Genomic DNA, 57671 nt, shown 5'->3' on the forward strand with positions numbered 1-57671 from the left:
CAGTCAAAAGACGAATGATGAGTAATACGAAATAATAAGTAAAAAGGAATAAATGACGGGCTCGGCTCGGGGCCTTGTCCCGTGAGTAAGTCTTGTTTGAAAAACAGGATTTACTCACGAGACCAAACCTGTGAGCAGGTCAGAGTTTTTTGGCGGACACTATCCGGTAATCCCAATGGGGATTCACCTTGTCTCCGGGCTTGTCGGGTGTTTTCCCTGCGTTCTTGTCATAGAGAGCGACCTCTATTTCCCACACGGGACCCTTTACGCCCTTTTCTCTTTGACGGGCTATATCCCTTGTGGCTGTTTCCCAGCAGATATAGTCCACTTGCTCCTGATAATCTTCCTTGCTCTGTCCCGCATACATAGGGTATTTGGGATACCCGGGATGTATTTTCCTCGGAAAGATCTCTGCCTGAAGAAATCTTACGTCCCAGACAGAATCGTGCCTTTCCTCGTACCAATACTTATAGGGCTCATATCGAGCGCTGCGCTTTTGGTAATAGATATACTCCTTTACCTCAGCGTCAATGTCGAGGATATCGACCCATTTGTTTCTGGTGTAGATATTCTTCACCTTATTCCGGACGATATATACGCCGGCAGAGTCGCCCCTCTTCACATAAGCAAGATAATCAGGATCCTGCATCAGCTCCTTTTTATAGTTGTTTTGGGACTCGCCCTTGGATTTATCACTCATGATAAACTCCTCCTTTTTTTGATATACGGCTGTTGCCGGAGGGGCGGTCCCGCAGGGGGAAATCGTCAGATTTTCGGGATAAAAAAGGCATAGCCCCGAAGGGCTATGCTCATACGTACTTATTTTTTGCAGCAGCAGGGCTTCTCGAGGAAAGCCTTGGTCTTTTCGATGACGTTGGCGGCGGTGAAGCCGAATTCCTCTGCCAGCTTGCTGTAGGGAGCGGAAGCGCCAAAGTGATCGATACCGATGATGAGGCCCTTCTTGCCCACGTACTTGTACCAGCTGAAGGCGGTGCCCGCTTCTACTGCGATCTTCTTCAGGCCGCAGGGGATGACGGACTTCTTGTATTCCTCGGACTGCTCTTCGAAGAGCTCCATGGAAGGCATGGAGACCACTCTCACGCTGTGTCCCATATCCTTGAGAGCCTTGGCAGCGTCGATGGAGATGCCCACCTCGGAGCCGGAGGCTATGATGACAGCCTCGGCGTCGGGATCGTCATACACCACGTAGGCGCCCTTCAGAAGGCCCTTGGCCTTCAGAGGATCGTCGTTGACGGGCTTCAGGTTCTGCCGTGTAAGAGCCAGGCAGGTGGGTCCCTTCTTGTTCAGCATGGCTGCAGTCCAGGCGGCGGCAGCTTCGGCTGCGTCGGCAGGTCTGATGACGGTCAGGTTAGGCACTATCCTCATAGCGGCCAGCTGCTCGATGGGCTCGTGGGTGGGTCCGTCCTCGCCCACGAATATGGAGTCGTGAGTCAGGATGGATACTCTCTGGAGACCCATGAGAGCGGCCACTCTCAGAGCGGGCTTCATGTAGTCGGAAAACACCATGAAGGTGGCGTCGTAGGGTATCACGGAGCCGTAGGCAGCCATACCGTTGCAGATGGCGGTCATAGCCAGCTCGCGGACGCCAAAGTGTATGTTCTTGCCGGTGTAGTCGTCGGCGGAAAAGTCGCCGCCGCCCTTGATGTCCGACTTGTTGCTGGGAGCCAGGTCGGCGGAGCCGCCCCAGACGGCGGGCACCAGCTTGCTGACTACCTGCAGAGCGTTGCCGGAGGAAGCGCGGGAAGCGATGGGCTTTTCGGTGTCGGTGGCGGCGATGATCTGCTCAAAGAGATCCTCGGGCACGTCCTTGTTGAGCATGGAGTTCAGGAGAGCGGCAGCCTCGGGATACTTGGAGCAGTATTCGTCGAACATGGCCTTCCAGGCCGCGTATTTGTCGGAATTGGCAGCCTTGACTCCGTCAAAGTATTCCTTGACCTTGTCGGGGACCACGAAGCACTTCTCGGGATCAAAGCCAAAGCCTTCCTTGGCAGCCTTGGCTTCGTCGGCGCCCAGAGGCTCGCCGTGGGCCTTGGCAGTGCCCTGCTTGTTGGGGGCGCCCTTGCCTATGATGGTCTTGGCGATGATGAGGCTGGGCTTGGTGTTCTTCTGAGCCTTGGCTATGGCGGAGGAGATCTCGTCATAGTTGTGGCCGTCTATGTTCTGGATGTCCCAGCCGTAGGCGGCAAAGCGGCCCGCCACGTCTTCCTTGAAGGCTATGTCGGTGTCGCCCTCGATGGAGATGCCGTTGTCATCGTATATCATGATCAGGTTGTCCAGCTCCAGAGTGCCGGCCAGGGAGCAGGCCTCGTGGCTGATGCCTTCCATGAGGTCGCCGTCGCCGCACATCACGTAAACCTTGTGGCTGATGACGTCATAGCCGGGCTTGTTGGCCAGGGCGGCCAGTCTCTTTTCGGCCATGGCCATACCCACGGCGTTGGCGATGCCCTGTCCCAGAGGGCCGGTGGTGGTCTCCACGCCCAGGTCCGGGTCGTATTCGGGATGACCGGCGCACTTGGAGCCCCACTGTCTGAAGCTGGCGAGGTCGTCTATGGAATAATCAAAGCCGGCCAGATAGAGACAGCTGTAGAGCAGCATGGAGCCGTGTCCTCCGGAGAGCACGAAGCGGTCCCGGTTGATCCAGCGGGGATTCTTACTGTCATAATTCATCACCTTTCCGTAGAGGGTAAAGGCGACGTCAGCCATGCCCAAGGGCAGACCGGGATGGCCGGACTTGGCTTTTTCAATACCGTCAATAGCCAGACATCTGATAGTATCGGACGCCAGCTTGTCTATGCATTTGCAGCAACCCATATTTATTCTCCGTATGATTTGATAACAATTATATTATGACATATTTACAGACACAATTCAATCCTGCATGCCCCGGCGCACAATGGCTTCCGCGGCGGGGATATCCTCGGGACGCCCCATGTCGCACCATTCGCCCTCTATGCAGTAGGCGGCTATCTTTTTGCCGTCAGCTATGATGTCGGTGATGGCGGAGGGCAGCTCGTATTCGCCCCGGACCGAGGGAGTGATCTTTTTGCAGTAGTCAAATATCTCGTTCTTGAAGCAAAAGATACCCGCGCTGTTCCAGTGGCTGGGCACGGTGCCCTTGGGGGGCTTTTCGATCATCTTGGTGACCAGCTTGTCCTCGCCGAACATAATGGCGCTGCCCTGCCAGGGGTCTTCCACCCAGTTCAGGACCTCCACGGCCAGGAGATCGGGAGATTCGTTGAACTGCTTCACAGCGTCCTTGTACACCTTGCGCTCGGTGACGCAGTCGCCGTAGCACATCAGGATGTCTTCGCCGGCTACCAGCTTTTCACTCAAAAGGAGAGCTATACCCGTGCCGTAGCGGTCGTCCTGGACCACGTAGTCGATGTGTATGCCCAATTTGGAGCCGTCGCCAAAGTATTCCTCGACCTTCTCGGCCAGATACTTGGTGACCAGCACAAAATCGGTGATACCCGCATCCATACAGCATCTGATGACGTATTCCACCAGAGGTATGCCTGCTACCTTGATCATAGGCTTGGGGCAGTTGTCCGTGAGGGCGCCCAGGCGGGTGCCTCTTCCGGCTGCCAGAATCACAGCTTTCACTTAGCTTTTTCCTCCGCGCTTTCTTTTATTATCTCGGGAGCCGCCGCGCCGTTGACGGCGTCCTCCGTGATGGTAATCCTGGTGATATCGGGATCGGACGGAGTGTCAAACATCACGTCCAGCATCACCTTTTCCAGTATGGACCTGAGGGCTCTGGCGCCTGTCTTGCGGCGGATGGCCTCGTCTGCCACCGCCCTCAGGGCGCCGTCTGTGAAGCGCAGGTCCACTCCGTCCATAGCCATGAGGGCCTTGTATTGCTTGACTATGGAATTTTTGGGCTCGGTGAGTATCCTGACAAAGGCATCCTGAGACAGAGGGTCCAGACTGCTGATGACCGGCAGACGGCCTATGAGCTCGGGCAGCAGCCCGAAGTGCACCAGGTCGTCGGGCACCACGTGGGTCATGATCTCAGAGTAGTCGTCGTCGTTCTTGCCTATGTTGTCGGAATTGAAGCCCATGACGTTCTGATGCAGGCGTCTGCGGATCACGTCCTCGATGCCCACAAAGGCTCCGCCGCATATAAACAGGATGTTGGCCGTGTTGATGGGGATAAACTCCTGCATGGGGTGCTTGCGTCCGCCCTGAGGAGGCACGTTGGCCACGGTGCCCTCCAGTATCTTCAGCAGAGCCTGCTGCACGCCCTCGCCGGACACGTCCCGGGTGATGGAAGTATTTTCGTCCTTGCGGGATATCTTGTCTATCTCGTCGATATATATGATGCCCCGCTCGGCCCTTTTGATCACGTTGTTGATGTTGCCGCCGTCATCCGCCGCCTGCAGCAGCCTGAGGAGGATGTTTTCCACGTCCTCGCCCACGTAGCCCGCCTGAGTAAGGGTGGTGGCGTCGGCTATGGCAAAGGGCACGTTCAGGGCTTTGGCCAGACACTCGGCAAAGAGGGTCTTGCCGCTGCCGGTGGGTCCTATGAGCAGCACGTTGGACTTCTTGATCTCCACGTCGGTCTTCTTGCGCTTGCTCAGAGACAGGATGCGCTTGTAGTGGTTGTACACGGCTACGCTCAGTATCCGCTTGGTGGCTTCCTGCCCCACCACGTGCTCGTCCAGAGCGGCGTATATCTGTGAAGGCAGTATGAGAGTGTCATCGTTGGCATCGGGCACCGTGTCGTCGGGAATAGGCTTGCCCTGGAGAGCAGCCTCCACCTGAGGAGTGGAAAAAGGCCCGTGCACGTGAGTCTGAAACTCGCCGTAGCAGTCCTCGCACCAGATCTCACCCTGCACAAAAAAGAAAGAGCCTATCTCCTTGGGGGTGGCGCCGCAAAGGGCGCATTCAAATTTGGGCTTTCTGGGCATCAGGCTTCCTTCTTTCCGGTGATGATATTGTCGATGAGTCCGTATTCCTTTGCCTCTTCGGGAGACATGAAGAAGTCGCGGTCTATGTCCTTCATTACCTGCTTCACGGACTTGCCGGAGTTCCCTGCCAGGATGCCGGCCAGCACTTCTCTGTAGCGCAGCACCTCTCTGGCCTGGATATCTATATCCGAGGGGGTGCCCTCAAAGCCGGCGGAGCCCTGGTGGATCATGATCCTGGAGTTGGGCAGAGCGGAACGCTTGCCTCTGGCTCCGGAGCTCAGGAGCACGGCGCCCATGCTCATGCTGCTGCCCACGCAGATGGTGGACACGTCGCACTTGATGAGCTGCATGGTGTCATATATGGCCAGCCCGCTGATGACGGAGCCGCCGGGGCTGTTGATATATATCTCTATATCCCGGTCGGGATCTTCCTTTTCCAAAAACAGCATCTGGGCGATGACGGCGTTGGCCATCTCGTCGAATATCTCTCCCGACAGCATGATGATCCTGTCCTTCAGGAGACGGGAATATATATCATAGGACCTTTCGCCCTGCCCTGTCTGCTCTATGACATAGGGAACGTTGTACATAGGTAAATACTCCTTTTTATCGTCATATATATTATAACACAAGGGCGCCGGTTTATGCAAAAGCGGCGGCGCCCCGGCAAAAAACGAGGGGATCCCCCGCTGTCGCGGCCGGATCCCCGTCCCATATGCTTGCTAAGCCTGCTCTTCTGCGGCCTTGTCGTCCTCCGCCTTGTCTCCCTCGGCTGCCGCAGCGGCGGCTTCCTCGGCGGCCTTTTCGGCCTGATAGGCGTCCCAGTCCTTCTCGGTGACCACGGCGTTGTCGGAGAGGAATCTGACGAACTTTTCGTTCACCAGCTCGTCCTTGATCATGTTGAGCATGAACTCGTTCTTGTCGCACATCTCCTTGAAGGCCTCAAAGGTGGACTTGCGCTCCTCGGCCTTCTTGCCGATGGCCTCGTTGATCTCTTCCTCGGTGGGCTCCAGCTTCTCGGTCTCCACTATCCTGCCGGCGGCGAGAGAACGCTTCAGATTGACGTCCTCGGTGTTCTTGAACTCCTCGTACATCATCTCGGGGGTGAGCTGATACATCTTCATGTAGTCGTCCACCTTCATGTTCTGCTGCTTGAGATAGTCGCTGAAGCCTCTGAAGCGCTGCTCGATGCGGGGCTCCAGCATGGCCTCGGGATATTCTATGGACGCATTCTCCACCACCTTGTCTATGAGGGCGGTGTGGAACATGTTCTCGAACTGGCTGTCCAGCTGCTTCTGCATGTTGGTCCGCATGAGCTCCTTCATCTTGTCCACGGTGTCGGGCTTTTCGTCAAAGGGAGCGTCCTTGAAGGTCTCGGCCACCCATTCGTCGGTGACTTCGGGCTTGTTGGTGTGATACACGGTCTTGATGCGGATGTCAAAGGTACCGGTGGTGCCTGCCAGCTCCTTGTTGTAGTAGTCCTCGTCAAAGGAGAGCACTGCTCCGTCCCTGGTGTCGCCTATCTCCATGCCCTTCAGCACTTCGTCATTGGCAGGTATCTTGCCGTCGGTGACAAAGCTCTCGGTGGAGTTTTTGGTCTCGTCCTCTTTGTTGAGGAACTCCACGAACACGGTGTCGTCCTCGGCTATGGGTCTGTCCAGCACGGGCTCCACCCGGGTCTGACGGGCTACCAGATTGTCTATCTCGCTCTGCACCTCGTCGTCGGTGACGGTCTTGGTGTATCTGTCCACCTCCAGGCCCTTGTAGGCTCCCAGCTCCACCACGGGCTCGCCGGGAACGCTGAACTTGATGGTGATGATGCCGGCAGAGGCAATATCGGAGGATTCCACGTCATAACTCACCTGAGCGTAGGGCTCCTTTTCAAAGAGAGCCTTGACGGCGTCAAAGTTGTCCTTGACAAAATGCTCTGCCGCCATGCCGGGAACGGGATCCTGATCCACTGCGTAGATCTTTTCCAGGAGAGCTCTGGGAGCCTTGCCCTTGCGGAAGCCGTCCAGCCGGATCTCCTTGCTGATGTCCTTATATGCGGCGTTGAGAGCCTTGTCAAACTCGCTCTTTTCGATCTCTACCTCATAGACTGTCATACAGGCGTTGACCTGCTCGGTATTTATTACTTTCATATATATCCTCTCGATGAGACTTTTTCGCAAAAATAAAGGATATGGAAAAGGCTCCATATCCTTTGGTGGAGCGGGAGACGGGACTTGAACCCGCGACATCCACCTTGGCAAGGTGGCGCTCTACCACTGAGCTACTCCCGCATACTTGGTGGGCGAAGAGAGAGTCGAACTCTCACACCGTAAGGTACTAGTTCCTAAAACTAGCGTGTCTGCCATTCCACCACTCGCCCTAAAGGGTGGTTGGTACACGATCGGGGACTCGAACCCCGGACCAATAGATTAAGAGTCTACTGCTCTACCAACTGAGCTAATCGTGCATACCCCAGCCGACATACTTATTGTAACAAAAACAAGAGAGTTTGTCAAGGAGTTTGATGTGATTGTCCAATAAGCAAAGCGCTTTTCACAAGAGCCGCGGCTCTCCGGCATAACTTATTATAGCAAAAGACCGCCGGGCTTGTCAAGCCTTGGCCCGAAAAAACTTTCGGCCGGTTCCAGACCGCCTGCGCCAACGCGCCGGCAAATATTATTATACCTCTTTCCGAAGGGCTTGTCAACACCCGCAGGGCATTTTTTACCCGAAAAATGACCTTGTTCTATGGCGAATGGCCCCGGAGCCTTTCCCCGGCGCCAAAAAGCCCCGCCGGAGCGGGGCTGTCGGAGCGTATTCATCGGCCGGCAGCAGTCGCCGGCCTGTCTTCTATTTCATGGGGATCAGCAGATCCGAGATGATGGAGAGGTGCGGAGCGTCGGAGTCTGCGGTGTAGCAGCTGCGGAGGTAAAAGCCGATCTGAGGGGCCACCCAGCGATACACGGTCTTGCCCTTCTCGGTCTCATATCTCACCAGCCAGGTGTCCAGCTTTCTGTCGTCGGCAGAAGAGATCTTGGCTGTCTTTTCCACAATGCAGGCGTATTTGACTCCCGCAGGGGAGACGAATTCCCACTTGCGGCCCTTCTTCAGCTTGCCGGGCAAAAATTCCAGAGGTCTCTGGTACCACCTGGGCTCGCCCAGAGCAGCCTTGTCATAGATGACTCCGCAGGTGGGGTCCATGACGTCGGCGGCAGGAATGTTGTCGGCGTAAAAATACAGGGTGCCGTCGTTTTTCTGCAAGAACCATACGTCAAAGGATCTGAACTCTCCGGACTTGCCGTCGGCGGTCATGGGAGCCTGCTTGCGTATCATGCGGGTCACCTCCACTCCCTCGGGAGACGTCTTCTTCGTGTTGGTGACAGTGTAGATGTCGCAGGCCTTGTAGCTGCCCGCGTCATCGCAGATGATATTGGTCCAGGAGTCGCCGTTTTCCAGGAGCTTCACCTTGTCCGAGGACAGACCCAGGGATTTGGCTATGGGGTCAAACAGGCTGGACAGGGCGCTGTCAATGGGCCTGTCTATGACGCTCAGGCCAAAGACGGCTCCGCTCAGGGTACACACCGCAAGGACGGCCAGGACTGCGCGCAATGATCTCTTCATATAATCCTCCTATTTGTCTCAGAGCTTGTGCTCTATGTTGTCTCTGAATATCACCGTGCCGGAAGGCTTGTTGGGATTCTTGATGCTGTAGCCGCCGGGCCAGTAGTCTATGATGTTGTCATGGATGATCAGCTTGTCGGCCCCCTTCTCCACCCAGAGGCCGCCCTTGCCCAGGAGATGGCTGTCGGACATATTGAAGTTGTAGGCGTTGGCGCCCAGCTTCACGCAGGGGTCTCCCTCCGCGACCTGCAGGCCGTTGACGGACAGACGGGTCCAGGGGTGGTTGGCGCCGGGATTGTAATACAAGCCCTCGATGGACCCGCCCACTCCCCTCACCTGAGTGTTGGTGACCGTAGCGTTGTAATGAAGGGCCTGAGGGGAAATGTCTATACCTCTTCCGCCGGCGTTGATGAGCACCTGACAGCCGTCCATGACCACTCCGCAGGAGCCTCCCTGAAAGACGTAGCCGTTCTTCACGTGCTCGCACCAGCAGTTGCTGATCATATGGGGCAGACAGCCGGTGACGGCCTTGTTGCCCTCTCCGTCGGTGAAATGCTCCCGCTGCTGGAAAAAGGTCTTGGCCAGTATGACGAAGCAGTGGTCCATCATCACCCCGTCCACGTTGCCAAAGTCAAAGCACACCCGGTTCTTGGCATAAAAGGCGTCACCCGACACAGAGCTGCCCCCCACGAACCAGTGTATGTTTTCAAACTTGTTGATATCCTTGGCGCCGGATATGACTATGCCTCTGTAATGGCTCCAGCCGCCTATGTCTCTGAACAGACCGCCGCCGGCGTTGGTCTCCACCCCCTCGGGAGTGGAGATGCAGGTCCAGCTGCCGTCAAAGGCCACGTCCACCACCTCGGGGTTGATGCCCGTCAGCAGCAAAGTGGGCTCCGCCTTGTGGGGCTTCACGGTCTCCTGATTGTTGGGATACGTAAACAGCATGCCCTCCACCCGCACGGCGTGGCCAAAGGTAAAGGGGACGAAGTCGTGCCTCTTGATAATGATGGTGGTGTTCTTTCTGCCGTCTCCCTTCAGCACAGTGCCGATAGTCAGCTGCACGGGCTTGTCTATGAGATATTTGCCGGCCGGCACAGTCACCAGACGGGTGTTGTCCCCCTCTTCCGCAGCCGCCAGGACGGCCGCGTTGAAGGCGTCGGAAGCGTCGGCAGAGCCGTCAGGCAGGGCGCCGAAATCGGTGACGCTCACACCGTAGCACAGAGCAGCGCAAAATATGAGCGCAGCGCAGAACAGTATTCGTATTATCATATCACTCCTTCGGGGCGGCATATCAGCCGACCACCACGTTCTTGGTGCCCCGTTTGCCTACGTACATATTCTCGTCGGCCAGCAAAAACACCTCGCTCAGGGACATCCCTTCCTTATAGGCCGCCAATCCGGCGGTGACCGTCACCTTTACGGGAGGCTCTCCCTCCACCAGCTGCATCTCGGCGTCCTCTATCTCCCGGCGTATATGCTCGCATCTCGCCATCAGCTCCTCCTTAGAGCCGGAGGAGAGTATCAGCATCTCTTCGCCGCCCCAGCGGAACGCCAGCTCGCCTTCCCCGCAATTGATCCTGATGATGCCCGCCACAGTCTTCAGCACATAGTCGCCGCTCTTGTGGGTGTAGGTATCATTGATCTGCTTGAAGTTGTCTATGTCTATGACGGCCATGGACAGGCTCGCGCCGTGGCTCACGGCGTTGTCATAATATTTCTTTTGATACAGGTCCATGCGGCGCCGGTTCAGCAGGCCGGTCAGGGGATCCTTTTCCACCGCCTCCTCCAGAGCTCTCACCAGCATCTTGTTGCCCAGATAGGCCAGCACGTGGAGCAGCAGGAAGGTCAGCAGGATGCACACCACCCTCAGAGCCACGCTGACTATAAAGTCGGCTTCCTGGGCGGGATACAGCAGCACTCTGTTGTGCATAAAGGATACGACGATAGACGCCGCCATCAGGGTGCACAAAAAGTCCATGACCCTGTAGTCAAAGAACAGCAAGGTCAGCAGCACGTAATAAGGGGTAAAGCCCCACAGCTCCCTGCTGGGGAAGGAGTAGGCTATATAGTTCCAGTGGAGGCACAGCAGCAGGCACAAGATCAGCTTGGTGGTCCTCAGAAAGGCAGTGGGATAGGCGCCGGCGGCGCGTTTGGCCCGCCAGGACCGGGACGCGCATCCGGCCAGGATCACCAGCAGGATGTCAAACGCATCCAGCAGCAGCACACGGCCAAAGGAGATGTGGGCCAGATTGCCGGCAAAATACTCGGAGGTATAGAATATCCCCGAGCACAGCATCCCTACGGCTGCCAGATTGAGTATGTAGCCGTATATTTTGTCGGTATAGACGTCAAAAGCGTCCGAGTCATGACTGTTGTCGTGATGTATCTGTTGAGTCCTCATACCGGGATCATAGGTCCTTTGTCATGTTCGCTGTATTGATCTTGTGGGCCAGATAGCCCGCTCCGAATCCGTTGTCTATGTTCACCACGCACAGCCCTGCGGCGCAGCTGTTGAGCATGGTGATGAGGGCCGACACTCCTCCGAAGGAGACTCCGTAGCCCACGCTCACGGGTAGGGCTATGACGGGGCACTCCACCAGTCCCGCCACCGCTCCGGGAAGAGCGCCTTCCATGCCGGCGGCGGCCACTATACACGAAGAGCCCCTTATCTCCGGCAGCACTGCCAGCAGGCGGTGCAGACCGGCGATCCCCACGTCAAAGAAGGTCCTGACCTCGCTGCCCAGCAGGCTGCACACCAGCGCGGCCTCTTTGGCCACGGGGATGTCCGCCGTGCCTGCGGAGAGGACGGACACCCGGCCCCCCGGGACCCGGGGAGCGGAGCCCCGCCACACCAGCCGGGCCTCCGGAGAATACTCATGCTCCGGCAGCCGGTCCCTGATGCGGACATAGACCTCTTCGGAAAGGCGGGTGCCTATCACCAGCTTTTCCGTGTCGGCCAGACGAGCAAAAATGGCGGCGATATGCTCGTCGCTCTTGCCCTGGCAGAAAATCACCTCGGGCACGCCGGTCCTCAGAGCCCTGTGGTGGTCCAGACGGGCAAAGCCCAGATCCTCATAGTCTATATTGCCCAGAGTCTCCAGAGCTTCGTCCCGGGACACCCGGCCGCTGATGATGCCGTCTATGATGTCCGAGAGCTTCTCTCTGTCCACTATTTGTCTCTCAGCACCGTCACCAGCTTACAGGCGATGGGGTTGGCGCCGGCCGAGGATACGAATTCCTCGGTGCGGAATCTCCACACGTCGCCGGGCAGCATGAAGTCTATCTTGTTGTAGATGTTCTCTGCCAGATACAGTTGCCCTCTCAGCTTGTAATAGATGTTCCAGACAATAGTCACGTTGCGCAGTATGTCGCTGCCTCTGTTTTCCAGCAGGCCGTCTATGTGATATCTGGAATTCTTCACCAGTATCAGCACGTTGGAGGCGTTCAGCTCTCCGTCGTCATACACGTTGTCCACCCGGCGCTGCTCTTCGTCATACATCAGCACCATGATGCCGTTGGCGTCCTTTTCGATCTCCGGGGCCTGGGGCTCGGCGGTCTCCTCCACGGCAGCTTCCTGCGGGGTCATCTCATTCATTTCGTCCATAGCTCTCTCCTACAATCGAATGTCTATTATAGCGGAGACGCCCACGCCTTCCACGCGGGAGGCTCCCTTTACGCTCTTTTTGTCCACGGGCACCAGGCCTCTCATTCTCAGAGGGGTGCCAAAGGTCTTGTTGCTCTCCAGCTGGACCACGGCCTTCACCTTGTCCACCCGTTCCTTGTCGCCGGTCACCTGGGCCATACCGATCTCCTTGCCGTCGCCCAGGCTGAGGATGATCACCACCTTGGTGGCGGATTTGGTATCCAGCTGATTCTCGTTCAGCAGGTGATTGAGAAAGCTGTTGATCTGCCCTCCGTAGCTGTCCACCAGCACGCCCACGGCTATGCCCCCCAGCAGCGACCCCAGATTGAAGCCGGCGCACAGGGACGCCGCCGCCACGGATATGAAGAGCGACAGACAAACGACCGATGCGATGATCCTTTTTTTCATATACGTCTCCTTTGGGCAACCGCTCAGGACAGCAGCGCCAGTCTTTCCAGGAGCTTTGCCTTTTTGTCGGTGAGCTCGCTGACCAGAGCCTTTTGCTTGTCTATGACCTCCTGAGGGGCCTTGGCCAAAAAGCCCTGATTGGACAGCTTGCCCTGACTCCTGGCCAGGTCCTTCTCGATAGAGGCCAGCTCTTTGGTGATCTTGTCCTTTTCCTTGCCGCTGTCCCTGAGACCCTGAGGGTCTATATACACGTCCACACCCGGGAGATGGGTCCCGGCATAGGCTGCCTTTTCCTCCGGTGTGACGGTCTCCGGGGTATCCAGGCTCTCCAGCCTGCCCAGGAACATGATCTTGTCCTTCATGGAGCTCAGGTCCTTCCCGGTGACTATCACGGCTTTGGCGGGCTTGCCGCCGGGGATATCCAGCTGCAGCCGCATGCTCCGGATGGCGCCCACTATGGCCATCAGCAGCTCGGTCTCCTGCTCCGCTTCCTCAAATATGCGGCTGTCATCCGCCTGAGGATAGGGCTGCAGCATGATGCTGGCGCCCTCCTCGGAGCTCAGGTGCTGCCATATCTCCTCTGTGATAAAGGGCATCACGGGATGCAGCAGTCTCAGAGAGGCCTCCAGCACGTAGCCCAGAGTCCATCTGACCACGTCGCCGTCCTCTCCCCTGAGCCTGTCCTTGCTCAGCTCTATATACCAGTCGCAGTAGTCGTTCCAGATGAAGTCGTGGATGGCCTTGGCAGCGTCGTCCATATCGTAGGTGGAGAGGGAGCTGTTGGCAGTCCGGGCAGTCTTCTGGAGCTTGGAGATGATCCACTTGTCCTCGGCGGACAGCCGGTCCTTCACCAGAGGCCAGTCCTCCGCCCTGAAGCCGTCTATGTTCATGAGCACGAAGCGGCTGGCGTTCCATATCTTGTTGCAGAAGCGGCTGACTATCTCCACTCTCTTGTCGGAAAATCTGATGTCCTGGGTCTTGCCGGCCTGGGAAATGAGCGAATACCTCAGGGCGTCGGCGCCGTAAAGGTCTATCATCTCCAGAGGGTCCACTCCGGTGCCCAGGCTCTTGGACATACGCCTGCCCTTTTCGTCCTGGACCGTGGCGTAGATATACACGTCCCTGAAGGGCACGTCGCCCATATATTCCAGGGAGGAAAAGATCATGCGGGCCACCCACAGATTGATGATGTCCCTGGCGGTGATGAGCACGTCGGTGGGGAAGAAATACCGCAGCTCTTCGGTCATTTCCGGCCAGCCCAGCGTGGCAAAGGGCCAGAGAGCCGAGGAGAACCAGGTATCCAGCACGTCGGTCTCCTGCTCCACGGGGCCGCCGCAGTCGGGGCAGGCGTCCACGGGAGTCTTGCTGGCGATGAAGCGGCCGCAGGCCGAGCACTTGTACACGGGGATCCTGTGGCCCCACCAGAGCTGACGGCTGATGCACCAGTCTCTCACGTTTTCCAGCCATTCTATATAGCCCTTTTCATAGCGCTTGGGCCAGAAGGTGATCCGGCCGGACTTCACAGCCTCTATGGCGGGGGCGGCCAGCTCCTTCATCCTGCAGAACCACTGCTCGCTCAGCAGAGGCTCGATAGTGGTGCCGCAGCGCTGGCAGGTGCCCACCTGATGGGTGTAGTCCTCTATCTTGTCCATGAGCCCCAGGGCCTGCAGGTCGGCCACTATGGCCTCTCTGGCCTCGTAGCGGTCCATGCCCGCGTATTTGCCGCACACGTCGGTCATCCTGCCGTCGGGGGCTATGACGGTGATCTGGGGCAGATTGTGCCTGAGGCCCAGCTCAAAGTCGTTGGGGTCGTGGGCGGGGGTGATCTTCACGCAGCCCGTCCCGAATTCCATATCCACGTAGTCGTCCGCCACGATGGGTATCACCCGGTCCATCAGGGGCAGGATCAGATTCTTGCCCACCAGATCCTTGTAGCGCTCGTCATGGGAGTTGACTGCCACAGCCGTATCGCCCAGCATGGTCTCGGGGCGGGTGGTGGCTATGGTCACGAAGCCGGAGCCGTCCTCCAGAGGATATCTGTAATGCCAGAAATGCCCGGCCTGCTCCTCGTATTCCACCTCCAGGTCGGATATGGCGGAGGCGCAGCGGGGGCACCAGTTGATGACTCTGGCTCCCTTGTAGATATAGCCCTTGTCGAACAGGCGGACAAAGGTCTCCAGCACCGCGTCTGCGTAGCCCTTGTCCATGGTGAAGCGCTCTCTCTCCCAGTCAAAGGAAAAGCCCAGCTTTTTGAACTGGCGTATGATCTGCCCGCCGTATTCGTTCTTCCACTCCCAGGTCTTCTCCAAAAAGGCCTCTCTGCCTATGGCCAGCCTGTCGATGCCTTCCCTGGCCAGCTTGTCCGCCACCTTTTTCTGGGTGGCTATGCCGGCGTGGTCCGTGCCGGGCAGACACAGGGTGTTGTAGCCCTGCATACGCTTCCAGCGGATCAGCACGTCGTGTATGGAATAGCACAGAGCGTGGCCTATGTGGAGACTGCCTGTCACGTTGGGAGGCGGGATGGTGATGGAATAACGGGGCCTCGAAGGATCGGGCTCGGCGTGAAAGTATCCGGCCTCGGTCCAGCGGGCGTACCACTTGTCCTCCACTCCCCGTGGGTCATAGGTCTTGGGCAAATTATCTGTCTGCATTTATCACTCCGTTGGTATTTTGTTTTTTCATTATCAGGCACACCCATTCCTTCAGGGCGCGCTCCTCCGTCAGCTCAAAGCCTCTCTGTTCCAGGGCTTCCCGCACTTCCTGCGAGCGGGTATTGATGATACCCGAGGCCACCAGTATGCCTCCGGGCCGGGTGGCCGCCGCCAGCGAATCCGCCATATAGAGGATCACCTTGGCTATGATGTTGGCCAGGGTCAGGTCCGCCGGGACCGGGATATGGTCGGCGTTGAAGGCCCTCTGCAGGGAAGCCTCTACGCCCAGCCGGCGGAAATTGGCCTCCGCGGTCTCCACCGCCACCGAATCGCAGTCAAAGGCGTATATATCTCCGGCCCCCAGCCGGTCTGCCGCTATGGACAGTATGCCTGAGCCGGTGCCCGCGTCTATCACCGTGTCCCCGGGCTTCAAGTAGTCCTCCAGGGCGCCCAGACACAGAGCCGTGGTGGGATGCTGTCCGGTGCCGAAGGCCATGCCGGGATCCAGCTCCAGCACTATCTCGCCGTCTGCGGGGTCGTAGTCCTCCCAGCCCGGCTTGATGACGAACCGGCCCAGCCTGAAGGGCTTGTAATACTTTTTCCAGCTGTCGGCCCAGTTTTCTTCCTCTATGAGCTCGGTGGTGAGCTCGGCGGAGGGCAGAGCGATGCCCAGCAGCTCAAAGGCCTTCACATGGGCTTCCAGCTTCCGCAGCTTGTCCGGATACTGGTCGTCGCAGCGTATGTAGGCGGTCAGGGTCACGGTGGCAAAGCCGTCGCCCTTGTTCACCTCCTCCAGCACGCCGCCAATGCCCGCCTCAGCGAACACCCGGGACAGGGCGTTCACGTATTCTCTGGAGGTATTGATGGAGACTCTGGCCCACTTCATTTCTTTTTGCGGCCCCCTCTCTTCTTGCCGAAGAGCTTGTCGGTGATGGTGTCCTTGTGAGGAGCGGGCTCAAGGGTCTCGCCCATGGCCTGCGAATAGGCCAGCAGGGCCTCCCGCTGCTCTGCGGAAAGGCTCCGGGGCACAGCGACTCCCACTCTCACGAACATGGAGCCTCTTATGCCCGTTCTCAGCTGGGGCATGCCCTGCCCCTTCATCTCATACACCTGTCCGGGCTGGGTGCCCGGCTTGATCTCCAGCTCCGCGTCCTCGCCGTAGATGGTGGGCACGGGTATTTTGGTCCCCAGAGCAGCCGCCGCAAAGGACACCTCGGTCTCCATATAGAGGTCCTGGCCTCTGCGGACGAAATCCGGGTCCTCCTCCAGCCGCACCGCCACGTAGAGATCGCCGGCGGGGCCTCCGTTGAGGCCGTCGTCGCCGGCGCCGGCTATGCGCATGCGCTGATCGTCGTCAATGCCGGCGGGGATAGTCACTGTCTTGCGCTCGGTCCTGCGCACCCTCTTGTGTCCGTGACAGGTCTTGCATGGATCCGTGATCACGGCGCCCTCGCCGCCGCAGTTCTGACAGGTGGTCACCTGCACGGTGGTGCCGAAGATGCTGTTCACGGTCCGGCGCACCTGCCCGGTGCCGTGACACACGGGACATTCCGCCGGGGCAGCGCCGTTCTCGGAGCCGGTGCCCTTGCAGCTGTCGCAGGTGACGCTGCGGGGATACTCTATCTCTCTCTCGCAGCCCGTGGCTGCCTCCTGCAGAGAGATCCGCACCTGCAGCTCCTGATCGGCCCCCTGCAGGGGACCCGTGCGGCGGGACCTGCGGGCGCCTCCTCCGAAGATATCTCCAAAGCCAAAGTTGCCGAAGAGGTCGCCCAGATCGCCTTCAAAGGTAAAGCCGCCGGCTCCGCCGCCCTGAGGTCCGCCCTCCAGACCGGCTTCGCCGTAGCGATCGTAGATGCTGCGCTGTCTGTCGTCCGTCAGCACCTCGTGGGCCTTGTTTATCTGCTTGAATTTCTCCTCGGCGCCTTCCTCGTGATTGATGTCGGGATGGTATTTGCGGGCCATCCTGCGGAAGGCCTTTTTGATATCGTCCTTGGTAGCGTCCCTGGACACGCCCAGGAGCTCGTAATAATCCTGATTGTCTGCCATGATCCCATGTTATCGATGCGTAATATTCATAATATATTATACCAAAATACGGCCTGCAAGTCAAAGAAAGACCCTCTCCTCCGGACACAAAAAAAGAGCAGAGCTCAGGCTCTGCTCCCTTGTTTTTGCCTATCAGAACAGGTCGGTAAAGCTGGTCTCCTCTTCGGCGCCCGCATCTTCCTGCTCTTCCGTGTCCTGGGACTGCTCCAGGTATTCGCTGTCGGAGCCTTCCTTGGCTTCCGCTTCGTATTCGCCCTCGGCTCCTTCCTGCCGCTTGGTCTCTTCGGTCTCTTCGGTCTCCTCGTTCCTGGCTATGTCCTCCAGGACCTGGGTATCGATCTCATCTATATCGGGAGTCTCGCCGAACACTTCGCCCGCCGCTATCTCCTCAAAGGCAATGGTGAGAGGATTGGTGGACTCGGTCTCTATGAGGGGCTTCATGCCGGCCTTGATCTGCTTCGATCTCTGGGCCGCCATCAGCACCAGCTTGTACTTGCTTCCCACCTTTCTCATGCTCTCGCTGCTGGGATAAATCATACCTTGACACCTCGCTAATGATCTGGGACAAAAAACAGTCACTTTAATATTATACTATTTTCGCCTCTATGCTGTCAATAGCCTCCTGGAGAGATTCCCATTTTTTCATGAGCTCCTCCAGCTTTTTTTGCTGCTCCGAATATTCCAGGCTCAGCTCCCGGGCGCTGCCGTCCCTGTACACCGACTCGTCCCCCATCAGGAGAGTGATCTCCTTCATGCGCTCCTCGCAGCTTTCTATCTCCGCTTCCAGAGCCTTCAGCTCCGCCTTCAGGGGCTTGGCCTGCTGCCGCAGGGCCCTGTTGTCGGGACCGGAGGCGGCTTTGGGCTTGACGGGAGGCGCGGGCTGCTCGGGCCGGACCGCCTTTTCCCTGTAGTAGGAATAAGGCCCCGGATATACCGTAAAGCGGCCGTCCCTGATCTCTGCGGTGACCCCGGCCGTCCTCTCCAGAAAATATCTGTCGTGGGACACGATGACCGCCGTCCCCTCGTATTCCCGGACGGCGTTTTCCAGTATCTCGCAGCTGGCGGTATCCAGATGGTTGGTGGGCTCGTCCAGCAGCAGCAGATTGGGCTTTTCCGCCATGATGACAGCCAGGCTCAGCCGGCATTTTTCGCCGCCGGAGAGCTGCTCCACCGTCTTGAAGGCGTCGTCCCCGGAGAACAAAAACCTGCCCAGCAGGGTCCTGGCCTCGGAGGAGGAGATGTCCGTGGAGAGCAGCAGCTCCTCCAGCACCGTGCGGCCCGGGTCCAGATGATCGAACTCCTGGGCAAAATAGGCCATCCTCACGTTGGCGCCGAAGGTCAGGGTGCCGCCGTCGGCGGGCACCTCTCCGTGAAGTATCTTGATAAAGGTGCTCTTGCCGGAGCCGTTGGGCCCCACTACGCCCACCTTGTCTCCCCTGTCCAGAGCAAAATCCACGTCCCGGAGCAGGGTCTTGCCGCCGTAGGACTTGGACAGGCCCCTGACCCGCAGCACCTCCCTGCCGCTGAGCAGGTCGGGAGCGATGCGCACGCTCATGCGTCTGGGGTCGGATATCTCTTTCACGGGCCTGATGCGCTGCAGCTTCTTGACCAGACTGTCCCGGCCGGAGAAATTGCGGTGGGAAAAGAGGGTCTGGATGGCTTCCTCCAGCCTCTGGGCGGTCTTTTTCTGCTGCTCCCGTTCCTTCTCCAGGACCAGGAGCTCCGCCCTTCTCTTGTCGGAATAGGCCGAATAATTGCCCTTGTATTCCGACACACAGCCCCCCTCCAGAGCCAGCACCGAATCGCAGATCTGGTCCAGAAAATATCTGTCGTGGCTGATGATGAGGGCCGCGCCCTGATACTGGCCCCTGAGGTATTCCACAAATCTCTCGCAGGCGTCTATATCCAGATGGTTGGTGGGCTCGTCCAGCAGCAGCAGGTCGTGCTCTCCCAGCAGGAGCCGGGCCAGATGGGCTCTGGTCTTCTGGCCGCCGCTGAGGTGCCGGGGCAGCATATCCGTCTCCTGAGGCAGAAAGCCCAGCATCAGAAGCACGATGCGGGCCTGCTCCAGACGGCCAAAGCCCCCCAGCGCTTCGAACTCATGGGAGGCGTCTCCCAGCTCGGCGGCGGCTGAGTTGGAGTCGGGCTCCGCTTCCAGCCTCTCCCGGCAGGAGCGCAGGCGGGCGTAGCTCTCCGCCAGCTCCGGCGAAGCGCAGGCCACGGAGCCCAGCAGCTCAAAATCGCCGTCAAAGCCGGAGTCCTGAGGCAGATAGCCCACGGAGACTCCCGTCTCCTTTTGGACCCGGCCGCTGTCCGGGGAGAGCTCGCCGGCAAGTATCTTCATGATGGTGGACTTGCCGGTGCCGTTGTCCCCTATGAGGGCCTTGCGGCTGCTTTTTTCCATGAGGAAGGACACGCCCTCAAACAGGTCCCTCACACCGTAGCTTTTGGAGATGTTCTGGCAGGTGATGAGAGCCACTACTCCAGTCCTTTCCGGATGACGCAGAGCATGGTGATATCGTCGGACTGCTCCGCTTCGCCTGCGTATTCCTTCAGGTCGGCGTAAAAGGCGTCGCACACAGCCCTGGCCGACTCTCTGCCGTTTTTCCTGAGGGAGTATCTGATGCGCTCGTGTCCGAACTGCAGGTTCTCCGTGTTCATGCACTCGTCCACGCCGTCGGTGAACATGTAGAGCATGTCGCCGGGATGGAAGGGCACGGTCTTCTCGGTGTATTTGCCGTTTTCGAAGACTCCCGCCAGGCGTCCCTTGAGCCTCTCCAGCTGGGTGATACCGCCGTCGGAAGTGCACAGATAGGGGGCGGGATGTCCTGCCAGGGAGTAGGTGAAGGTCTCCTCGGCTTCGTCTATGACGCCGAAGAGCAGAGTCACGAACATATCGGTGGAGTTGGACCGGGACACCTCCCGGTTCACCACTTCCAGAGCCTCGGAGGGCGACATGCCTTCCTTCCAGAGCACCTTGGCGGTGGTGATGACCATGCTCATGAAGAGAGCGGCGCTGGGTCCCTTGCCGGACACGTCGCCTATGAGCACTGCCACCCGGGTGGGAGATATGCGAAACACGTCGTAGAGGTCGCCGCCCACCTGACGGGCGGGCCGGACGAAGGCGTAGATGTCCAGGATGTCCGAGCACACGCTGTCAAAGTCCTTGGGCAGCATGCTGTCCTGTATGCTCCAGGCTATCTTCAGCTCGCTCTCGGCCTTTTCCCTGTCGGAGTCGGCCTTGCGGATGATGGCTATCTGCTCCTTGATATCGTCCTTCATCTTGTTGAACTCGTATATCAGGGTGCTGATCTCGTCCTCATGCTCGGGCTCCGGCAGCTGATAGTCCAGATTGCCCTTGGAATACTCTCTGACAGCCAGCTCCAGGTCCTTCACGGGATAGAGTATCTGTCTGGCTATCCTCACCACCACTATGCCCAGTATGATGATGCCCATGAATCCCACCAGTATGATGGTCCTGTTCATGAGCTCCAGATTGAAAAAGAGATAGCGGGTGGGGACCACGTAGCCCAGGGACCAGCCCGTGGACACGATGGGAGCGTAGGCCATCTCGCAGCGCTTGCCCGTGACCGTGGAATAGCCAAAGGAGCCAAAGCCGGACACGCCGGCAAGCATATTCTTGCCGATGCTCCGCAGGGCAGGCATATTTTCGCCCTCCGCCACGGAAAAGATGGTCTCGTTCATCACGTATTTGGACTCGGGGTGATATATGACGGTGCCGGTGCCGGTGATCAGGAAATGGTAGTTGTGCACCTTGTCCTGATAGCTCTCCATCAGCTCCTGTATCCACTGTATAGTGACGTCGGCGGTGAGGACTCCCAGGAACTCCCGGTCCTCCCCTTCCCCTCTGTAAACCGGGGCCGAATAGGTGACCATCAGCAGCTCGGTGCCGCCTTCGTCATAATAGGGCTCGATCCAGCAGGACCGGCCCGTATCCCGGGCCAGGGTGTACCAGTCCGCGCTGCTGTAGTCATAGGTGGGAGGCGAAAAGACTATGGAGCCGTCCCCGTCCCTGTAGCAATAGACGTTCCTCAGCTGCACGTCCGTGTTGTACACGAAGGCAGAGCCGTTGATGGAGCTGTTGGAGCGGACTATGCTGGGCAGCAGGGTCCTGAGGCTTTCCTCGCTCATATCCGAGGTCTTGGCGGCAAAATCCACCACCGAAGCGATGCTGCTCAGGGTCGAATCGATCTTGTTGGCGTTGCTGGACACCATATACACGGTGCGTTCCACGGTCTCCTTGTAGCCTATGATCTTACCCACTCTGTAGTTGATGACGCTGAGCAGCACCACAATGAGAGAGCAGCCGAGGATGACGTAGAGCGACAGCCTGGTGGTTATTTTGAGCTTGCGCATTATCATAGACCCATCCCCTTGTAGAACTCCGCGTAGGTGGGCTTGCGTTTGATGAAGCCGTTCTTATCCATGAGATACACGCAGTTGTTGAATTGCCTCCGGGACAGGGTGCCGGTCTTCCACTTGTGGTCCCGGGAAAAGATGGAGGGCAGTATGGCATCCAGCATATACTTCATGTGAGCGGGACTGCAGCGCAGGTGGGCCTCGTTGGTGCGGTTCATCACCTCTTTGAGGGCCTCATCCCTGTGAGACTCGGCGTATTCCCAGCCCAGCAGGGTGCCGGTCACAAAGGCCCGGCACTGGGCCCGGCGGGTCTCCAGGGTCTTGTGGGTGCAGAATATGGCGTCCTCGGGCAGGTCCACCCCCATCTCCGCCAGTGTAAAGATCTTCATATCGCTGTAATCCAGACCGGAATAATACAGGTTGTTGTATTCGTTGTAGGTGAGGCAGGTGCACACGTCCACGCCCCCTATGAGAAACAGGGAGTTGGTGGTATTCTGGTCGTAGAGCTTCATATTGATGCCGTTGGAGGCCAGAGCCAGCTTCACCGGATATCCGGCGTCGGCGTTGATCCAGGTGCTGAGGCGCTTGCCCTTCAGGTCCTCCAGGGTGTTGATACCGCTGTGCTTTCTGGTCACCAGGATACAGTTGGAGCGGTTGACCACCTGACAGATGTTCACAATATCGTCTCCGTTGCCCGCCGCCATGAGCCCGGACAGGCACCAGCACAGGATGAAGTCGTACTTGCCCTTTTTGAGCTCGTTGACCCCTATGGTCTTGGAGTCCGCGTGGCTGATCCTGACGTCTATGCCCCTTTCGGTATAAAAGCCCTGCTTCTGGGCCATATAGACTCCCGCAAACTGGGACTGGGGCAGCCAGGGCAGCAGCACGCGCACAGTCTCCGCAGCCCCCGAAGGGACCGCCGGCAGCAGCAGGGCCGCCGCCATGATTACCATCAGCTTTGTGATCAGTTTATTCATCATACTTACACCTATTCACAGCCTTCAGCAGATTTTCCGCCGCATCGGGAAACCGGCTGCGGCACTCCCGGAGCAGGTCTCGCGCCGCCGCTCTGCGGGAGGTCAGGGCCAGAGGACACCGGCTCTCCGCCAGAGGTATATTGCGGCGGCGGACGTAGGCCTCCACCGCCTTCCCCTCCACCCCTATAAGGGGCCTGACGAGAGTCACGGCTCCGAAATAATCTCTTTTTGGTTCGAGGGAGCTCCACCTGCCCCGGGAGAGCAGCTCCAGCAGGGCGGTCTCCGCCGCGTCGTCGGCGGTGTGAGCCACCGCCAGCGCCGTGGCCCCTTCGTCCCGGGCAGCCTCCAGCAGGGCTTTCCTCCTCAGGGCTGCGCAGCGGTAGCAGCTCAGGGGAGCGGGCTCCGCCTCGCCGGTGATGGGCCTTTCGGTGAGCCTGACGCCCAGGCTGCTCAGATATGCCGCCGCCGGAGCCGGCAGGGGCTCGAAAGCCAGGTCGTAGCTGCCGGTGATATACACGGCTGCCGTCAATTCGATGGACAGATATTCCTTCAGGGACGCCAGCACAGTCACCAGCGCCATGCTGTCCTTGCCTCCGGACACTCCGCACACCACCCTGGTGCCGGGAGGCAGCAGGCCGTATTCGCCGCAGGTCCGGACCACCTGCTTCTGGATGCCCGACAGGTTCATCCCTTGATACCGGTGGTGACGACTCCCTTCACAAAGAACTTCTGGGCCACGAAGAACAGGATCACCACCGGCAGCAGGGTGACGGTGGAGGCCGCCATCAGCGACACTATGTCCACTCCCTGCACGTCGGAAAAGGTGGCCAGTCCCAGCGCCAGAGTCCTGTTTTCCACGGAATTGAGATATATGAGGGGAGTCATAAAGTCGTTCCAGTAGCCCACGAAGGCAAACACCATGACCGACACTGCCACGGGCTTGGAGAGAGGCATGAGTATCTTCAGATACACCTGCCAGGTGCTGCAGCCGTCCAGTCTGGCCGCATCCTCCAGCTCCGCCGGGATGGTCAGGAAAAACTGCCTGAACAGGAATATGTACAGGGCGTTGCCGAAAAAGGAGGGCAGTATCAGGGGCCACAGGGTGTCATACATGCCCAGGCTCTTGAAAATGACGAACTGGGGCACGCAGGTCACCATGGCCGGCAGCATCAGGGTGGAGAGCACCAGCAGGAAGACGCCCTGCTTGCCCGGAGCCTTCAGCCGCGCAAAGACGTAGGCCGCCATGGAGGAGCTGATCAGTGTGCCCGCTATGCCCAGTCCCGTCACCAGACAGGTGTTGAGAAAATACCTGCCGAAGGGCATCAGGGTCAGGGCGTAGCGGTAGTTGGCTAGGTCTATCTTTTTGGGAACGAAGAGAAATCTGGCCTTGCCTATCTCCTCCACGTTGGACACGGAGGCAGCCAGCATCCACAGCAGGGGAGCCAGAAACAATGCCGCCAGGGCTATGATGACCAGATACCTGAGTATCTCTGATATGATATTGGTTCTTTTCATGACTCGCTCTCGTAATATACCCACTTGTTGGCCAGCTTGAAGTTGATAAGGGTGATAAGCATGACCACCAGAAACAGCATCCAGGCCATGGCCGAAGCCTTGCCCACGTTGAGGTAGCTGAAGGCCTGATTGTAGAGATACAGGCCGTAGAACAGAGACGCGTCCTCGGGGCCTCCGGAGCCGTTGTTCAGGATGAAGGCCTGGGTAAACATCTGCAGGCTGAATATGATGCCCGTGATCAGCTGATAGAATATGGCGGGAGTGATCAGCGGCAGGGTGATGCCGAAGAGCTTTCTGGCTCCTCCGGCCCCGTCCAGATCCGCCGCCTCATACAGCTGCGCCGGCACCCCCTGCAGGGCCGCCAGATAAATGATCATGGAGGAGCCCACGGACCACACGCTCATGATGACAAAGGCGGGTATGCACAGCTTGGGCACCAGCAGCCACCCGTCGGCGTTGGACATCATGGACAGCCACACCAGCCTGCCCCGCTCTATCCAGGGGACTATATGCAGGCCCAAAAAGTTGTTGAGGAGCCCCGAAGGGGCAAATATATTGATCCACAGCACCGAGGTGGCGACGCCGCTGATGACCGAGGGCAGATAATACAGGGTCCGGGCGGCCTCCACGAAGCGGTTCGTCTTGTTGAGCAGCACGCTGACCAGCAGTCCGAACACCACGGACAGGGGCACCGCCCACAGGGTATAGACCGTGGTCACCCATATGGATCTGACAAACTTTTCGTCCCGGAAAAGCTCGGCAAAGTTTCTGAAGCCTATGGCCCAGGCCGTGTTGATCACGTCCCATTTGGAGAAGGAAAACACCAGTGACGCCAGCACGGAGCCCAGAGTGAGCACCACAAAGCCTATGATCCAGGGGAGTATCATGAGATAGAATTCTCCGGTCTCCCGGCGTTCCCGGGGGTGGCCCTTGGTCTCTTTCAGGGTCCAGACCGTCCACAGGACGGCAAAAAGGGCGAGGGCTCCGAAGAGCAGTATCCCCAGCAGCCGCCAATTGACGGGCCGGAAGCCGCTCATGTCTTCGTCCGCCTGAGCTATGATGGCGTTGACCCGCTTTTCGGCCTCGTCGAGAGTCTCCTTTTCCGTCTTTTTGCCCTTGAGATACAGCTCTATCCGGGAGGCCATCTCCGCGGAGGCCTCGGCCCAGCCCGGGACTATGGGGATGGTCTTGCCGTAGGGGAGCTGGTCTATGAAGCCCTTGAAGATGGGATCCTGGCAAAAGGTGTCGTCGGTGGCGGCGGAGCGCCGGGCCGGTATCCTGCCCCCTGCGCTGCACACCTTGATCATCTGCTCCCGGGAAGCGGCAAATTTGATGAATTCCCAGGCGGCTCTCTTGTGCCGGGAGCCCCGGGGTATCACCAGGCTGTTGCCCACTATCTCGCTGGCGGGATATTTGCCGTAGGGCACCGTGGCTATGCCATAATCCAGATCGGGATAATTGGCTCTGAATATAGACGACTTGTAGGGATTGTCCACGAACATGGCCACGGCCCCGTTGCCAAAGGGGTCGTTCACGTTGCCGTGAAACTGGGAGTTGAAGTTCTGCAGGGTGTTGACATCTCCCGTCTCCTCCCTGATGAAGGAGGACATGAACCTGAGGGCCTCCGCCCCCTCCCGGGTGTTGAAGACGGCCTTTTGGGTCTCCGGGTCCACCAGCTCTCCCCCCAGCTGCCAGAGATACATGGCGAAGTTGTTGGGGTTGTACAAAAAGGCCGAAAAGCCCAGCCGGACGGGCTTGCCGTCCTTGTCGTATTTGGTGAGCTTGCGGGCGTATTCCCTGAGCTCCTGCCAGGTCTTCGGAGGCCTCTCCGGGTCCAGACCCGCCTCCCTGAACAGAGCCTTGTTGTAATAGAGAGCGTTGGGGCTCAGCACCCAGGGCAGTCCGTAGAGGACCCCCTTGTAGGTGTTTTGCTCCAGTCCGGCGGGATAAAAGTCCTCCAGACCAAAGCCGTCCTCCCTGACCAGGCTGTCCAGCTCCTCCAGGGCGCCGCGGCTCATCATGCCGCCGCCCAGGTGGGCGTAAAAACGCACCACGTCCGGTGGCACCTTGCCGGCGATGGACAGGGTCAGCTTCCTTTCCACGTAGGCCTGGGGCACCAGAACGCCGTTGACAGCTATGTCCGGATGCTGCTTCTCGAATGCCTTTATCATCTGCTCATAGGCGATCCTTTCGTCGGGGGAGGCTCCGTACCAGAAGGTGATGGTCTCCTTTGCCATGACGGAGGACGCCGCCAGTATCAGCAGGATGCACAGGATGATTTTTTTCAACGCTCGACTTCCTCAGGGTTTTTCTAATTAATTTATACCATAAAAGGGCCAATTATTCAAGCCGCGCCCCTGCCCCGCAAAAAGGAACACGCGAGAGACCCGGGCAGTCTATATTATTGAGAAAGGCGCCTTTTTTCCCGATTCAGATTATTTTCGGCCTCTTTCGCTTGCTTTACTTCTTTGATTTAGTATATAATAGTATTGCAGGTATTTAATCAGGTACCTTTACTGCAAAGAGAAATATGAAAGACTATTATCAGATACTTCACATATCCAGACTGGCTTCGAAGGATGAGATCAAGGCCGCGTATTACGCGCTGGCCAGGAAATATCATCCCGACATCAACAAGAGCCCTGACGCCGCAGATATGTTCAGGGAGATCAACGAAGCCTACTCTGTGCTGAAAAGACCCGAGAAAAAAGGCAAGTACGACTATGAGCTGAAGGCGGAGGAAGAGGATTCCCGCCGCAGCAACGACAACAACTACAGCTTTTCGGGCAAGAACCGCAGATACGAGGGCGTGTCTCTGGCCACCCTGGTCAGATGCCTCAACAAAGGCCGCATAGACGAGTCCACCATCATTTTCCACAAGGGCAAGCCTTACAGGATCACCGGCTTTGACGGAGCAAAGGTGACCTTTTCCCCGGTGGATATGGGCAACAACAAGAACAAATACTATGCGGACCCCACCGGCGCCACCGTTCAGGAGGAGCCGGAAGGCAACCTGCGGGACGCCATGCACTTCTACTGGTACGACCTCATCCACTCGGCCAGAGGCAGGGTGATGCTCTTCCTCCTGGCCACCATCATCATCATAGGCACCATACAGTTCTTCCAGAGGGCCCTGGGGCCCAAGGAGCCCACTCCCGCCATGGTCACGGATCCCATGCTGGATGTGCCGGAGTACGGCAATCAGGCCTCCACCCCGGTGGTGGGCTTGCCTCCCAACGGGTCCATACGGTGGTACGTGGACACAGCCGGCAACATCCCGGTCACGGTGTCGGTCCCCAGAGGCAAGGACTATTATTACGTCATCATCAAGAACATGGACTCGGGAGCCAAGGTGCTCTCCGTGTTCCTCTACAAGGGCAAGACAGCCAGGATAAGCATGACCGCCGGCAACTACGGCGTATACTATACCAATTTCACCTCCGGCCAGTGGGCGGGTCCCGACACTGTGGGTCAGTCAACACCCTGCGCCAGGTGCAACATATATCTGGCAGTCAGCCGGGACTCCAGGCCTTCGGTGAGCCTGAAGCCGGTCTCGGACAACAACCCCGCCATCACTCAGATCAGCTACGAAGAATTCATACGTTAGAACAGCCACACGGCTGTTCTTTCTGTTTGCGCCCGCCCGGCTCTGCCGGAGGACGCCCTGCGCTATATCTGTAAATGAAAAACTATTATGAGATACTCGGGGTCCCCCGCAGCGCGGACCAGAGCGAGATAAAAGCGGCCTACAGAAGCCTGGCCAGAAAATACCATCCGGACATCAACAAGAGTCCGGAGGCCGAGGATATGTTCAAGACCATCAACGAGGCCTACTCCGTGCTGGGCGACCCGGCCAAGCGCAGGCTCTACGACATGGGCGGCGGCGTGGGTCAGAACGGCGGGACCTTCAGGAGGCTCTACAGCGTCCAGGGCTATCACAGGTTTTATCACAATCTCACCGAGCGGGAGATCCTGTATCTGCTGGAGGCAGGCGAGCTGGCTCCCGACGCCCTGCTGCTCTCGGACGGCAACCCCTACAGGATAGTCCCCACGGCAGAGGGCCTTGCCATAGCCCCCGGCGCTCCCAAGCCCTCCCACACGGGCTTTGGCGTCCCCGAATACACCATCAATATGGGAGACGAGCCCGGCCGCAGAAGGCGGGAGCCGAAGAAAAAGGACAACGGCTGCGGCTGCTTTGGCTGCGCGGGCTGCGTCCAGTATCTCTTATTCCTCATGCTCATACTCACGGTGCTGAACTTCCTCACCCACGGCTGCTCCTTTGAGACCGAGCCCCTGCCCGGGGAAGAAAAGGAAAAGGACAGGGACAGGGACAAGGAGGACAAGACTCCCGCCAATTTTACCCTGGCGCCGGACTTCGCAGAGCCCCTGTCCGGAGACGTGGGCCCCTTTTTCCGGGACGCATAAAAAATGCCGGAAGGTCATACCTTCCGGCTTTTTATCAGCGGGTCTAATAGTTTTCTGCCTTGACCTCAAAGAAGGACTGAGGATGCTTGCAGACGGGGCACATCTTGGGGGCGTTCTTGGCTATGTGGATATGGCCGCAGTTGGCGCACTTCCAGATGACGGTGTCATCCTTGGCATAGACCTTGCCTTCCTTCAGATTGGCGATGAGCTTGTTGTATCTCTCCTCGTGCTCCTTCTCTATCTTGGCCACCAGCTCAAACAGAGCGGCGATCATGTCAAAGCCCTCTTCCTTGGCCTCTTTGGCCATGCGGGCATACATGTCTGTCCACTCGCCGTGCTCGCCGGCGGCGGCGTCCATCAGATTGGCCATGGTCTCGGGCACGTCTCCGTCGTGGAGCAGCTTGAACCATATCTTGGCGTGCTCCTTCTCGTTGTCGGCGCTCTCGATGAAGATATCGGCTATCTGCTCGTAGCCTTCCTTCCTGGCCTTGCTGGCATAATAGGTGTATTTATTTCTCGCCTGAGATTCTCCCGCAAACGCTTCCTGCAGGTTGGCCTCGGTCTTGGTTCCTTTTAATTCGGGCATGATAAGTCTCCTTGTATGGGTATTTCAATTATGATTATATACTATCCTTAGTCAAAAAACAAGAGACGCCTATATTTCTACGGTGATCTCCGTGTTTGCGGGGGCTCCCAGCTCCAGGGACCGCTTGTCCCCCTGGCTGCCTCCCACCGACAGGGTGATGCTGCCGTGGGCAAACACCTTCTCTCCCTCGTCATTATAATAGCACAGGCTGTCCCTGTCCACCGTGAGATACACTTCTTCCGTCTCTCCTGCCTTCACGTATACTCTCTCAAAAGCAGCCAGCTGGCGGACCGGGTACTTGCAGGGGCACCCCTCTCTCCGGGTGATATAGACCTGCACCACCTCGTCGCCGTCAAAGGGCCCCTGATTGGTGACCCGGCAGGCCACCTCCACGGTCTCGTCCTCCGGCGAGTATTCCGCAGTCACGCCGTCATAGCCAAACCGCGAAAAGCCGAAGCCAAAGCCGAAGGGATAGAGAGGCGTCTTGTCCCCGGGGAAGTATCTGTAGGTCCTGCCCTCCATGCTGTAATCTTCAAAATCGGGCAGGTCCTCAACGCTCCTCACCACCGTATAGGGCAGTCTGCCTGCGGGATTGCAGCTGCCGAAGATCACGTTGGCCACTGCAGTGCCTGCAGACTGGCCGCCGTAGTAGGCGTAGAGCAGAGCCTTCACGGCGGGATACTTGTCCGCGTCGATGGCCACGGGTCCGCCGTTGACAGCCACTATGACCACGGGCTTGCCCACGGCGTTCACAGCTTCTATGAGCTCATACTGCTTGCCGGTGAGAAAGACGGAGCCTCTGTCGCCTCCCGCGTCGGAGTTGAAGGCGTCGCCCTCCTCCCCTTCTATGGTGGAGTCCAGTCCCACCACCAGTATCACCATATCGCTCATTTCCGCAGCCTTGACGGCCTCGGTGATGCCTCCGTTGTCATGCATGAAGTCCTCGGTCTTGCCTCTGCCGCAGCCCTTGGCATACCACACCCGGCAGCTTTCTGGCACGGCGTCCTGCACGGCGCTGAGCATGGTGGCAGTCCTGGAGGGGAAGCCGTTGTAGTTGCCCAGCAGCACCACGGGGTCCGCGGCGTTGGGGCCTATGACGGCTATATTCTGCAGGGTAAAGGGATTGACCGGCAGGAACGAATCTCTGTTCACCACCATGGTCACGGTCTCCTCCGCCGCCTGCAGGGCCAGCTCCCTGTGCTCGTCGCAGTCCACCAGCTCGTAGGGCATGTCCGCATAGGGGTCGTCGTCGCCGGCAAAGAGGCCCAGCTTCAGCCGGGTGACCATGAGCCTTTCCACCGCCTGAGTGATCTCCTCCTCCGTCACCCAGCCCTCATCCACGGCCTTGGCCAGATTGGAATAGGCGTAGCCGCAGTTCAGGTCGCAGCCGGCCCTCACGGCCTTGCCCGCCGATTCGGCAGTGCAGGAGGTCACCTTCTGATGGACGTGAAAGTCCTCCACTGCGCCGCAGTCGGACACCACGTGTCCGTCAAAGCCCCAGCGGCCTCTCAGAATGTCCTTCAGCAGGAATTCGTTGCCTGAGCAGGGCTCGTCATAGAGGCGGGTGTAGGCGGTCATCACGCTCTCCACTCCCGCCTTGACTGCCGCCTCGAAGGCGGGGAGATAGGTCTCGAAAAAGTCCTTCTTGGGAGGGTTGGTGTCCATGTGGTGCCGCTTGGACTCGGGGCCGGAATGGGCCGCAAAGTGCTTGGCGCAGGCGGACACCTTCAGATACTTGGGGTCGTCGCCCTGGAGTCCCCGGATGAAGGCCTCTCCGGTCCTGGCTGTCAGGTAGGGGTCCTCGCCGTAGGTCTCCTGTCCCCTGCCCCATCTGGGGTCTCTGAATATATTGATATTGGGGCTCCAATAGGTGAGGCCCTTGTATATGCCGTAGTCCCCCTTGGCCGCCGCGGCGTGATGCTTGGCTCTGGCCTCCGTGGAGATCACGTCGCCCACCTCTTCGATGAGCCAGGGATCCCAGGCGGCCGCCAGGCCTATGGACTGGGGAAACACGGTGGCTACGCCGTTGCGGGCCACGCCGTGAAGGGCTTCGCTCCACCAGTTGTGGGGAGGTATGCCCAGCCTCTCTATGCCCGGGCTCTCGTGGAGAGTCTGGGATATCTTTTCGTCCAGAGTCATCTCAGCGACCAGAGCCTTAGCTCTCTCTTTGAAGGAAAGGGTCTTGTCTAAATATTTTTTCATATCAGCATAGGGTTCCTTGTGGATTTTTCTATGTTCAGTATATCAGGACGGGGCCAAAATGTAAAGCGGCCCCGGGGATAAATATCCAAAAAACTTCCGGCCCGCAGGCCGGAAGTCTCGCGTCAGGGCTTGTCGATGCAGGAGTGGATATAGGGTATCAGCTTGTCCGCCCACATTTCCCCGTGGGCCCTGAGGCCCTTTTTGGAAAAGTGGATGCCCGCGCCGTCATAATCTCTGGCGTCCCCCGTCAGCAGGTCCGTGTCCGGCCCTTCCAGGGCCACCCCTGTGTCCCACAGCCTTTGGTGCACCCGTCTGATAGGCTCTATCATCGGAGCCTCGGCGTTGTTGTAGCTCACCTTGGCCACGAACCAGGGCACGTACCAGCCCGCATCCTGCCGGGATGTCTCTATGATAGTCTTCATGGCCTCGTAGATGGCGTCGGAGTCGCAGTTGGCGTTGGACTCGCCCTGATGCCACAGCAGGGCCCGGCAGCCGCCCTTGCCCAGCTGTCTCAGGCGCTCGGTCATGTATTCGTACAGCTCTCCTCCGGGGCCCCAGTGCTCCACTATGGAGCCGCCGTGACCGGTGGAGGCTATGCCCACGGGCACTCCGAATTCCTCATAGAGCCTGTCCCCGAGGGCTGCGTAATAGCTGCCGCCGCCGCTGCGGTCGTGAGGTCCTATGACTGCCCCCTCCAGCCTTTGCCAGAGGACGCCGTCGGTCATGGACACCATGCCGGAGGTCTGCTCTATGAGCTCCTGGCCCCAATTGGTGGAGTTGCTCTGTCCGGCGCCCACTATGACCTCGCCTATGCCCACGCGCTCCGCCGCGGCCTCCGCCACTGTCTCGCCCCGGAGCTCTGCCCGGACCTCCACCCTGTACCAGCCTCCCGCTGGGCCCTCGACCTGCAGGTCAAAGGAGCCTTCGGGGGCTGAGAGCTGCTGCCACTTGCCGGAGAAGGATCTGCCGGAGAGGCCCTTGCCGGTGATCCGGTAAAAGGCTTTGTCAAAGCGCGCGTTTATCCTGCCGGAAATGAGCAGGCTGCCCGCAAGCTTGTCTCTCCTCTGAAACACCTGCCAGTCCCGGGGCGACAGGAGCTCCAGGCCGGGGGCAGGCTCCGCTTTCTTTTGGACCGCAGCCCGGTCCTCCCGGGCGGGGACATAGGGAGCGATGACGAAGGACTTGGTCTCCCCGGGCTCCAGAGCCAGATGAGCCATCATGGAGGTCAGGGTATATGGAGTCTGCTCCCACAGGGCGTCGCCCTCGCTGACAAAGCCGGCCTCCCTGAGGACCCACTTGTACCGGGCGGGCTCCAGCGCGGCGCCCGGCTGCCATACGGTGCCGGGAGACACTATCCGTCCGTCTGTGACGGGATGCCCCACGGCCGCTATGGCGGAGGTAAAGGCAGTGAGAAAATGATTGGGGGAGCCGGAGGTGTTGGTGACGGCCACGGTGATGCGGTCGGGCTCGGGGGTATAGGTGACTACGCCCATATCGGGCACAGCGCACACCACCTTGCCGTCCTCCGCCTGCATACTGCCGCCGTAAACGGCTTCCCGCAGGTCCCATTCGGAGGTAAAATAGCCCGGCTGGAACCTCTGGGAGCACCAGCGGTAAAAGCGTCTCTGGTCTATGAGCTCCTCCCCTGCCGCCCGGAGGCCGGAGAGGCAGGCGTATTCGGCGGAAAAGACCGCCGTATAGCCCTTGCCGTTGTACGTGATATTGCCGTCGGGGCCGGTCTGCAGCCCCTGAGAAATACAAGCGTTTGACATGATCACCAAAAAGAGAGCCGCCAGGGCCCTCAGATACACGGAGGCTGCAAGGGACACCTTGCAGCCTCTCGAAAAACTATGCTTCATTCCTGGAGTGATTGGTCACTGCTGCCACGTCTCCGTTGGACAGGATGTGGATGTTGCCCTCCTCATCCTTGATGCGGGTGCAGCGGATACCCAGCTCCACTACTTCGCCGGTGGCTCCGCCGATGGTCACCTTTTCGCCTACGCAGTACTGGTTCTCGGCTATGATGATGAAGCCGGACACCACGTCCTTCACCAGCTTCTGGGCGCCGAAGCCCACGGCCAGACCGGCCACGCCGGCGGTGGCCAGCAGAGGAGCCAGGTCAATGCCTACCAGGCCCAGCAGGATCATGATCATCACAAAGCCCAGCACAAAGGCTACGGTGGATCTGAGGACGGTCTCCAGAGTCTGGACTCTGGCCGCTACCTGCTCGGGGGAGCCGACCTTTTCGCCCACCTTGTTGGTGATGGTCAGCATTTTCTTTGCCCATACCCCGATGATCTTGTCCAGGATCTTGCGGACGATGAGATAGATTATTATCACCAGCAGGATCTTGAGACAGACAGTGCCGACGGTGGCGCTCATTTTCTGGATCTGTTCGGGGCTCAAATTACTAAAACAACCCATTTTTGTACTCTCCGTTTTTATTGATTTGGATTGGTATCCATATTATCTCTTTCTCTGATGACCTTGCGGCGGATCTTGCCGGAGAAGGTCTTGGGCAGCTCGTCCACGTAGTCAAACAGCCTGGGGTATTTGTAGGGAGCAGTGTTCTTCTTCACGAACTCCTGCAGCTCTTTGGACAGCTCGTCGGAGGGCTCGTAGCCCTTGGCCAGCTTGATGGTGGCCTTGACCACCTGGCCTCTGATGGGGTCCGGGGCGCCGGTGACGGCGCATTCCAGCACCGAGGGATGCTGCATGAGCACGCTCTCTATCTCAAAGGGGCCGATCCTGTAGCCGGAGGACTTGATCACGTCGTCGCTGCGGCCCACGAACCAATAGTAGCCCATCTCGTCCCGCCAGGCCATATCGCCGGTGAAGTAGTAGCCGCCTCTGAAGCGCTCTTCCTGATCGTCCAGATCGAAGAGGTAGCCCTTGAAGAGGCCCACGGGATATTCGTCGTCCACCTTCACGGCCAGCAGGCCCTCCTGGCCCACCTCCACTTCCTTCAGGTTCTCGTCCAGAAGGCGTATGTCGTAGGCGGGAGAAGGCTTGCCCATGCTGCCGGGACGGGGAGTCACGCCGGGGAAGGTGGCCAGCAGGACCACGCCCTCGGACTGACCGAAGCCCTCGTATATCTTGTGGCCGGTGGCCTTTTCAAAGGCGTTGAACACCTCCGAATGCAGGGCCTCGCCTGCGGTGCAGCAATGGGTCAGAGAGGAAAAGTCGTATTTGGACAAGTCCTCCTTGATGATGAATCTGTACACCGTGGGAGGCGCGCAGAAGGTGGTGAGCTTGTATTTTTCGATGAGAGACAGTATCTCGTCGGCGTGAAAGCGGTCAAAGTCATAGACCATGTTGGCTGTGCCGCCTATCCACTGGCCGTATATCTTGCCCCAGCCCGTCTTGGCCCAGCCCGTGTCGGCTACGGTGAGATGCAGACCGTTGTTCTGCACGCACTGCCAGTAGCAGGCCGTGATGATGTGCCCCAGGGGATACAGATAGTTGTGGGGCAGCAGCTTGGGCATGCCGGTGGTGCCTGAGGTGAAATACATGAGCATAGTGTCGTCATTCTGAGTCGCCTCGGCTCCGGTGGGTCTTTCGAACACGTCGCTCTCGCCGGCTATGCAGTCGTCAAAATAAGCCCAGCCCTCTCTGGGGCTCTGGACCACTATCTTGTTGGTGATATGGGGCGCGTCGTGAGCGATGGACTCCTCCAGCTCCCTGATGGCCATTTCCTCATTGACGCAGAAGACGCAGGAGACCCGGGCCTTGCTGATGCGGTAGGAAAAATCCTTTTTCTTCATCAGGTGGTTCACGGGAAGGGCTATGGCTCCCAGCTTGTGGCAGGCCACGGATATCACCCAGTATTCCCAGCGCCTCTTCAGTACCAGCATAACTACATCGCCCTTCTTTACTCCCACTCTCTTCAGGTAGTTGACCGTTTGGTTGGACAGGCGCTTGATGTCGGTAAAGGTGAAGGTCCTTTCCTCACCCTGGGGGTTGGCCCATACCAAAGCGCGCTTTTCGGGCTCTTCGTCTGCCCATGCGTCCACCACGTCAAACCCGAAGTTGAAGTTGTCGGGTATCCTGAACCTAAAGCGATTGCGCATATCTTCGTAAGAAGAAAATTCGCATTCCTCCAGATATCTTTCTTTCATTTTGAGCGATGTCTCCTTAAATAATTATGCCATATTATATTGTAATTCTTTTTGGCGTGTATGTCAAGGGAGACAGCTTGCAACCGGAGGCGGCTCGCTGGTATAATAAAGTGGACAAACAAGGAGGCTCCCCATGTCAGACAAGCTCAGAAAACAGATCACCATAGAAGGGATAGAAGCCGCGGCGGACGTCATGCTGCCGGACGCGGACCTGTGGGTGACGGTCAGATGCCGCAGCAGCCTGCCCGGCCCCTCGGAGGCATCCTTTGTGCTGGTGTTGAAGCAAAAGGACTACGAGCAGAGGACGGTCATCACCGAGACGGTCCCTCCCGGCGAATACGCCCTGGAGGCCTTTTTCGGCATCAAGGAGGTCCTGTGCTGGCAGCCCAACGTCATAGGCGAAGCCTCTGTATATGAGCTCATGGCGGGAGTCAGGGCCGAAGGGGCCCTGCAGGACGTGGCCTCCAAAAATCTGGCAGTCTGCGACGCGGACTTTTCGGACGGCGGCCTCATACTGAACGGCAGAAGCCTGGCCCTGCCCCTGGCAGTCACGGGCAAGCCCCTTTCCCGGGTCACCGGGGAGGAGCTCCGGGACATGGAAGCCCTGGGCTTCGGAGGCCTGACGGTGACCGAGGAGGACTGCTCCCGGGACGCCTGTCTGGCCGCCGGTCTGGCGGTCCTGACCACAGAGCCCCGGCTCATACGCATCCCCCGCTCCGGGGACAGGGCAGCCGATATAGCCGCCGCCCGGTCCGCGGGAGAAGCCGCCGCCCGGGCCCTGGCCGCGGGAGAGACCATAGGCATCCCCTGCTCCGAAGCGACAGCCCGGCCCGCCCGATATTTTGTGGCCCGGGCCCTGGCTCCCCTGAGCCTCTTTGCCGAGGACGGCGCCATCCGGTGTCTGAACAGGACCTGCCGGGACTTTGCCGGCATGCTGGAGACTGAGGACGGCTCGTCGCCTCTGCGCGTGAGCGCCTTCAGCGCGGAGACGGTGTCCCGGGGAACGGCAGCGGTGGTCAGGGACACAGACAACAAGCCTCTGGCGTCCCTTTACGCGGGACCGTCAGAGGCTATGCCCAGAATATTCATATCCGCTTTTCGCACGGCTCCGGAGGAATACAGACTGGCTGTAGCCTCCGACGGCAACGCCCGCTGCGTGGAGCTCACGGGGAACGCCGATTTTTCGGACAACTATTTTACCCTGCTGGCCGGCGAGAGCAGAGAGATCGCGGTGAGGGACTGCCCGGACAAGCCGGATACGGCCTGCCGGGTGTGGGACCTTTAGATATCCTCATCCTCCTCGTCATCATCTTCCAGTTTCTTTTCCTGGCGGGTCATGATCTCCCGCACCTTGTCCCCGGCTTCGAGGAACACTGTCGCTATGGTGGGATCAAAGTGTGAGCCGCTGCCCTCTTCGATGATGGACATGGCCTTCTCGAAGGAAAAGCCCTTTTTGTAGGGGCGCTCTGACACCAGAGCGTCAAACACGTCCGCCACAGCCATGATACGGGCAGCCAGCGGTATTTCCTCTCCCTTGAGGCCTTCCGGATAGCCCATGCCGTTCCATTTTTCGTGATGATAGCGAGCCAGATTGGAGGCGTCTGCAAAATAGCCGCCCGAATCGGCGTCGCCTATGAGCCTGATGGCCTTTCGTATGATCCTGCCGCCGTATACCGCATGCCGCTTCATGTCGGCAAATTCTTCATCGGTCAGCTTGCCGGGCTTGTTGAGGATGCGGTCGGGCACCTTTATCTTGCCTACGTCATGGAGAGCGGCGGTGAGAGTGACGTTTTTCTTGAATTCCTCGGTGATGACGTCCGTATACATATTCCGTCTCTGGAGCTCCTCCATGATGAGCTCGGCGTAGGCCGCGGTCTTCTGCACGTGGTCTCCGGTACACTGATCCCTCTGCTCCACCGTGTCGGCCAGCACCAGTATCAGGCCCGTCTGCAGCTTGTTGATCTTATCCTCCTGCTCCTTCATCTCACCGATGAACTTCACCGTGTCCTTGGTGGTCCGGACTATGGCGTTGTAGAGATTCTCGATCTCGTCGCCGGTCCTGATGTCGAGAGCGGCTATAGTGCTGACGTTCTCGTAGCGGGAATCTTCGGTGGAATAGTCAAATTGGCTCGCGGTCTCCGCTATCCTGTTGACAGGCAGGATGATATTTTGCTCCGCCAGCCAGATAGCCAGCGTGAGCAGCACGATAAAGACGCCGAAGAAGAGGCTGATGACCCGGGCCAGGAACTGGTAGCCGGTGATGGCTATGTAGTTCATATTCACGTCCACGCACAGATAGCACCGGCACCTGCCCTCCTTGTCCCGGAGAGGCTCATATACAGACAGCAGCCATCCGTAACGCTCGTTGGAAATAACGGGGTCGATGGGCTCCCCCGCCAGGAGCTTGGGCAGAACCTTCATGAAGGCTTCGTCAAAGGGTATCACAGTGCCCGGGTCCTCTCCCGGCGTGTCCGCCGTGTCGGGATCAAAGACCACGTGACAGCCGTCGGGCTCTACCTTGTAGGCATAGACGTATTCGATGTTGTCGGCGCTGTCCATCAGGGTCTTGAGCTGACGCTCGCTCTCGCGATAGCCCTCCGCGTCTTCTCCGAACACCAGATATTCCTCTATCTTTTCCGCATCGATGTTTTTGGCGGCTATGTGGAGTATGCTGCGGGCGATGTATATCTGCTGATCCACCGCGCCGGTCCGGTACTGCTTGTAGCTGATACCGGATACAAAGCTGGCTATGATGATGCAGGCCCCGGAGACCAGCAGCACCACCTTGGTCCGGAGGGACATCTTTTTGCGGTCGGAGATCGGCCGTCCTTCCTCATCCTCCAGGGGAGCGACCTTCGTCTTGCGGAAGCCGAAGAAGTAGAACTTGCTTTTGAAGGACTCCGGCAGCAGCTTCACTATGGCTACGGTGATGATCACCGATATGGTCTTGTCAAAAAAGTCCACCAGCAGGTCGGCCAGCAGCAGGGAATAAAAGGGAGGGATGCCCCTGACCACCGAGAAATAATAGGCCAGACCGGAAGCGGAGCCTTCGCCGATCCAGAAGCCGTTGAGCACCCAGTTGAGCATGGTGCCGAAGATGCCGCCTATGAGGGCAAAGGTGACTATGATGATGGGCAGCGTGCTCAGGCGGTCAAAATAGCCCCTTTGGGCAAACCAGGCCGCGCTGATGGCTATCAGCATGCTGATGAAGCTGTAGTAAGCGGTGTAATAGTTGCTGAGACCGTTGATAAGGTTGGTAAAGAGGCCCACTATAAACGCGGGGATATAGCCTCCGAGAGCGGCCGAAAGAGCGTTGCCTATGATATCGAGATACAAAGGCAAATCAAAATAATGGGCGATCTTGTAGCCGATAAAATTGATGCAAAGCCCCATGACGCACAAGAGCACGGTGTAAGAGAGCTTTTGGTGATTGTGTATATAAGTCTTGATGTCTTTCATTTATACGCCTCTTTCCGCTCCCGCGCCTTTGGCGGGGGAGCTCAGCCGATGGATTGCAGCTATTAATATTATATCATACAGGCCCCCGGCAAATAAAGCCCCGCTCCCGCCAAGTAAAAAAATACTATAAACGCCGATTTTTACAAAAACGGGCCGGACAGTCAGGCTGCAGACAGGTCCTCCCGGCGTGATCGCCCTCAGCCCCTCGCAGGCAAGAGACCTCCCGCAACTCGGGCGCCAGCCCCGCCGGGAATGCATACTGCTCCAAACAGGCGCCCTGGGCGGGCGCGGGAGGAAAACGATGCAACCCGATCAAAGCGTTCGCTCCCGCGGGATACGTAAATAAGCGTTTGACAAAAAGCATGGGGGAAGTATGGGAGTCCTATGACGAAAAGAAAAAGGGGAGGAGCGGAGGGTCTCGGCTCCGCTGTATCTGCGAATCTCATCGGCTCGGGGGTGGGGTCCGGACCAACCGTGGCGTTCCCGACTCCGCTGCCCGCGCAGACCTGTCGCTCTCTGTAGCCGAACTCTGAGACCTCTTCAACAGACCGCGGGAGCCTTCCCGCTCACGAGAGAGTCCGGGGGGTTTGTGGCGCTTGGTAAGATATGCCGGCCGACGGGCCCTGAAAAGGGGCCTCATGCAGGCTCGGCCGTTTCCCGCGCGCTCAAACGCAGGATCTCTGACTTGCATGCTCCCTCGCGGTGACACTGTCAGGTCGCCGCAGCATGGGTCGGATCCGTCCCCTTCTGGGGGGACAGTATCATTATATCCCGCCCCGGACGGGAATGTCAAGAGCCCGCAAAAAGAGCCTCCCGGCTCTCTATTCCGGGGCTTCGCCCTTCTTCAGCTTCACGGCTATCTCCGCCGCGGCGGAGGAAGCCAGGAAAAACTCCGGAGTGTCCTCAAAGGAGTGGCCCATGGTGGAAAGGCGTATGCCCAGCCGGTCGGCCAAGTCCTTCCCCGCCCGGCAGGAGGACCTGATCAGGCGGTGCCGTCTGCCTATGCCCGACTCCTCCAGCTGCCGGTCCAGGCTCCGGCTCTTGTCCGGGTCGTCTATCGCGGGCAGGGGGACTATCACCGGCAGCAGGACAAAGTCCCGCAGCATGGTGGCCGTATGATGGCTCAGGCCCCGGTGTCTGGGTCTCTGGTCAGCAAAGCAGATGCGGGGGATGCACACGCAGCGCCCCTTCATGACCGCCGCGCCGTTCAGCACTCCGGCCATATCCAGACTGCCAAAGCCCAGACGGGTGCCGGTGCCCGCGTTGCCGGGTCCCGGCAGGACGGCCGCGTAGTCAGCCTTCAGAACGTCCCGGGCAAAGACCATGGCGGAGCAGGCGTTCACCGCCTCGTAGTCTCCTCCGAAGGCCTGTCCGCAGGTGATGGTCCAGTCCAGGGCTCCTCCCTGCTTCAGGGTCTTTACCAGCCGGGAAAAGCCTATGGGCAGGCTGGAATAGTCGGTCATCACGTAGGCTATGCGGCATCCGGGGTCCAGCTCCTTCAGGGCGCAGCACAAAAGGGGCAGCTGGCTGTGGAGCTGTCCGCACACCACCGGCAAGCCCTCCAGGGAGTCGGCCCTTTCCAGCTGATAATGGTATGGGGAGCCCTGCTCCTCCACGCTCATCACAGTATGCTGGACCGGGGTATAGCGGCACTTCACAATGTGCCCCCGGTCGTCGCCGGCGGTCTCCTCCGGCCTTGTGAGATCGGCTATGACAAAATGGACCCCGCCGGTGCCCAGAGCCTTGCGGCAGGCTGTGGTGTTCACCAGCACCCGGTCCCCTTCCCTCAGCTCGCCGGCTATGGCGGCGTAGGCAAAGGCCCGGGCCCGGGACCCGTCGGTCATGATGATCTCCGCCTCCGCGGACGCGCCGTCGCAGACGACGATCCGGGAGACCGTGGCTATTTCTCTTGTCAGCACTGGCCTCTCCTTTTGCCGAAAAGCTCTATGAGGGAGACGGCCATGCCGGCCGCTCCGATCACTTCGGCAGCTTCGATATATTCCTCGGGGGAATGGGCGTTCCTGTAGCCGGCGCCCAAAGCCACGGCGGGAAAGCCCATGGCCTGCAGTCTGTTGGCGTCGTAGCCGCCGCCGGAGGTATCCAGGGCCGGCTCCAGTCCCGCCATCTCCGCGGCCTCCAGGGCCAGACGGCACACCGGGGCAGCCGGGTCCGTCTCCAGAGGGGGATATTCGTCTCTCATGGCCACCTCGGCCCGGACTCCCGCCTCCTTTGCCGCCGCATAAAACGCTGCTGCCATACGCTCCTTCAGCCCCGCCATACGGACCGCGGAGCGGCTCCGCAGCGCCGCCTGCAGACAGGCTCTCTCCTCCCGGGAGCTGCCCCGGATAAGGCCTGTGTTGGCGGTGTCGCCGTTCTCCAGCCTCCCCCAGGGGAGAGAAGCTATGGCCCGGGACAGGACGCATATGGCCTCGGGGCCCGTAACGGTCACGTCCACGGAGGCCCGGCCCGCGGCGGAATACACGCAGACCCCCGCTCTCTTGCCGGCGTCAAAGGAATACCAGGGAGCCCGGGGGAGCCGGGCCGCCTCCAAATGGAGCGCGCCCTTGAGTCCCTGCTCCTCGCACACCGTAAACACCAGATACAGATCCCCCCGGGGGATCCCTCTTTCTATGGCGGTCTCCGCGGCTTCGAGGAGGGCGGCCGCTCCCGCCCTGTCGTCGGCTCCCAGAATGGTGGAGCCGTCGCTCCGCAGGACCCCCTGCTCTTCCTTCAGCGCCGGCGCCCGGGGAGTATCCACCGTGTCCAGATGGGCGTTGAGGATAAGGGGCGCGCCGCCGGAGTCTCCTGCCAGAGCGCAGATCAGATTGCCGCACTCGGTGCCCAAGGCCCTGCCGGCTCCGTCTTCATACACCCGAAAGCCCAGGGACTCGGCCTTTTCGGCCACGGCGTCCGCCACCTGTCTTTCCCTGCCGGAGGGGCCCGCGATCAGCAGCAGCCTTCTCAGCAGGGCCAGCAGACGCTCACTGTTTACCTGCGCTCTCTTCATACAGGACTTCCAGAATATTTCTGACCTGCATGGCGGAGGTATAGAGATCCTCCTCCCGGATACATTCCTCGTGGGTGTGGCAGTGCTCGTAGCCTGTGCCCAGAGCCACGGCGGGGATGCCCTTGGCGTTGAAGCAGTTGGCGTCAAAGCCTCCTCCGGAGATCTCGTACACCGGCTCTATGCCCAGCTTCCGGGCAGCCTTGATGGCTGTCTGACAAATGGGCTCCTCCGGGTCAAATCTGAAGGCCCTGTATTCGTCCGCCACCTCCGAGCGGAGCTCCGCTCCGAACTCGGCGCAGGCCGCTCTGAAGGCCTCGTTGATGGACTCGGTGAGAGCCGCCAGCTTCTCCGGGTCGTGGCTGCGGGCCTCCGTCAGCACCCGGCAATAGTCGGGCACTATGTTTCTGGCCTTGCCGCCTTCTATCACTCCCACGTTGCAGGTGGTCTCGCCGTCCAGCCTGCCCCACTGTATCCGGCTGATGGCCGCGGCGGCGCAGGCGATGCTGTTGACGCCCGTTTCCGGAGCCATGCCCGCATGGGCGGCCTTGCCTATGATCTCATAGGTCATGGTGTTCTGGCTGGGAGCCGCCACCACCATGGAACACACGGGGCTGCCGGAATCCAGCACGTACATATTGCCCGGGACTATCCGGGAGGTGTCCAGATTCACGGAGCCGCAGAGGCCCACTTCCTCGCTGACCGTAAACACGCACTGTATGTCTCCGTGGGGCATTCCGCTCTCCAGATAGCTTCTGATGCCTTCCAGAGCCACGGCTATGCCGGTCTTGTCGTCGGCTCCCAGGATGGTGGAGCCGTCGCTTTTGATGACCCCGTCCTCTATGACGGGCTTCAGGTCCGCGGTGGATTCCACGCTGTCCATATGGGCCGAGAATATCACCGGAGCTATCTCCGGGGACCCGGGCAGCAGAGCTATGATATTGCCTGCGCCGGCGGGTATCACCCGGCCGGCTCCGTCTTCATATACGCTGAAGCCGGCCTGCTGCAGCTTGGCAGTCACCAGGTCGGCGATACGCCTTTCGTCGCCGGACACGGAGGGGACGGAGCACAGCTCCAGAAACTCGGAGAGCAGTCTTTGTTTGTTGATCATTGCAGCCTCTTGTTTTTTACGTCTATGGTTTTTTCGTTTCTGTATATCACGAAGCCCGGAGGGGACCCCTTGGGCTTGCGCACGTATTTCCTGAAGGTATAATCCACGGGCACCAGGGAGGAATGCTTTGCCTGACTGTTGGCGGCGGCGATGCCCGCCGCATAGAGTATGGAGCCGTAGGGCACCTGGTTGCAGGTCTTGGCAGTGGTGCGTATGATCACGTGGGAGCCGGTGATCTGCCGTCCGTGGAACCAGATGTCGTTGGGACGGGCCAGCCGGGTGGTCAGATAGTCGTTGGCGTCGGCGCTCTCGCCGTACAGTATCTCCCAGCCCTCCGGAGACCAGGTCCGGCGGATCCTGTAGCCGTCAAAGCCAGAGCCTTCCTCCTCGGCCGCCTTGATCTCCTTCAGCAGCCCGGCCTCCTGCAGCCGGTTTTTGATGTCTCTGAGCCCCTGCAGCCTGTCCTCTGCCAGAGTCTGCTCCCGGGCCTCCCGCAGCTGTCTCAGGCGCTCCTCCGCCGGAGGTATGCGTTCCTCTGCCTGCTCTGCCGCCGCCTTCACCCGCTTGGCCCTCTTGTAATAGCGCTCGGCGTTTTCCGCCGGGGCGAGACGGGTGTCCAGATCTATGCGCACCGTCTTCAGCTCCGGATCGTAGTAGTCCGTCACCTCGCAAAAGGGGTCGCCCTTTTTGACGGCGTGGAGAGACCCGAACAACAGGTCTCCCAGCTCTCTGTATCTGTCCGCCATGGGCAGCTTGGCCAGGGTCTCCCGGCAGGACTTGATCAGGCCCTCGTTGAAGGCGATGCTCTTGTCGGTCCGGACCAGCAGCTCCTTGCGGGCGGTCTCTCTCAGGTGGCGGGAAATGAGGCTCCTGTAGGCAGTGTCCAGAGTCTCGTTGATGGAATCCCTGGGCTTCTGGGAAGCCTCGGGCAGCGAGCGCAGATACAGAGGGTAGGCCCCGGCGGCCTTGCCGTCGGGCTCAGTCTGGAGCCAGCACCCCGCCGGCAGCTCTTCAAGGCTCCGTATCCTCTCGTATGCCTGCTCCGTGTCCCCGGGGGTCAGCCCCAGCCACACCTCCGCGGCCAGCTGGGGAGAAAAGCCCTCAAACAGGCCTGTGAAGGCCTTGATAAAGGCGGGAGAACACTCTTCGGCCCCTATGTCCCGGATCAAGCCGGCAAAGGTCTCCGGGTCCGTGCGGAAGGGATCTCTTCTCTCCGTATTGGGAGGCAGAGTGTAGGTCATACCGATCAGCAGCTGCCTCACGGCGCTGACCTTTCTGCCCACGGGCTTGGCCACCCCCAGTATCAGTCCTTCGGAGTCCGTGAGGGTTAGGTTGGAATGGCGCCCCATAATCTCCAGCCAGAGCTGATACACGGCGCCGCCGCTGTCAAAGGACAGCCTGACTATCCGCTCCAGGCCTATCTGCCGCACCTCCGTGAGTATGCTCCCCGTCAGGTATTTGCGGAGTATCATACAGAAGTCCGGAGCCTTGGGAGCAGCCTTGATGCCGGAGGCGGTAAGATACATCCGGGCAAACGTGGCGTTCCAGCTCAGCAGGAGACGCAGGTCCTCCCCCCGGCTCCTCATTTCCAGCAGCGCCTCTGAGCTCTCGGACTGGCGGGCCTTTTGAACAAGAGCCCCCAGGATACAGGGGCTCAGCTCTTTTATGGTGTGCCTGAGTACCAGGCTGTCATAGGTCATTGTTTTTTCGCAGAGGGTATCCTGAACTCCACCTTTTTGGAGCCGGAGCCGTCGTCGGGGATGAACTCCACCGTATAGACCAGGGCTTCGCCGGTGACGCTGGATTCCAGCCGGATCCTGCAGGGGGTCCTGCCGGAAAAGCCGGCGGTCTGATAGAGGCTTCTGTAGGCGTTGAAGGCTCTCTTGTTCAGGTAGCCCGACTTCACTCCGCCCTCGGTCATCATGGCGTTGAGGGCCGCGCCGTCGCAGAGAGACAGCATCTCCAGCACGTTGGCGTTGTTCACAAAGTCTCCGGCCAGAGGCTTCAGGTCCGGATCGGAGTTGAAGGCAAAGGACAGCTGGCCCGGGGTAAACCGGCCCATCTCCAGCAGGGTCTCCAGGCTCAGAAAGCCGGTGGCGCCGAGCTCGTTCTTCCACTTCTTCACGGTGTCGGAGCTCACCTGGGCCTTGATCTTGTCAAACCACTTCACGTCGCTGAAATCAAACTGGCCGTTGGCCAGCTCCACGTTCAGGTCAAAGGCGTCGCAGATGCCGGTGAGCACCTGATATATGGTGCCCTGCCACTGCAGATCCACGCCCAGCATCCGGAGCACGTCGGAGGAAGCCAGGCCCGTGTCGGCAAAGGAGTCGCAAAAGACGGGAGCGCCGGTGGCCTTTTCAAAGAGCTTCAGGGCCTCAGGCAGATTTTTGGGCTCTCCCAGATCGATCATGGCAGCCATGGCCGGGTCGTAGGGTATCTCCTTTTTGTATACGTCGTTGGCGGTCATGATATCCTTGCCCGCCGCCCGCACCAGGCCGCCCATGTCCAGTCCGGCAAACACGGCGTCAAAGGACATGCCGGGGTTTTCCAGCAGGTCCACGGCCGCCTGGGCCAGAGTGTTGGTGATGGCGCTGTCGGTGTTGATGATGGGCAGCAGTCCGGTGATCCTGCCGTCCGTGCGGACCACGGCGTAGCCTGAGCACACGGCTCCCAGCTGGTCGGCAGTGATCCTGTTCCGGCCAAGAGGGATATCACCGTTCACCTCTATCTCCACGTTGCCGTTGGCGATGGGGCGGGACAGTGTCCGGGTCAGCTCCCGGGGGACCGGGGTATTCCTGGACTGGCACACCTCGTTGGCCAGCTGCAGTATAAGGCTGTTCAGCTCCTGCACGGCCTGCAGAGTGCCGTCGCTGACTTCGTCGGCGGTAAAGGTCCGCTTTTCTCCGGAGGCCATGCTCTTCATCAGATTGGGCGAAGACTTGAGAGCCCGGCCGATCACGTCGCCGGCTCCCGTGGACTTCATGAGATATCTGGCCGGATCGGTCTTCTTCAGGTCGCTGAGGTTCTCACCCTGGCGGCTCATCATGCCGTCCACCAGCGCAGCGCCTCTGTCCACCTTGGCGTCGGCGCCCATCCGCAGGGTCTCGGATATGAGCTTGTCCGTGTCGGGTCTGTAGCACAGCACGTAGGTGTTCTCGTCCTTCACGGTCCACATGAGCCGGGTCACGTCGGCTATGGAATACATGACGTGAGGCAGAGCGGCGTTGTGACAGAACACCATCATCCGTCTTTCCTTCACTCTCCAGTCCTCATCGGGCACTATGGTGGCTCCTGAGGCCTCGGACATCAGCCGGCACAGGTCGGGGATGGCTATGGATTCCTCCTCCACCGTGATCCGGCTGTCCACGTATTTCCGAGACAGCTCCTGGCACAGCGCCGGCGCTGCCATCAGGGCAACGAGCAGCAGGGTACAGATAAGTCGTTTCATGATAGTTACCTCATCTCGTAGTATTTTTCGATCAAAAAGGACTCTGCCATAGTCCTATTTATTTCCTCATAGCAGGTCTCGTAAAAGACGTCGCATATATTGCCGGCGCTCCGTTCGTACATGCTGCCTTCCCGCAGCAGGTAGTCTGCCCTGAGAGCGGGCTTGGTGCTCCACAGGGTCTTGCCGGTCACACAATTCTTCAGGTGGGCGGATATGATGGACTTGGAGCGGCGCTCTCCGTCGGTGACCACCGACTCGGTGGTGATGGCCATATTCACAAAGAGGGCGAACCAGATGCCGTTTTTTCTGGCGATCTCCATGATCTTTCTGTCTCTCTCGGCGTTCAGGGCCACGTTCTTCACCGCATCCTTGTAGAGCTCGGGCCTGGCTATATCCAGCACGTTGACGAACCTTTCCAAAAACACGCTGAGGCCCGTCTCCTTCAGGTCCGGCTTGCCCTCAAAATAGGAGTCCATGACGACAAATATCTTCATGGCCGGCGGGTCGGCGGCCCGCTGCCACATGGTCCACAGGTCCGGCTTCACGGTGATCCTGGCGGTGAGGACTCCGTCCTTTTCCCAGGCTCTGCCCCTGTCGCTGAGGGTGGAGTAGTCGGCAAGAGGTATATCCAGATAGCCGCACAGGACCTCCAGCACCTGCAGCTCGGCGTTCACCTGAGCCTCCGTGAGGGCCCGGTCCCTGTCGGGATAGTCGGCGAGGCTCGCCTTGCCCAGGCAGACTATACCCTCTGCCCGGAGAAACACGGCCGCGCACAGCAGGGCGAGAACCAGAACGCTTTTCTTTATCATAACATATTTTCTCCCATTTTTTCCATAGCTTCCAGGGCCGCCGCGGCTTTTGCCTCCTTGCGCCCCTGCTTGCCTCTGCCTCCCGCATAGGGCAGGATGCCGAAGTTGGAGTTCATGGGGACAAAGGGCAGCGGCTTGCCGGCCGACGAGAGCCCGGGGCCCCCGGACACGTATCTCTGCAGGGCTCCGGTGATGGTGGCTGCCGGGAACAGGATGGGCTCCTGACCGGACAGCAGCCGGGCTATATTGATGCCGCACACTATGCCCGTCATGGCCGACTCCATATAGCCCTCCACTCCTATGAGCTGCCCGGCAAAAAAGAGCCGGGGGTCCCGCTTCAGTCTGAAAAAGGGGTCCAGCAGCCCGGGGCTTTGGAGATAGGTGTTCCGGTGCACCTGTCCGTAGCGGACAAAGGAAGCTCCGGCAAGAGCCGGCACCATGCCGAAAATGCGTTTTTGCTCGCTCTGCCGCAGCTGGGTCTGACAGCCCACCAGGCCCCACACGGTCCCCTCCCGGTTCTCCTGCCTCAGCTGCAGCACCGCATAGGGGCGCCGTCCGGTGGCCGGGTCCTCTATGCCCACGGGCTTCAGCATGCCGAAGGCCAGGGTCTCCGGGCCTCTGGCTGCCATGACCTCCACGGGCAGACAGCCTTCGTAATACACGGCCTTTTCGTCCTCGGCCAGATGCAGAGGGGCCTTTTCCCCCTCCACCAGCGCCTGCACGAAGGCGTGATACTCCTCCCGGGTCAGGGGACAATTGATATAGTCCGCATCCCCCTTGCCGTATCGGGACTGCCTGAAGGCGCGGCTCATATCCACCGAGCCTATATCCACCGACGGAGCTATGGCGTCAAAAAAGGAGAGCGAACCGCTGCCCACGGCGTCCGCCAGGGCCCGGGCCATATCCGGGGAAGTGAGAGGCCCGGTGGCCGTGACGCATATCCCCTCCTCCGGCAGAGAAAGGGCCTCGCGCCTCACTATCTCTATCCGGTCCGACTCCTCCAGAGCCCGGGTGATATATTCCGCAAAGAGGGCCTTGTCCACGCAGAGAGCGGCTCCCCCGGGCACTCTGGCTGCCTCCGCAGCCTCCAGCACCAGGGAGCCCATGAGGGACATCTCCTTTTTCAGCAGGCCGTGAGCCGTGTCGGGAGACTCGGCCTTCAGGGATGAGGAGCACACCAGCTCCCCCAGCAGGTCCGTGGTGTGGGCCGGGGTGGTCTTCAGAGGCCGCATCTCCCACAGCCGGCAGTCCACGCCTCTTCGGGCCAGGCTCATGGCGCATTCGCAGCCCGCCAGCCCGCCTCCTATCACAGTGACCCGGCTCACCGGTCCCGTCCCATGGCGAGAGCCTCCCTGAGGCGGCTCTTCACCATATCCACCGTGATGTTCTTCATGCATCTGAAATCCTTGCAGTGACAGCGCTTCTGGCAGGGCTTCCGGGGGTTGGCCGGCTCATGTATCACCAAAAAGTTGTCCTTGTGCACGTGCTGGTCCAGATGTACGTCGGAGCCGTACAGGCACACGGTGGGTATCTCCTGACACACTGAAAAATGGAGCATGGCCGTATCCACGCACACGGAGGCGTCGCAGCGCTCCAGGACTGCCATGGCTTCCCTGAGGGTGGTCTTGCCGGATATGTTCACACAGCCGTCGATGCCGCGGCAGATAGCCTCTCCGCGTTCATAGTCTCCGGGACCTCCCAGCAGGATGCATCTGTATCCCAGCTCCCCCGTGATCCAGGGCAGCAGCTCCCGCCACTTCTCGTCCTGCCAATACTTGCATTCCCTGCTGGCGGCAAACACTATGCCTATCAGAGGACCTTCACCGGTCAGCCGGGCAGCCGCGGCCCGGTCCTCCTCCCCGAGAGGCACCCGGGGATAGGTGACGGTGTCATCGGGCAGAGGGTCCAGACCCTCGTCCTTCAGCACGGCGTTGACCATGAGCCTGTTTTTGTCCGTATACACCGTCCGTCGGGGCACCGGGACTATCTCGTCATAGAGGGCCAGCTCCAGTATGTTTTCCGGTCTGGAATAGCCTATGATCTTTCTGTGCTTCAGGGTCTTCAGGAGGCCTATGACCTTGACCCGGCCGTGGATATCCAGCACATAGTCATAATATTCGTCCTCCAGCTCCTTCCTCACCTTGGCGGTAGCCTTCAGCAGGTGGGACAGGCTCTTGGAGTGCTTTTTTCTCTCCCACAGGGCCACCCGGTCTATGTCGGGGTGGTTTTCCAGCAGGTTTCTGCAATAAGGCTCGCACAGCCAGGTGATGGTGCAGTCCATAGCTTTCTTCAGCTCCATAGCCACGGGCAGGGCCATATACACGTCTCCTATGGCGGAGACTCTGGTGATCAGGATGTTTTTACTCACGATGCAACTCTTTCATGATAAGGCTCAGTATTTCATCTTCGCCATTGATTTCCGCAGCTATGTTCAGAGTGCACACTCCCTTCAGGGCTCCGTAGCCCCCGGGCAGCCTGCATATGTCTTTTTGGGTGGTGATCATGAGATCGCAGCCGGCAGCCGCGGCCTCTATGCCCTCCAGATCACCGGCGGAGTATTTGTGATGGTCCAGAAATAGTCTGCTGCCTTCCACCACCGCTCCCAGCTCCTTCAGGCTGCCGAGAAAACGGGTGGGGTTGGCTATGCCGCAAAAGGCAAAGACCCTTTTGTCTTTCAGTATAGCGCCGGGCTCCTGCCGCCCGCCGGCAAATTCCACGCAGGAGGTGACTGTCCGGGCGTCGCAGATGCGTATCTTCGGAGCGATCCGGAGTATCCTTTGCCGGTCCCGGTCGCTCATGGGCTCGCTGCCCAGAGACAGCACCACGTCTCCCCGGCGAAAGGCTCTGACGCTCTCTCTCAGGTCCCCGGCGGGGATGGTGAGGCCGCCGGAAAAGGGCCTCGAGCTGCTGACCACTATGATCTCCAGGTCTCTGTGCATCTGCCAGAACTGCATGGCGTCGTCCATCAGCAGCGCGTCGGGAGCAAAGCGCTCTATGGCCAGGCGGGCGGTCTGCCTCCGGTCTCTGCCCACCACCACGGGCACTCCCGTGAGTCTGGACAGGAGGAGAGGCTCGTCGCCGCAGCGCAGGGCGTCGGGCTCGCTGCCCGGCTCTATGATGAGGTCTTCCTCCGTGTTCCTGCCGTAGCCCCTGCTGAGGACGCAGCATCTGACGCCCTTCTCCTTCAGCAGGTTCACCAGACGCACCGTCACCGGAGTCTTGCCGGTGCCTCCCATGGTGATATTGCCCACGCTGACCACCGGCACCGGGGCCCTGAATTTTTTCCGCAGGCCCGTCTCGTAGGGCAGCAGATACAGATAGTGGACCAGCCTGTAGAGCAGGGACAGAGGATACATGACTATCCTGAAGAGCAGGGCCTGAGGGGTCTTGCTCTCGCCTGACAGCAGCTTTTCGCCTCTGAGTATCCGGCTGCAGGCAGGCTGCACCGCCATGGAGCTGTCATAGAGGGCCAGAAGCCTGTCGCAGGTCTTGGCTGCGGCTCCCCTGTTGTACTCCATCATCCTGCGGCAGCCCTCTCTGATCTCGTCTCTCACCCCGTCGGTCTGCAGTATGCGGACGATGTTCTCCGCCAGCTCCCGGGAGGACCTGATCTCAAAGCCCACTCCGAAGGCCTTGGTCTGGGAGGCTATATCCTTGGTCTTGAAGGTGTAGGGACCGTAGCACACGCCTATGCCTGCGGCCACGGGCTGCAGCAGGCTGTGACAGCCCTTCCTGATGAGGCTGCCGCCCACAAAGGACACGTCGCCGGCAAAATAGGCCCGGGCCAATTCGCCCATGGTGTCCAGCACCAGAGCGTCGCAGGGACCGTGGGAAGCGTCGGTCCTCCGGGCAAAGACTACGCCCCTTGTCCGGAGCATCTCGCCCACCTCTTCTCCCCGGGCCGTCTGTCTCGGAGCGATCAGGAGCCTGAGGCCGGGCACCTGTTTCCGGGCTTCCAGCCAGGCCTCTATGACCGGCTCGTCCTCGCCGGGATTGGTGCTGCCCGCCACGAACACCGGCGCGTCCTCCGAGCCCGGGCCGAAAAAGCCCTGCTTCAGAGCGCGCCTTTCGTCGTCGGACATATCCTCCGCGGCCACGTCAGCCTTGCAGTTGCCCGTGACGAACACGCAGGAGGGGTCGGCGCCCAGTGCTATCACCCTTCTGGCGTCCTCCTCGGACTGCATGCAGAAGAGGTCTATATTCTTGATGGTCCATCTGTAGAGCCAGGACACCAGCCGGGCCCCCTTCAGGGTGCCGTCGGAGATGATGCCGTTGATGATGGCCGACTTGCTGCCCCGGAGCTTCAGGATATACCGGAAGTTGGGCCATATCTCCGTGTCGGTGCTGGCAAACACCCGGGGAGACACGGACACCACGGACAGCAGGACGCTGACGAGAAAATCGTAGGGATAGTATATGAGCCTGTAGCCCTCGGCGGAGATGCTCTTTTTGGCCTGCTCGTGGCCGGACCTGGTGGTGGTGGAAAACACTATGGGCAGGGACCTGCGCCTTTCAGCCAGCAGGTTCACCACCGGAGAGCTGGCCACGGTCTCTCCCACGCTGACTGCGTGGATCCAGACGGCGCCTCCGGACTTTTCTTTTTCCACCAGTCCCAGCTGCTCCTTCATGCTGACCACGCTCTGCTTCACCACAAAGGCCCTGATGAGCAGATACACCACTATAAAGGGCAGAAAGACCAGGATAAACAGGTTGTAGAGGACGAATTGGATCATCTGTCCTCTCCCCGGGCCGCGCCGCTGTACAATTCGGAGAAGCAGCCTCCCGCGCTGATCAGCTCGTCAAAGGAGCCCTGCTCCGCTATGGCGCCTCTGTCCAGCACGTATATCCTGTGGGCGTTTTTCACTGTGGAAAGCCTGTGGGCTATGATGATGGTGGTGACGCCGCTCTCCCTGTGGTCCAGATAGCTCTGCACCGCGCTCTCGCTTTCGTTGTCCAGAGCGGAGGTGGCTTCGTCCAGTATGAGTATCCGGGCCTTCTTTTTCAGCAGGGCCCTGGCAATGGCTATACGCTGTCTCTGTCCGCCGGACAGGCCGCTGCCCCCCTCTCCCAGCTCCGTGTCGTAGCCCTTGGGAGCCGCGGTGATGAAGCCGTGGGCGTTGGCCGCCCGGGCCGCCTCATACACCTCTTCGTCGGTGGCGTCGGGGGCTCCGTATTTGATGTTGTCCCTGATGGTGCCGCTGAACAGGATGACCTCCTGGGGCACCAGGGCCACAGCCTCTCTCAGGGCTCCCAGGGATATGTCTCTGACGTTCACGCCGTTGATGAGTATCTCTCCCTCGGTGACCGCGTAAAAGAGGGGTATCAGGTCGGCCACCGTGGATTTGCCGCTGCCGCTGGGGCCCACCAGAGCCACTGTCCGGCCGGCGGGAAATGTGACGGAGAGGTCCCTGATGACGGGCTCGTCCTCATAGGCAAAGGTCACGTGTCTCAGCTCCACCTCCGCCGCGTCTCCGGCGGGAAAAGGCAGGGCGCCGGGACTGTCGGTCTCCTGGCCCTTCATATCGATGATCTCGAAGATGCGGTCCCCGGCGGCCAGTATCTGCTGCTGAGTGCTCTTCAGCCTGCTGATGGACTTCACCGCATTGGCCACTATGAAGCTCATCATGATGTATTCGCCCAGGGCGGGAAAGTCAAACATGCCCGCATTGATGCACAGAGAGCCCGTGAGTATGAGCACGCCTACGGCCAGCCCTCCCACGGCCTCCATGACCGGGACCACCAGAGAGGTCCTCTTTACGGTGCGGACGGTCATATCGTAGTTGTACAGGTTGACCCGGGCAAATCTCTCCAGCTCATAGTCCTCCCGGGCAAAGGCCTTGATGATCCTGATGCCCTTGAGGTTCTCCGTGACCTTGGCGTTCACGTCGCTCATGGATTCCTGCTGGACGCTGGTGGCCTTTTTTATGCGGTAGGTGATCCGGTCCAGTATGAGGCCTATGACCGGCACGAACACCAGCACAGCCACCGTCAGCTTCCAGCTGATGATAAAGAGCTGGGACATGCCCACCAGTATCATCAGGGGAGCCTCCACGCCGACCATGATCACGTCCGCCGCAGTCCGGATGATCTGCACGTCGGAGTTCATGCGGCTGATATAGTCCCCCACCTTGCCCTTCTGAAAATAGCTCATGGGCATCCGCTGCAGGCTGCGGTACATATCCTCTCTCATCTCCATGGATATGCGGGCCGCTATGACCCCCACGGAGAGCTGATTGATATAGCTGAATACTCCCCTCATGGAATAGACCACCACGAACACGGCGCTGACTATGACCATGAGGACGGAGAGTCCGTCGCCGGGGTGATAGAGCCCCATCTTCATCACGTATTTGACAAAGGCGGTCTCCTCCACCGCTGCGTGAGTGGTGCCTGCCAGAAACACCCCCACCAGCACGGTGGAGGCCGCATTGGACAGGGCCAGCATCAGCGAGCTGACGAAGAGCAGCGCCAGCTGACGGGCGTATCTGAAAATATATCCGAGAATACGTTGTTGCGCTTTCATTTTTCTGTATCTTTTATCAATTCGGCAAAGCATTCTGCCGCTCTGACGGTGACGCCTTCGGGGCCCAGTATCTCCCTGATCTCCCCCAGAGAGGCCCTCATTTCCGCCATTGCCTCCGGGCTCTCCAGGAGCCTCATGGCTTCTTCGCATATAGCGGAGCCTGTGACCTCGCAGGCCAGCAGCTCCCTGCACACGGACCGGTCCAGCACTATGTTGGGCATGCCTATATGTCCTCCGGGGAGGCCCAGACGGCTCTTTCGCAGAGAGTATTCCAGCCTCATGACCGCGGTGCCCCGATACACTATGAGCATGGGGGTACCCAGGATGCCGGCCTCCAGAGTGGCGGTGCCGGAGCAGGAGCACAGGAGGGCGCTGTGGGCCATGACGTTGTAGGTGTCTCCCACCGCCAGCCTGACGCCGGCCGCCTCATAGTCCCCGAATTCCCGGACCAGCCGGCCGCGGATATAATCCGCCTTCTCGGGAGTAGCGGCGAACACGCAGCATATATCCGGGCGCCGGGCCCGGAGAAGCCTGACGGCCTCAAAAAACACCGGCAGATGGCAGTCTATCTCAAAATTGCGGCTCCCTGCCAAAAAGCCTATGCTCTCCCCCTCCGTATGATAGCGGCTCCCGTATTCCTCCCGGGACAAGTCCGGCCGGACCAGGTCCACCAGAGGATGGCCCGGGTACCTGACCCGCAGTCCATAGCCCGCCAGTATCTCCGCGGACCAGGGGAAGGGCGTGATCACCGAGCAGTCAGCCCTGATGAGGGCGGAGGGTCTGGAGGGACGCCTGCGCCAGGAAGAGGGAGGAAAATAATACAGGCACCTGATACCCTGCTTTGCCGCGGACATGGCAAGGCGCGTATTGAAAAAACCGAAATCCACCAATACCAGCAGATCCGGTTTTTTTCTTGTTATCATCCTGCGGAAGCTGTAGTAGCGATACAAAAACCGAGGCAGATACTTGAGGGTCTGAAACACCCCTATGGTCCCCATCTCGGACATGTCGTAGATGATATCGGCGCCCGCGGCGCGCATCTCTCTGCCGCCGATGCCCCAGTATCCGGCCTGTATCCTGTTCTTCAGCTCCCGGATAAGCGCGGCGGCATTCCTGTCTCCGGATATCTCGCCGACGCTTATCGCTATATCCAATGTGCGGCCGTCTTCTATTTTCCCTGCTCCTGTCTGCCGTAGGTCCCGTCCCGGGAAGCGCACACAAAATCCATGAGATAGGTGAGCTCCGGCGTGGGGGGCAGCTCTTTGATGAGATTGATGGCGGTCTTGGTGTTCAGGCCGGAGTTGTAGAGCAGCCTGACAGCCTCTCTCAGACCGTCTATGGTATCCCTGTCCACCCCGCGGCGTCTGAGTCCTACGCTGTTGACGTTGCGGATGCGCAGGGGATTGCCGTCGCAGAGGGTAAAAGGCGGTATGTCCACGTTGACCTTGGAGCAGCCGCCCACCATGGACATCTTGCCCACCCGGACAAACTGATGCAGCCCGGCCAGACCGCCGATGATGGCGTAGTCTTCTATGACGCAGTGGCCGCTGATGCCCGCGTAGTTGGTGCATATCACGTGGTCGTGCACCACGCAGTCATGTCCCACGTGCGAATAAGCCATGAGCATATTGCTGTTGCCTATGACAGTGGTATTGCCTTCCTTTGAGCCTCTGTGGATAGTCACGTATTCCCTTATCTGGTTGTCGTTGCCTATCTTCAAAAAGGTCTTTTCGCCGCCGTAGCCTATATCCTGAGGGTCGTCTCCCAGGACGGCGCCGGAGTGAATGACGTTGTTGCTGCCGATCACCGTGTCCTGCCTGATGACCACGTGGCTGATGAGGCGGGTGCCGTCCCCTATGACCACGTTGTCTCCTATCACCGAATAGGGCCCGATGACCACGCCGCTGCCTATGACAGCGGAGGGTGATATCACTGCCGAAGAATGTATGTCGCTCATTATCTGTCCACTACCTTACATGTGAGATCTGCCTCGCAGGCGAGCTCTCCGTCCACCATAGCCATAGCCTTGACTCTGCCCAGATTGTGGCGGAAGGATATGACGTTGATCTGCATATCCAGCCTGTCTCCCGGGACCACGGGGCGCCTGAAGCGCACGTTGTCCAGTCCGGCAAAGTAGGCCAGCTTGCCCTTGTTGTCGCCCTGCAGAAGCAGCACGCCTCCCAGCTGGGCCATGGCTTCGCAAATGAGTACTCCCGGAAAGATGGCGTGACCGGGAAAATGTCCCTGAAACACTGCCTCGTTCATGCTGATGTTCTTGTAGCCCTTGATGCAGTTTTCCTCCATCTCGGTGATCCTGTCCACCAGCAAAAAGGGATATCTGTGGGGCAGAACGTCCTGAATGCCTTCGATGTCTATCATGTTGATTCTCCGTTAAATAGATGCCGTTTCAGTTTCTATCTGTTCCTGCAGACGCAGGGCAAACTCGGTGTTGAGAGCGTGACCGCTCTTGTAAGCTATGAGCCGGCCTTCCAGCCCGGCTCCGCAGAGAGAAGCGTCTCCCAGCAGGTCCAGCAGCTTGTGGCCCGCCGGCTCCGCCGGATGCCTCAGGGGCGAGGACAGCTTGTCCCGGAAGATGACCAGACAGTTGTCCAGACTGCCGCCCTTGGCCAGGTTTCCCGACAGCAGATGCTCTATCTCCTCGTAGAGGACGAAGGTCCGGGAGTCGGCTATATTTTGCCTGTATTGCCCATAGCTGCCGTCGAAGACGCAGGTCTGCGCCCCTATCATGGGGTGATCGTAATTGAGATGATACTCGGCGGTAAAACCCTTCCCCGGCAGCAGGCACACAAAGGCGTCCCCGCGGGTGACCATCACGGGACTGGCCGGCGCATATATCCTTCTCACGGCGTCGGTGGGTCCGGTCCCCACGTCCTCCAGGGCCTTCAGATAGCCCAGGCTGCTGCCGTCCAGCACGGGTATTTCCCTGCCGCTGCAGCGTATGCGGGCGGCGGAGATACCCATAGCCCACAGAGCGGACATGAGGTGCTCTACGGTCATGATACGGGCTTCGCCCTGCCCCAGAGTGGTGCCCCGGGAGGTGTCGGCCACGCAGCGGGCCTCGGCCCTGACGGCGCCGCCGGGAGTGTCAAAATATATCCCGGGCTCTCCGGAGGGCAGTATGGTGATCTCCACCCGGTCGCCGCTGTGGAGCCCCACGCCCGATACGGTCAGGGGTCCGGCTATGGTCTTGCAAAAGGTCTCGCTGATCATTGCTTCAGGCTTTGCAGCTCCTTTTCCAGATCCTTCAGCCTCTGATACATCTCGGGCAGTCTGGCGGACAGCACCTCCACCCTGCGGCGGGTGGCCATGGGCATGGCGGGAAAGCCTCCCAGGACCGTGTCGTCCCCGAAGTCCCGGCTGATGCCGGCCTTGGCGCCGGCATACACTCTGTTGCCCAGATGCACGTGATCGGACACGCCCACGTTGCCGCCCATGACGCACAAGTCTCCGAGAGTGGAGCTGCCGGCTATGCCTGTCTGAGCGCACAGTATGCACCCGGCGCCCAGCTTGACGTTGTGGGCCACCTGGACCAGATTGTCTATCTTGCACAAGTCTCCGATGACGGTCTCTCCCAGCTTGGCTCTGTCTATGGTGGAGTTGGCCCCCACCTCCACACAGTCACCCGTGCGGACTATGCCCAGATGGGGATACTTGCGTATGCCCCCTCCGGCTGTATAAAAGCCAAAGCCGTCGGCGCCTATGACGCAGCCCGCGTGGAGCAGATTGTCTTTGCCGATGATGCATCTGTCGTATATGGTCGCATTGGGCATGATCACAGTGCCGGAGCCGATGGTGACTC

At 59.4% G+C, this 57671-nt stretch carries 46 protein-coding genes and 3 tRNA genes (1 of these 49 running past the window's edge); 3 read left to right on the plus strand and 46 right to left on the minus strand.

From position 1 onward, the window contains the following. Positions 1-139 precede the first annotated feature (139 nt). From IK083_08460 to IK083_08580, 25 genes are all read right to left on the minus strand, one after another. Positions 140-700: a hypothetical protein gene (locus tag IK083_08460; GenBank protein MBR4749585.1), complete on the minus strand. Its 561-nt coding sequence runs from the start codon at positions 698-700 to the stop codon at positions 140-142. Positions 701-819: 119 nt separating this feature from the next. Then, positions 820-2832, minus strand: coding sequence for a transketolase (tkt, locus tag IK083_08465; protein MBR4749586.1), 2013 nt, complete (start codon positions 2830-2832; stop codon positions 820-822). A 57-nt stretch (positions 2833-2889) separates the two neighbouring features. After that, a complete protein-coding gene (locus IK083_08470; protein ID MBR4749587.1) occupies positions 2890-3624 on the minus strand; it encodes an NTP transferase domain-containing protein in 735 nt (244 codons plus the stop codon). Continuing rightward, positions 3621-4931: an ATP-dependent Clp protease ATP-binding subunit ClpX gene (gene clpX / locus IK083_08475; GenBank protein ID MBR4749588.1), complete on the minus strand. Its 1311-nt coding sequence runs from the start codon at positions 4929-4931 to the stop codon at positions 3621-3623. Before clpX ends, IK083_08470 begins: the two co-directional genes overlap by 4 nt. Continuing rightward, entirely contained in the window at positions 4931-5521 is a 591-nt protein-coding gene (locus IK083_08480) for an ATP-dependent Clp protease proteolytic subunit (GenBank protein MBR4749589.1), read from the minus strand. The genes clpX and IK083_08480 overlap by 1 nt, the downstream gene beginning before the upstream one ends. Positions 5522-5653: 132 nt before the next feature. After that, positions 5654-7072 (minus strand): trigger factor, encoded by a 1419-nt coding sequence (tig, locus tag IK083_08485; GenBank protein MBR4749590.1) that lies wholly within the window; start codon positions 7070-7072, stop codon positions 5654-5656. 66 nt (positions 7073-7138) lie between these two features. After that, positions 7139-7213 (minus strand) — tRNA-Gly (locus IK083_08490). A 5-nt stretch (positions 7214-7218) separates the two neighbouring features. Beyond that, a tRNA-Leu gene (locus IK083_08495) sits at positions 7219-7302 on the minus strand. Positions 7303-7313: 11 nt separating this feature from the next. Continuing rightward, positions 7314-7389 (minus strand) — tRNA-Lys (locus IK083_08500). A gap of 383 nt (positions 7390-7772) precedes the next feature. After that, positions 7773-8543: a hypothetical protein gene (locus IK083_08505; GenBank protein MBR4749591.1), complete on the minus strand. Its 771-nt coding sequence runs from the start codon at positions 8541-8543 to the stop codon at positions 7773-7775. 18 nt (positions 8544-8561) lie between these two features. After that, positions 8562-9815: a hypothetical protein gene (locus IK083_08510; GenBank protein MBR4749592.1), complete on the minus strand. Its 1254-nt coding sequence runs from the start codon at positions 9813-9815 to the stop codon at positions 8562-8564. A 22-nt stretch (positions 9816-9837) separates the two neighbouring features. Continuing rightward, the gene (locus IK083_08515) at positions 9838-10947 is read right to left on the minus strand and encodes a GGDEF domain-containing protein (protein MBR4749593.1); all 1110 of its coding nucleotides are present in this window, start codon (positions 10945-10947) and stop codon (positions 9838-9840) included. 7 nt (positions 10948-10954) lie between these two features. After that, positions 10955-11716, minus strand: a complete 762-nt coding sequence (gene larB / locus IK083_08520; GenBank protein ID MBR4749594.1) for a nickel pincer cofactor biosynthesis protein LarB — start codon at positions 11714-11716, stop codon at positions 10955-10957. Further along, a complete protein-coding gene (locus IK083_08525) occupies positions 11716-12150 on the minus strand; it encodes a hypothetical protein (GenBank protein ID MBR4749595.1) in 435 nt (144 codons plus the stop codon). Before IK083_08525 ends, larB begins: the two co-directional genes overlap by 1 nt. A gap of 9 nt (positions 12151-12159) precedes the next feature. Continuing rightward, the gene (locus IK083_08530) at positions 12160-12597 is read right to left on the minus strand and encodes a hypothetical protein (GenBank protein MBR4749596.1); all 438 of its coding nucleotides are present in this window, start codon (positions 12595-12597) and stop codon (positions 12160-12162) included. Positions 12598-12620: 23 nt separating this feature from the next. Beyond that, the gene (locus IK083_08535) at positions 12621-15248 is read right to left on the minus strand and encodes a valine--tRNA ligase (GenBank protein ID MBR4749597.1); all 2628 of its coding nucleotides are present in this window, start codon (positions 15246-15248) and stop codon (positions 12621-12623) included. Beyond that, positions 15235-16134 carry a 50S ribosomal protein L11 methyltransferase gene (gene prmA, locus IK083_08540; protein ID MBR4749598.1) on the minus strand — a complete coding sequence of 300 codons (900 nt, stop codon included), beginning with the start codon at positions 16132-16134 and terminating at the stop codon, positions 15235-15237. The genes IK083_08535 and prmA overlap by 14 nt, the downstream gene beginning before the upstream one ends. Next, positions 16131-17294, minus strand: coding sequence for a molecular chaperone DnaJ (gene dnaJ, locus IK083_08545; GenBank protein ID MBR4749599.1), 1164 nt, complete (start codon positions 17292-17294; stop codon positions 16131-16133). Before dnaJ ends, prmA begins: the two co-directional genes overlap by 4 nt. A gap of 132 nt (positions 17295-17426) precedes the next feature. Further along, positions 17427-17831: a DNA-directed RNA polymerase subunit omega gene (rpoZ, locus tag IK083_08550; protein ID MBR4749600.1), complete on the minus strand. Its 405-nt coding sequence runs from the start codon at positions 17829-17831 to the stop codon at positions 17427-17429. A 49-nt stretch (positions 17832-17880) separates the two neighbouring features. Next, the gene (locus IK083_08555; protein ID MBR4749601.1) at positions 17881-19773 is read right to left on the minus strand and encodes an ABC-F family ATP-binding cassette domain-containing protein; all 1893 of its coding nucleotides are present in this window, start codon (positions 19771-19773) and stop codon (positions 17881-17883) included. Continuing rightward, positions 19773-21677: a SpoIIE family protein phosphatase gene (locus tag IK083_08560; protein ID MBR4749602.1), complete on the minus strand. Its 1905-nt coding sequence runs from the start codon at positions 21675-21677 to the stop codon at positions 19773-19775. The genes IK083_08555 and IK083_08560 overlap by 1 nt, the downstream gene beginning before the upstream one ends. Further along, positions 21674-22651 (minus strand): ABC transporter substrate-binding protein, encoded by a 978-nt coding sequence (locus IK083_08565; GenBank protein ID MBR4749603.1) that lies wholly within the window; start codon positions 22649-22651, stop codon positions 21674-21676. Before IK083_08565 ends, IK083_08560 begins: the two co-directional genes overlap by 4 nt. After that, complete coding sequence (locus tag IK083_08570) at positions 22644-23339, minus strand: hypothetical protein (GenBank protein MBR4749604.1); 696 nt, start codon at positions 23337-23339, stop codon at positions 22644-22646. Before IK083_08570 ends, IK083_08565 begins: the two co-directional genes overlap by 8 nt. After that, positions 23336-24166 carry a carbohydrate ABC transporter permease gene (locus IK083_08575; GenBank protein MBR4749605.1) on the minus strand — a complete coding sequence of 277 codons (831 nt, stop codon included), beginning with the start codon at positions 24164-24166 and terminating at the stop codon, positions 23336-23338. Before IK083_08575 ends, IK083_08570 begins: the two co-directional genes overlap by 4 nt. Next, entirely contained in the window at positions 24163-26454 is a 2292-nt protein-coding gene (locus IK083_08580; protein MBR4749606.1) for an extracellular solute-binding protein, read from the minus strand. Before IK083_08580 ends, IK083_08575 begins: the two co-directional genes overlap by 4 nt. A 242-nt stretch (positions 26455-26696) precedes the next feature. Here IK083_08580 and IK083_08585 point away from each other — a divergent pair, with 242 nt between their 5' ends. Both IK083_08585 and IK083_08590 read left to right on the plus strand, forming a co-directional pair. Further along, positions 26697-27773, plus strand: a complete 1077-nt coding sequence (locus tag IK083_08585; protein ID MBR4749607.1) for a J domain-containing protein — start codon at positions 26697-26699, stop codon at positions 27771-27773. 74 nt (positions 27774-27847) lie between these two features. Further along, positions 27848-28591, plus strand: coding sequence for a DnaJ domain-containing protein (locus IK083_08590; protein MBR4749608.1), 744 nt, complete (start codon positions 27848-27850; stop codon positions 28589-28591). A gap of 43 nt (positions 28592-28634) precedes the next feature. On the opposite strand, the gene IK083_08595 is transcribed toward IK083_08590, so the two are convergent. The 5 genes from IK083_08595 to IK083_08615 all read right to left on the minus strand — a co-directional run bounded on the left by IK083_08595 (position 28635) and on the right by IK083_08615 (position 35497). Further along, the gene (locus tag IK083_08595) at positions 28635-29177 is read right to left on the minus strand and encodes a rubrerythrin family protein (GenBank protein ID MBR4749609.1); all 543 of its coding nucleotides are present in this window, start codon (positions 29175-29177) and stop codon (positions 28635-28637) included. Positions 29178-29246: 69 nt separating this feature from the next. Continuing rightward, the gene (locus IK083_08600; protein MBR4749610.1) at positions 29247-31379 is read right to left on the minus strand and encodes a glycoside hydrolase family 3 C-terminal domain-containing protein; all 2133 of its coding nucleotides are present in this window, start codon (positions 31377-31379) and stop codon (positions 29247-29249) included. A gap of 122 nt (positions 31380-31501) precedes the next feature. Beyond that, complete coding sequence (locus IK083_08605; protein ID MBR4749611.1) at positions 31502-33238, minus strand: hypothetical protein; 1737 nt, start codon at positions 33236-33238, stop codon at positions 31502-31504. Further along, a complete protein-coding gene (locus tag IK083_08610) occupies positions 33228-33761 on the minus strand; it encodes a mechanosensitive ion channel (GenBank protein MBR4749612.1) in 534 nt (177 codons plus the stop codon). The genes IK083_08605 and IK083_08610 overlap by 11 nt, the downstream gene beginning before the upstream one ends. 59 nt (positions 33762-33820) lie before the next feature. Further along, on the minus strand, positions 33821-35497 hold the full coding sequence (locus IK083_08615; GenBank protein ID MBR4749613.1) for an AMP-binding protein: 1677 nt from the start codon (positions 35495-35497) through the stop codon (positions 33821-33823). A gap of 133 nt (positions 35498-35630) precedes the next feature. On the opposite strand from IK083_08615, the gene IK083_08620 reads away from it, so the two are divergent. Beyond that, on the plus strand, positions 35631-36782 hold the full coding sequence (locus IK083_08620; protein MBR4749614.1) for a hypothetical protein: 1152 nt from the start codon (positions 35631-35633) through the stop codon (positions 36780-36782). Here the strand turns inward: IK083_08620 and IK083_08625 are convergent. The 16 genes from IK083_08625 to lpxD all read right to left on the minus strand — a co-directional run. Next, positions 36779-38956 (minus strand): HD domain-containing protein, encoded by a 2178-nt coding sequence (locus tag IK083_08625; GenBank protein MBR4749615.1) that lies wholly within the window; start codon positions 38954-38956, stop codon positions 36779-36781. The genes IK083_08620 and IK083_08625 overlap by 4 nt on opposite strands. Positions 38957-39777: 821 nt before the next feature. Further along, the gene (locus IK083_08630; protein ID MBR4749616.1) at positions 39778-40875 is read right to left on the minus strand and encodes a DUF3866 family protein; all 1098 of its coding nucleotides are present in this window, start codon (positions 40873-40875) and stop codon (positions 39778-39780) included. Then, positions 40869-41963, minus strand: a complete 1095-nt coding sequence (locus IK083_08635) for a M20/M25/M40 family metallo-hydrolase (protein MBR4749617.1) — start codon at positions 41961-41963, stop codon at positions 40869-40871. Before IK083_08635 ends, IK083_08630 begins: the two co-directional genes overlap by 7 nt. After that, positions 41938-43071, minus strand: coding sequence for a M20/M25/M40 family metallo-hydrolase (locus tag IK083_08640; GenBank protein MBR4749618.1), 1134 nt, complete (start codon positions 43069-43071; stop codon positions 41938-41940). The genes IK083_08635 and IK083_08640 overlap by 26 nt, the downstream gene beginning before the upstream one ends. After that, positions 43068-44771, minus strand: coding sequence for an NFACT family protein (locus IK083_08645; protein ID MBR4749619.1), 1704 nt, complete (start codon positions 44769-44771; stop codon positions 43068-43070). Before IK083_08645 ends, IK083_08640 begins: the two co-directional genes overlap by 4 nt. Then, positions 44768-46519 carry a hypothetical protein gene (locus tag IK083_08650; protein MBR4749620.1) on the minus strand — a complete coding sequence of 584 codons (1752 nt, stop codon included), beginning with the start codon at positions 46517-46519 and terminating at the stop codon, positions 44768-44770. Before IK083_08650 ends, IK083_08645 begins: the two co-directional genes overlap by 4 nt. A 5-nt stretch (positions 46520-46524) precedes the next feature. Further along, a complete protein-coding gene (locus tag IK083_08655; protein ID MBR4749621.1) occupies positions 46525-47328 on the minus strand; it encodes a hypothetical protein in 804 nt (267 codons plus the stop codon). Then, a complete protein-coding gene (gene trmFO / locus IK083_08660) occupies positions 47325-48725 on the minus strand; it encodes a methylenetetrahydrofolate--tRNA-(uracil(54)-C(5))-methyltransferase (FADH(2)-oxidizing) TrmFO (protein ID MBR4749622.1) in 1401 nt (466 codons plus the stop codon). Before trmFO ends, IK083_08655 begins: the two co-directional genes overlap by 4 nt. After that, positions 48650-49696, minus strand: a complete 1047-nt coding sequence (locus tag IK083_08665) for a glycosyltransferase family 9 protein (protein MBR4749623.1) — start codon at positions 49694-49696, stop codon at positions 48650-48652. Before IK083_08665 ends, trmFO begins: the two co-directional genes overlap by 76 nt. After that, positions 49689-52061 (minus strand): tetraacyldisaccharide 4'-kinase, encoded by a 2373-nt coding sequence (lpxK, locus tag IK083_08670; protein ID MBR4749624.1) that lies wholly within the window; start codon positions 52059-52061, stop codon positions 49689-49691. Before lpxK ends, IK083_08665 begins: the two co-directional genes overlap by 8 nt. Beyond that, positions 52058-53851 (minus strand): ABC transporter ATP-binding protein, encoded by a 1794-nt coding sequence (locus IK083_08675; protein MBR4749625.1) that lies wholly within the window; start codon positions 53849-53851, stop codon positions 52058-52060. Before IK083_08675 ends, lpxK begins: the two co-directional genes overlap by 4 nt. Continuing rightward, positions 53848-55005 (minus strand): hypothetical protein, encoded by a 1158-nt coding sequence (locus IK083_08680; GenBank protein MBR4749626.1) that lies wholly within the window; start codon positions 55003-55005, stop codon positions 53848-53850. Before IK083_08680 ends, IK083_08675 begins: the two co-directional genes overlap by 4 nt. Before the next feature lie 14 nt (positions 55006-55019). After that, positions 55020-55808 carry an acyl-ACP--UDP-N-acetylglucosamine O-acyltransferase gene (gene lpxA / locus IK083_08685; protein ID MBR4749627.1) on the minus strand — a complete coding sequence of 263 codons (789 nt, stop codon included), beginning with the start codon at positions 55806-55808 and terminating at the stop codon, positions 55020-55022. Next, positions 55808-56230 (minus strand): 3-hydroxyacyl-ACP dehydratase FabZ, encoded by a 423-nt coding sequence (gene fabZ / locus IK083_08690; protein MBR4749628.1) that lies wholly within the window; start codon positions 56228-56230, stop codon positions 55808-55810. The genes lpxA and fabZ overlap by 1 nt, the downstream gene beginning before the upstream one ends. Positions 56231-56242: 12 nt before the next feature. Continuing rightward, on the minus strand, positions 56243-57082 hold the full coding sequence (gene lpxC, locus IK083_08695) for a UDP-3-O-[3-hydroxymyristoyl] N-acetylglucosamine deacetylase (GenBank protein ID MBR4749629.1): 840 nt from the start codon (positions 57080-57082) through the stop codon (positions 56243-56245). Continuing rightward, positions 57079-57671, minus strand: the 3' portion of a protein-coding gene (gene lpxD / locus IK083_08700) for a UDP-3-O-(3-hydroxymyristoyl)glucosamine N-acyltransferase (GenBank protein ID MBR4749630.1). 427 nt of this gene lie beyond the right edge of the window; 593 of the gene's 1020 nt are visible here — the last part of the coding sequence; its start codon lies off the right edge, out of view; the stop codon is at positions 57079-57081. The genes lpxC and lpxD overlap by 4 nt, the downstream gene beginning before the upstream one ends.

The organism is Abditibacteriota bacterium, from assembly GCA_017552965.1.
Classification (GTDB): domain Bacteria; phylum Armatimonadota; class UBA5829; order UBA5829; family UBA5829; genus RGIG7931.

Coding starts and splice junctions, on each gene's coding strand:
- IK083_08530 (MBR4749596.1), bottom strand. CDS start 12,597: ATGAAAAAAAGGATCATCGCATCGGTCGTTTGTCTGTCGCTCTTCATA.
- IK083_08595 (MBR4749609.1), bottom strand. CDS start 29,177: ATGCCCGAATTAAAAGGAACCAAGACCGAGGCCAACCTGCAGGAAGCG.
- IK083_08560 (MBR4749602.1), bottom strand. CDS start 21,677: ATGATAATGCGCAAGCTCAAAATAACCACCAGGCTGTCGCTCTACGTC.
- IK083_08565 (MBR4749603.1), bottom strand. CDS start 22,651: ATGAATAAACTGATCACAAAGCTGATGGTAATCATGGCGGCGGCCCTG.
- IK083_08505 (MBR4749591.1), bottom strand. CDS start 8,543: ATGAAGAGATCATTGCGCGCAGTCCTGGCCGTCCTTGCGGTGTGTACC.
- fabZ (MBR4749628.1), bottom strand. CDS start 56,230: ATGATAGACATCGAAGGCATTCAGGACGTTCTGCCCCACAGATATCCC.
- prmA (MBR4749598.1), bottom strand. CDS start 16,134: ATGAAGTGGGCCAGAGTCTCCATCAATACCTCCAGAGAATACGTGAAC.
- clpX (MBR4749588.1), bottom strand. CDS start 4,931: ATGCCCAGAAAGCCCAAATTTGAATGCGCCCTTTGCGGCGCCACCCCC.
- tkt (MBR4749586.1), bottom strand. CDS start 2,832: ATGGGTTGCTGCAAATGCATAGACAAGCTGGCGTCCGATACTATCAGA.
- IK083_08675 (MBR4749625.1), bottom strand. CDS start 53,851: ATGAAAGCGCAACAACGTATTCTCGGATATATTTTCAGATACGCCCGT.
- IK083_08625 (MBR4749615.1), bottom strand. CDS start 38,956: ATGAAAGACATCAAGACTTATATACACAATCACCAAAAGCTCTCTTAC.
- IK083_08600 (MBR4749610.1), bottom strand. CDS start 31,379: ATGAAAAAATATTTAGACAAGACCCTTTCCTTCAAAGAGAGAGCTAAG.
- lpxA (MBR4749627.1), bottom strand. CDS start 55,808: ATGAGCGACATACATTCTTCGGCAGTGATATCACCCTCCGCTGTCATA.
- IK083_08620 (MBR4749614.1), top strand. CDS start 35,631: ATGTCAGACAAGCTCAGAAAACAGATCACCATAGAAGGGATAGAAGCC.
- IK083_08525 (MBR4749595.1), bottom strand. CDS start 12,150: ATGGACGAAATGAATGAGATGACCCCGCAGGAAGCTGCCGTGGAGGAG.
- dnaJ (MBR4749599.1), bottom strand. CDS start 17,294: ATGGCAGACAATCAGGATTATTACGAGCTCCTGGGCGTGTCCAGGGAC.
- IK083_08590 (MBR4749608.1), top strand. CDS start 27,848: ATGAAAAACTATTATGAGATACTCGGGGTCCCCCGCAGCGCGGACCAG.
- IK083_08640 (MBR4749618.1), bottom strand. CDS start 43,071: ATGATCAACAAACAAAGACTGCTCTCCGAGTTTCTGGAGCTGTGCTCC.
- IK083_08570 (MBR4749604.1), bottom strand. CDS start 23,339: ATGAACCTGTCGGGCATCCAGAAGCAGGTGGTCCGGACCTGCGGCGAA.
- IK083_08635 (MBR4749617.1), bottom strand. CDS start 41,963: ATGAAGAGAGCGCAGGTAAACAGTGAGCGTCTGCTGGCCCTGCTGAGA.
- lpxC (MBR4749629.1), bottom strand. CDS start 57,082: ATGATCAGCGAGACCTTTTGCAAGACCATAGCCGGACCCCTGACCGTA.
- IK083_08645 (MBR4749619.1), bottom strand. CDS start 44,771: ATGACCTATGACAGCCTGGTACTCAGGCACACCATAAAAGAGCTGAGC.
- rpoZ (MBR4749600.1), bottom strand. CDS start 17,831: ATGATTTATCCCAGCAGCGAGAGCATGAGAAAGGTGGGAAGCAAGTAC.
- tig (MBR4749590.1), bottom strand. CDS start 7,072: ATGAAAGTAATAAATACCGAGCAGGTCAACGCCTGTATGACAGTCTAT.
- IK083_08650 (MBR4749620.1), bottom strand. CDS start 46,519: ATGAAACGACTTATCTGTACCCTGCTGCTCGTTGCCCTGATGGCAGCG.
- IK083_08535 (MBR4749597.1), bottom strand. CDS start 15,248: ATGCAGACAGATAATTTGCCCAAGACCTATGACCCACGGGGAGTGGAG.
- IK083_08585 (MBR4749607.1), top strand. CDS start 26,697: ATGAAAGACTATTATCAGATACTTCACATATCCAGACTGGCTTCGAAG.
- lpxK (MBR4749624.1), bottom strand. CDS start 52,061: ATGATCCAATTCGTCCTCTACAACCTGTTTATCCTGGTCTTTCTGCCC.
- trmFO (MBR4749622.1), bottom strand. CDS start 48,725: ATGCATGAAGAACATCACGGTGGATATGGTGAAGAGCCGCCTCAGGGA.
- IK083_08605 (MBR4749611.1), bottom strand. CDS start 33,238: ATGAAGCATAGTTTTTCGAGAGGCTGCAAGGTGTCCCTTGCAGCCTCC.
- IK083_08460 (MBR4749585.1), bottom strand. CDS start 700: ATGAGTGATAAATCCAAGGGCGAGTCCCAAAACAACTATAAAAAGGAG.
- IK083_08480 (MBR4749589.1), bottom strand. CDS start 5,521: ATGTACAACGTTCCCTATGTCATAGAGCAGACAGGGCAGGGCGAAAGG.
- IK083_08510 (MBR4749592.1), bottom strand. CDS start 9,815: ATGATAATACGAATACTGTTCTGCGCTGCGCTCATATTTTGCGCTGCT.
- IK083_08575 (MBR4749605.1), bottom strand. CDS start 24,166: ATGAAAAGAACCAATATCATATCAGAGATACTCAGGTATCTGGTCATC.
- IK083_08515 (MBR4749593.1), bottom strand. CDS start 10,947: ATGAGGACTCAACAGATACATCACGACAACAGTCATGACTCGGACGCT.
- IK083_08610 (MBR4749612.1), bottom strand. CDS start 33,761: ATGAGCGCCACCGTCGGCACTGTCTGTCTCAAGATCCTGCTGGTGATA.
- IK083_08615 (MBR4749613.1), bottom strand. CDS start 35,497: ATGAAAGAAAGATATCTGGAGGAATGCGAATTTTCTTCTTACGAAGAT.
- IK083_08655 (MBR4749621.1), bottom strand. CDS start 47,328: ATGATAAAGAAAAGCGTTCTGGTTCTCGCCCTGCTGTGCGCGGCCGTG.